This is a genomic window from Pseudomonas sp. NBRC 111130 (assembly GCF_001320485.1).
GTDB lineage: Bacteria > Pseudomonadota > Gammaproteobacteria > Pseudomonadales > Pseudomonadaceae > Aquipseudomonas > Aquipseudomonas vlassakiae.
In genome coordinates, this window is record NZ_BCBG01000046.1 from 1 (window position 1) to 43,863 (window position 43,863).

The 43,863-nt window shown below is 57.4% G+C and carries 37 protein-coding genes and 2 pseudogenes; 33 read left to right on the forward strand and 6 right to left on the reverse strand.

Annotated elements, in window-relative coordinates; translation table 11 throughout:
- The first annotated feature begins 83 nt into the window (after positions 1–83).
- The 3 genes from APH33_RS18795 (at position 84) to rpsA (ending at position 4,775) form a co-directional block, all read left to right on the forward strand.
- Complete coding sequence (locus APH33_RS18795) at positions 84–2,291, forward strand: bifunctional prephenate dehydrogenase/3-phosphoshikimate 1-carboxyvinyltransferase (protein WP_054886631.1); 2,208 nt, start codon at positions 84–86, stop codon at positions 2,289–2,291.
- The gene (gene cmk, locus APH33_RS18800) at positions 2,288–2,974 is read left to right on the forward strand and encodes a (d)CMP kinase (protein WP_054886603.1); all 687 of its coding nucleotides are present in this window, start codon (positions 2,288–2,290) and stop codon (positions 2,972–2,974) included. The genes APH33_RS18795 and cmk overlap by 4 nt, the downstream gene beginning before the upstream one ends.
- Positions 2,975–3,098: 124 nt before the next feature.
- Positions 3,099–4,775 carry a 30S ribosomal protein S1 gene (gene rpsA, locus APH33_RS18805; RefSeq protein ID WP_012313291.1) on the forward strand — a complete coding sequence of 559 codons (1,677 nt, stop codon included), beginning with the start codon at positions 3,099–3,101 and terminating at the stop codon, positions 4,773–4,775.
- A 145-nt stretch (positions 4,776–4,920) separates the two neighbouring features.
- Here the strand turns inward: rpsA and APH33_RS18810 are convergent, their stop codons facing one another.
- Entirely contained in the window at positions 4,921–5,514 is a 594-nt protein-coding gene (locus tag APH33_RS18810) for a hypothetical protein (protein ID WP_054886604.1), read from the reverse strand.
- A 355-nt stretch (positions 5,515–5,869) separates the two neighbouring features.
- Here APH33_RS18810 and ihfB point away from each other — a divergent pair, with 355 nt between their 5' ends.
- The 23 genes and pseudogenes from ihfB (at position 5,870) to rfbA (ending at position 30,702) form a co-directional block, all read left to right on the forward strand.
- Positions 5,870–6,166 (forward strand): integration host factor subunit beta, encoded by a 297-nt coding sequence (ihfB, locus tag APH33_RS18815; RefSeq protein ID WP_054886605.1) that lies wholly within the window; start codon positions 5,870–5,872, stop codon positions 6,164–6,166.
- Positions 6,167–6,184: 18 nt separating this feature from the next.
- Positions 6,185–6,448 (forward strand): lipopolysaccharide assembly protein LapA domain-containing protein, encoded by a 264-nt coding sequence (locus APH33_RS18820; protein WP_054886606.1) that lies wholly within the window; start codon positions 6,185–6,187, stop codon positions 6,446–6,448.
- Positions 6,449–6,550: 102 nt separating this feature from the next.
- Complete coding sequence (locus APH33_RS18825) at positions 6,551–7,975, forward strand: MBL fold metallo-hydrolase RNA specificity domain-containing protein (RefSeq protein ID WP_054886607.1); 1,425 nt, start codon at positions 6,551–6,553, stop codon at positions 7,973–7,975.
- A 215-nt stretch (positions 7,976–8,190) separates the two neighbouring features.
- Positions 8,191–9,240 (forward strand): LPS O-antigen chain length determinant protein WzzB, encoded by a 1,050-nt coding sequence (locus APH33_RS18830; RefSeq protein WP_054886608.1) that lies wholly within the window; start codon positions 8,191–8,193, stop codon positions 9,238–9,240.
- A gap of 168 nt (positions 9,241–9,408) precedes the next feature.
- Positions 9,409–10,788 (forward strand): Wzz/FepE/Etk N-terminal domain-containing protein, encoded by a 1,380-nt coding sequence (locus tag APH33_RS18835; RefSeq protein ID WP_256218674.1) that lies wholly within the window; start codon positions 9,409–9,411, stop codon positions 10,786–10,788.
- Between the two features lie 637 nt (positions 10,789–11,425).
- Positions 11,426–11,977 (forward strand): annotated as a pseudogene (gene rfbC / locus APH33_RS27715) (dTDP-4-dehydrorhamnose 3,5-epimerase); the annotation flags it as partial.
- Positions 11,951–12,418, forward strand: coding sequence for an FdtA/QdtA family cupin domain-containing protein (locus APH33_RS27720; protein WP_256218675.1), 468 nt, complete (start codon positions 11,951–11,953; stop codon positions 12,416–12,418). The pseudogene rfbC and the gene APH33_RS27720, both read left to right, overlap by 27 nt.
- The gene (locus APH33_RS26815) at positions 12,393–12,860 is read left to right on the forward strand and encodes an acyltransferase (RefSeq protein WP_082433652.1); all 468 of its coding nucleotides are present in this window, start codon (positions 12,393–12,395) and stop codon (positions 12,858–12,860) included. Before APH33_RS27720 ends, APH33_RS26815 begins: the two co-directional genes overlap by 26 nt.
- Positions 12,853–13,950 (forward strand): DegT/DnrJ/EryC1/StrS aminotransferase family protein, encoded by a 1,098-nt coding sequence (locus tag APH33_RS18845; protein ID WP_054886610.1) that lies wholly within the window; start codon positions 12,853–12,855, stop codon positions 13,948–13,950. Before APH33_RS26815 ends, APH33_RS18845 begins: the two co-directional genes overlap by 8 nt.
- Positions 13,951–14,094: 144 nt before the next feature.
- A complete protein-coding gene (locus APH33_RS18850; RefSeq protein WP_054886611.1) occupies positions 14,095–15,366 on the forward strand; it encodes an O-antigen translocase in 1,272 nt (423 codons plus the stop codon).
- A gap of 42 nt (positions 15,367–15,408) precedes the next feature.
- Positions 15,409–16,314, forward strand: a complete 906-nt coding sequence (locus APH33_RS18855) for a glycosyltransferase family A protein (protein WP_054886612.1) — start codon at positions 15,409–15,411, stop codon at positions 16,312–16,314.
- Entirely contained in the window at positions 16,311–17,654 is a 1,344-nt protein-coding gene (locus APH33_RS18860) for a hypothetical protein (protein ID WP_156351981.1), read from the forward strand. The genes APH33_RS18855 and APH33_RS18860 overlap by 4 nt, the downstream gene beginning before the upstream one ends.
- On the forward strand, positions 17,654–18,541 hold the full coding sequence (locus tag APH33_RS18865) for a glycosyltransferase family 2 protein (RefSeq protein WP_054886614.1): 888 nt from the start codon (positions 17,654–17,656) through the stop codon (positions 18,539–18,541). Before APH33_RS18860 ends, APH33_RS18865 begins: the two co-directional genes overlap by 1 nt.
- Positions 18,542–18,580: 39 nt before the next feature.
- Positions 18,581–20,506 (forward strand): asparagine synthase (glutamine-hydrolyzing), encoded by a 1,926-nt coding sequence (gene asnB, locus APH33_RS18870; protein WP_054886615.1) that lies wholly within the window; start codon positions 18,581–18,583, stop codon positions 20,504–20,506.
- A gap of 27 nt (positions 20,507–20,533) precedes the next feature.
- Positions 20,534–21,340, forward strand: coding sequence for a glycosyltransferase (locus APH33_RS18875; RefSeq protein WP_054886616.1), 807 nt, complete (start codon positions 20,534–20,536; stop codon positions 21,338–21,340).
- 6 nt (positions 21,341–21,346) lie between these two features.
- On the forward strand, positions 21,347–22,306 hold the full coding sequence (locus tag APH33_RS18880) for an NAD-dependent epimerase/dehydratase family protein (protein ID WP_054886617.1): 960 nt from the start codon (positions 21,347–21,349) through the stop codon (positions 22,304–22,306).
- A gap of 12 nt (positions 22,307–22,318) precedes the next feature.
- Positions 22,319–23,659, forward strand: a complete 1,341-nt coding sequence (locus tag APH33_RS18885) for a UDP-glucose/GDP-mannose dehydrogenase family protein (RefSeq protein ID WP_054886618.1) — start codon at positions 22,319–22,321, stop codon at positions 23,657–23,659.
- A gap of 1 nt (position 23,660) precedes the next feature.
- Entirely contained in the window at positions 23,661–24,632 is a 972-nt protein-coding gene (locus APH33_RS18890; protein WP_082433654.1) for an NAD-dependent epimerase/dehydratase family protein, read from the forward strand.
- Positions 24,633–24,655: 23 nt separating this feature from the next.
- Positions 24,656–25,669: a glycosyltransferase family 4 protein gene (locus tag APH33_RS18895; RefSeq protein ID WP_054886619.1), complete on the forward strand. Its 1,014-nt coding sequence runs from the start codon at positions 24,656–24,658 to the stop codon at positions 25,667–25,669.
- 36 nt (positions 25,670–25,705) lie between these two features.
- Positions 25,706–27,715: a polysaccharide biosynthesis protein gene (locus APH33_RS18900; protein ID WP_371263260.1), complete on the forward strand. Its 2,010-nt coding sequence runs from the start codon at positions 25,706–25,708 to the stop codon at positions 27,713–27,715.
- 136 nt (positions 27,716–27,851) lie between these two features.
- The gene (rfbB, locus tag APH33_RS18905; RefSeq protein ID WP_054886620.1) at positions 27,852–28,922 is read left to right on the forward strand and encodes a dTDP-glucose 4,6-dehydratase; all 1,071 of its coding nucleotides are present in this window, start codon (positions 27,852–27,854) and stop codon (positions 28,920–28,922) included.
- A complete protein-coding gene (gene rfbD / locus APH33_RS18910; RefSeq protein WP_054886621.1) occupies positions 28,919–29,815 on the forward strand; it encodes a dTDP-4-dehydrorhamnose reductase in 897 nt (298 codons plus the stop codon). Before rfbB ends, rfbD begins: the two co-directional genes overlap by 4 nt.
- Positions 29,816–29,820: 5 nt before the next feature.
- Positions 29,821–30,702, forward strand: a complete 882-nt coding sequence (rfbA, locus tag APH33_RS18915) for a glucose-1-phosphate thymidylyltransferase RfbA (RefSeq protein ID WP_054886635.1) — start codon at positions 29,821–29,823, stop codon at positions 30,700–30,702.
- 89 nt (positions 30,703–30,791) lie between these two features.
- Here rfbA and APH33_RS18920 read toward each other — a convergent pair whose 3' ends face one another.
- Positions 30,792–32,873 carry an acyltransferase family protein gene (locus APH33_RS18920; protein WP_082433655.1) on the reverse strand — a complete coding sequence of 694 codons (2,082 nt, stop codon included), beginning with the start codon at positions 32,871–32,873 and terminating at the stop codon, positions 30,792–30,794.
- An 850-nt stretch (positions 32,874–33,723) separates the two neighbouring features.
- Here APH33_RS18920 and APH33_RS18925 point away from each other — a divergent pair.
- Positions 33,724–34,065 carry a ComEA family DNA-binding protein gene (locus APH33_RS18925; RefSeq protein WP_054886623.1) on the forward strand — a complete coding sequence of 114 codons (342 nt, stop codon included), beginning with the start codon at positions 33,724–33,726 and terminating at the stop codon, positions 34,063–34,065.
- Positions 34,066–34,126: 61 nt separating this feature from the next.
- Here APH33_RS18925 and APH33_RS26820 read toward each other — a convergent pair whose 3' ends face one another.
- Entirely contained in the window at positions 34,127–34,294 is a 168-nt protein-coding gene (locus tag APH33_RS26820; RefSeq protein WP_003252762.1) for a DUF2897 family protein, read from the reverse strand.
- A gap of 182 nt (positions 34,295–34,476) precedes the next feature.
- Between APH33_RS26820 and pyrF the strand changes: the two genes are divergently transcribed.
- A complete protein-coding gene (gene pyrF, locus APH33_RS18930; protein WP_054886624.1) occupies positions 34,477–35,178 on the forward strand; it encodes an orotidine-5'-phosphate decarboxylase in 702 nt (233 codons plus the stop codon).
- A 54-nt stretch (positions 35,179–35,232) separates the two neighbouring features.
- Here pyrF and kdsA read toward each other — a convergent pair whose 3' ends face one another.
- Together kdsA and APH33_RS18940 are read right to left on the reverse strand one after the other, a co-directional pair.
- Complete coding sequence (gene kdsA / locus APH33_RS18935) at positions 35,233–36,075, reverse strand: 3-deoxy-8-phosphooctulonate synthase (protein ID WP_054886636.1); 843 nt, start codon at positions 36,073–36,075, stop codon at positions 35,233–35,235.
- Between the two features lie 183 nt (positions 36,076–36,258).
- Complete coding sequence (locus APH33_RS18940; protein WP_054886625.1) at positions 36,259–37,260, reverse strand: NADP-dependent oxidoreductase; 1,002 nt, start codon at positions 37,258–37,260, stop codon at positions 36,259–36,261.
- 172 nt (positions 37,261–37,432) lie between these two features.
- Here APH33_RS18940 and APH33_RS18945 point away from each other — a divergent pair, with 172 nt between their 5' ends.
- The gene (locus tag APH33_RS18945; RefSeq protein WP_054886626.1) at positions 37,433–38,194 is read left to right on the forward strand and encodes an SDR family oxidoreductase; all 762 of its coding nucleotides are present in this window, start codon (positions 37,433–37,435) and stop codon (positions 38,192–38,194) included.
- 90 nt (positions 38,195–38,284) lie between these two features.
- Positions 38,285–39,112, forward strand: a complete 828-nt coding sequence (locus APH33_RS18950) for a hypothetical protein (RefSeq protein WP_054886627.1) — start codon at positions 38,285–38,287, stop codon at positions 39,110–39,112.
- 9 nt (positions 39,113–39,121) lie between these two features.
- Here the strand turns inward: APH33_RS18950 and APH33_RS18955 are convergent, their stop codons facing one another.
- Positions 39,122–40,282 carry an MFS transporter gene (locus APH33_RS18955; RefSeq protein WP_054886628.1) on the reverse strand — a complete coding sequence of 387 codons (1,161 nt, stop codon included), beginning with the start codon at positions 40,280–40,282 and terminating at the stop codon, positions 39,122–39,124.
- Positions 40,283–40,399: 117 nt separating this feature from the next.
- On the opposite strand from APH33_RS18955, the gene APH33_RS18960 reads away from it, so the two are divergent.
- From APH33_RS18960 to APH33_RS28015, 3 genes and pseudogenes are all read left to right on the forward strand, one after another.
- On the forward strand, positions 40,400–41,797 hold the full coding sequence (locus tag APH33_RS18960; protein WP_054886629.1) for a PLP-dependent aminotransferase family protein: 1,398 nt from the start codon (positions 40,400–40,402) through the stop codon (positions 41,795–41,797).
- A 969-nt stretch (positions 41,798–42,766) separates the two neighbouring features.
- Positions 42,767–42,991: pseudogene (locus APH33_RS28010) on the forward strand (HAMP domain-containing protein); the annotation flags it as partial.
- Positions 42,989–43,852 carry a methyl-accepting chemotaxis protein gene (locus APH33_RS28015; protein WP_371263261.1) on the forward strand — a complete coding sequence of 288 codons (864 nt, stop codon included), beginning with the start codon at positions 42,989–42,991 and terminating at the stop codon, positions 43,850–43,852. The pseudogene APH33_RS28010 and the gene APH33_RS28015, both read left to right, overlap by 3 nt.
- The last annotated feature ends 11 nt before the right edge of the window (positions 43,853–43,863 follow it).

The window sequence follows — 43,863 nt, forward strand, 5'->3', positions numbered from 1 at the left end:
CCCCAATGGGCCTCACATACTGCCTAGATTTCTGAACAGGGTTCGCACCAGTGGTAAATGCAGCAAAAACCAAACCCGCGCCAATCATCAACCGCCTGGTCGTAGTCGGCCTCGGCCTGATCGGTGGCTCCTTCGCCAAGGGCCTGCGTGAAAGCGGCCTGTGCCGCGAAGTGGTCGGCGTCGATCTGGACGCCCCGTCGCGCAAGCTGGCTGTCGAGCTGGGCGTGGTCGACCGTTGCGAAGAAGACCTCGCGGCCGCCTGCATCGGCGCCGACGTCATTCAGCTCGCCGTGCCGATCCTGGCCATGGAAAAGGTCCTCGCCCGCCTGGCCCGGCTTGACCTCGGCAATGCCGTGATCACCGACGTCGGCAGCGCCAAGGGCAATGTCGTGCGTGAAGCGCGTGCCGTCTTCGGTGAGCGCCTGCCGCGCTTCGTGCCCGGCCACCCCATCGCCGGTTCCGAGCAGAGCGGGGTAGAGGCCTCCAACGCTGCCCTGTTCCGTCGGCACAAGGTCATCCTTACGCCGCTGGAAGAGACCGACCCCGCCGCCCTGGCACTGGTCGACCGCCTGTGGCGTGCGCTGGATGCCGATGTCGAGCACATGCCGGTGGCGCGCCATGACGAAGTGCTGGCTGCCACCAGTCACCTGCCGCACCTGCTGGCCTTTGGCTTGGTCGATTCGCTGGCCAAGCGCAATGAAAACCTCGACATCTTCCGGTACGCTGCGGGAGGTTTCCGCGATTTCACGCGGATCGCCGGTAGCGACCCGACCATGTGGCACGACATCTTCCTCGCCAACCGCGAGGCAGTCCTGCGCACCCTGGACACATTTCGCAGCGACCTCGACGCCTTGCGCGACGCAGTCGATGCTGGGGACGGGCACCAGCTGCTGGGTGTTTTCACTCGTGCACGCGTTGCCCGCGAGCATTTCAGTAAAATCCTGGCCCGCCGGGCCTATGTGGACGCTATGAACGCCAACGATCTGATTTTCCTGGCCCAACCGGGTGGCCGCCTGACCGGGCGAATCCGCGTACCGGGCGACAAGTCGATTTCCCACCGTTCGATCATGCTCGGCTCGCTGGCCGAAGGCACGACCGAAGTCGAAGGTTTCCTCGAAGGCGAGGACGCCCTGGCGACCCTGCAGGCATTCCGTGACATGGGTGTGGTCATCGAAGGCCCGAACCATGGCCGCGTGACCATCCACGGCGTCGGCCTGCACGGCCTCAAGCCGCCACCTGGACCGCTTTACGTCGGCAACTCCGGCACCTCGATGCGCCTGCTCTCCGGCCTGCTGGCCGGCCAGCCGTTCGATGTCACCATGACCGGCGACGCCTCGCTGTCCAAGCGCCCGATGAACCGCGTGGCCAACCCGCTGCGCGAAATGGGCGCGGTGGTCGAGACTGGCCCGGACGGCCGACCGCCACTGACGATTCGTGGCGGTAGCAAGCTGAAGGCGCTGACCTACACGCTGCCGATGGCCAGTGCCCAGGTCAAATCCTGCCTGCTGCTGGCGGGCCTGTATGCCGAAGGCAAGACCACCGTCACCGAGCCGGCCCCGACCCGTGACCACACCGAGCGCATGCTGCGCGGCTTCGGTTACGCGGTCGAGAGCAACGGCCCGGTCGCTTCGCTGCAATCCGGTGGCAAGCTCACCGCTACCCGTATCGAAGTGCCGGCAGACATCTCGTCGGCGGCGTTCTTCCTGGTGGCTGCGTCGATTGCCGAAGGCTCCGAGCTGGTGCTCGAGCACGTTGGCATCAACCCGACCCGCACCGGCGTGATCGACATCCTGCGCCTGATGGGCGGCGACATCACTCTGGAGAATCAGCGTGAAGTCGGCGGCGAGCCCGTGGCCGACCTGCGCGTGCGCGGCGCCAGGCTCAAGGGTATCGATATCCCTGAAGAGCTGGTGCCGCTGGCCATCGACGAGTTCCCGGTACTGTTCGTTGCCGCTGCCTGCGCCGAAGGGCGTACCGTGCTGCGTGGCGCCGAAGAGCTGCGGGTGAAGGAGTCCGACCGCATCCAGGTCATGGCCGACGGCCTGATTACCCTGGGCATCAAGTGCGAGCCGACCCCGGACGGCATAATCATCGACGGCGGCCAGCTCGGCGGTGGCGAAGTGCACGGTCACGGTGACCACCGAATCGCCATGGCCTTCAGCGTTGCCTCGCTGCGTGCCAGTGCGCCGATCCGCATCCATGATTGCGCCAACGTCGCCACCTCGTTCCCCAACTTCCTCAAGCTGTGCGCCGACGTCGGCATCCGCGTCGCCGAAGAGGGCAAAGCGTGAATAGCCTGGCACCGGTCATCACCATCGACGGCCCGAGCGGCTCCGGTAAAGGTACGGTCGCCGGGCTGCTGGCCCGCGAGCTCGGTTGGCACCTGCTGGATTCCGGCGCGCTCTACCGCTTGCTGGCCTTCAACGCCAGCAATCACGGCGTCGACCTGACCAACGAAGAGCTGCTGACGAAGCTTGCCGCCCATCTGGATGTGCAGTTCATCGCCGCCCAGCCCGGTAAGCTTCAACAGACAATTCTCGAGGGCGAGGACGTCAGCCAGGTCATCCGTACCGAAACCGTCGGTGCCGGTGCTTCGATGGTCGCCTCGCTGCCAGCAGTGCGTGATGCGCTGCTGGAGCGCCAGCGGGCGTTCCGTGAAATGCCAGGCCTGATTGCAGACGGTCGCGACATGGGTACCGTGGTGTTCCCGGACGCGCCGCTGAAGGTGTTCCTCACCGCCAGTGCCGAGGAGCGCGCCCGTCGCCGCTACCTGCAGTTGAAGGGCAAGGGCGAAGATGTTAGTCTGTCGAGTCTGCTAGATGAGATTCGTGCGCGTGATGAACGTGACACCCAGCGTGCAGTGGCCCCGCTGAAACCAGCGGCCGATGCCATTCAGCTGGACTCTACCGAGTTGTCCATCGAGCAGGTGTTGCAACGTATCAGGAGCGAGCTCGCCCAGCGCGACTTGGTCTGATAGCCAGGAGAGCAGGCGGGGGCACCAGTCAACGTCCTGCCGGCTTTCCTTTACTTAAAACAAACCCACATTGTCTGGAATGTGGCGATGGGCGTCTGTTTCGCCCGAATCTACAGGAATTAAAATGAGCGAAAGCTTTGCAGAACTCTTTGAAGAAAGCCTGAAAACCCTCAATCTTCAGCCGGGTGCCATCATCTCCGGTATCGTTGTCGACATCGACGGCGACTGGGTTACCGTACACGCTGGCCTGAAGTCCGAGGGCGTCATCCCGCTCGAGCAGTTCTACAACGAAGCTGGCGAGCTGACCATCAAGGTCGGTGACGAAGTTCACGTTGCGCTGGACGCGGTCGAAGACGGCTTTGGCGAAACCAAACTGTCCCGTGAAAAAGCCAAGCGCGCCGAGTGCTGGATTGTTCTGGAAGCAGCTTTCGCCGCCGAAGAAGTGGTCAAGGGCGTTATCAACGGTAAGGTTAAGGGCGGCTTCACTGTCGACGTTAACGGCATCCGTGCGTTCCTGCCGGGCTCCCTGGTTGATGTCCGCCCAGTGCGCGACACCACCCACCTGGAAGGCAAAGAGCTGGAATTCAAGGTCATCAAGCTGGACCAGAAGCGCAACAACGTTGTCGTTTCCCGTCGCAGCGTGCTGGAAGCCGAGAACTCCGCCGAGCGCGAAGCCCTGCTGGAAACCCTGCAGGAAGGCCAGCAAGTCAAAGGTATCGTCAAGAACCTCACCGACTACGGCGCATTCGTGGACCTGGGCGGTATCGACGGCCTGCTGCACATCACCGACATGGCCTGGAAGCGCATCAAGCACCCATCGGAAATCGTTAACGTTGGCGACGAAGTCGACGTACGCGTTCTGAAGTTCGACCGTGAGCGCAACCGCGTTTCCCTGGGTCTGAAGCAGATGGGCGAAGATCCGTGGGTCGCTATCACTGCACGTTACCCAGAAGGTACCCGTGTACAGGCTCGCGTTACCAACCTGACCGACTACGGCTGCTTCGCTGAGCTGGAAGAAGGCGTTGAAGGTCTGGTACACGTTTCCGAAATGGACTGGACCAACAAGAACATCCACCCGTCGAAAGTCGTTCAGGTTGGCGACGAAGTGGAAGTCATGGTTCTGGACATCGACGAAGAGCGTCGTCGTATCTCCCTGGGCATCAAGCAGTGCAAGTCCAACCCATGGGAAGACTTCTCCGGCCAGTTCAACAAGGGTGACAAGATCACCGGTACCATCAAGTCGATCACCGACTTCGGTATCTTCATCGGTCTGGACGGCGGCATCGACGGCCTGGTTCACCTGTCCGACATCTCCTGGAACGAAACCGGCGAAGAAGCCGTACGTCGTTTCAAGAAGGGCGACGAGCTGGAAACCGTCATCCTGTCGGTTGACCCAGAGCGCGAGCGCATCTCCCTGGGCATCAAGCAGCTGGAAGACGATCCGTTCTCCAACTTCGTTGCTGTCAACGACAAGGGCGCTATCGTCAAGGGCATCGTGAAAGAAGTTGACGCCAAAGGCGCCATCGTCACCCTGGCCGACGACATCGAAGCCACTCTGAAAGCTTCCGAAATCAGCCGTGACCGCGTTGAAGACGCGCGTAACGTCCTGAAGGAAGGCGAAGAGATCGAAGCCAAGATCATCAGCGTTGACCGCAAATCGCGCGTCATCAGCCTGTCGATCAAGTCGAAAGACGACGCTGAAGAGCGTGAAGCCATCCAGAGCCTGAAAAACGCTCCGGAAGCGGCTGCCGACACCACCATGGCTGCGCTGCTGCGCGAAGCAATGGCCAAGCAGAACTGAGTTCTGTTTGATCGGTAAAAAGGGGTGGCCTTCGGGCCACCCTTTTTTTGCCTGCGATTTCGTGGATGTAGTGTGTTTCGTGCAGGGCGGTTTAATACGGCGTCAAGCCACCGAGAGCACGGGGGAAGCCCTTGGGCTCTCCAGCTCAGCGAGCAGCAGTTTGTTCGCTTGGGGTGCCGACTGCCGAGTTAGCGCCCAAGGTTTTGAGGTCTGCTGCCGAAGGTGTGAACGTGACGGTATAGCGACTCAGGTCGCTTTCGTTTCGCTGGAAATGCACTGCGACTCGCTTGCCTTGCCACGAGATGGTCTTCATCTCATAGGAAGCACCCGAGCTTAGCTGGATCCGGCGGCTCAAGCTCGAGCTAGGTTGCCCCAGGGTATCCGTCAGAAAATCATTGACCAATTCGAGGCTGCTGGAATTGCCGGTCAACATCAGCTGACTGACAGCGTCGTCTTTCACGGCCGCGAAAAGCTGGTATCCAGAACTGATCGGAAGGTAGGGCAATCCGTGAATCTCATACTTGTCAGGATCCGTGGTGCTTGTCCGGCACAGCGTCGCTTGGCGTGGGCTGCTGTCAGGGCATTCGGGAACCTGGGCTTTGAAGTCGCCCTGAAACGGGACGCCTAGAAACTCTGATGGCTCATTGTCCCAAGGCTGCGGCTGGCCGCCGGATTGAGCAAAGCTGACCGAGGTGCTTAAGAGGGTCGCAAGTGCGAGCGAAAGGGGAGAGATCCGCATAAACGATCCTTGTGAGTACGACTCAACGAGCAAGGTAGGATAGGTATTTTGGAATCCGCTTTAAGTCAGATCAAAGCAGATACGTCTTACTCGCGATTATGACAAATCCTACAAGGCTTAGGTGTGTCGCGCTGACGATTTTCACGTATACGCTGGCTACATTTCCGATTTATGACATCAACGCTGCCTCTAGCAACAACGGCATGCCCCCCAAAAGAGGGGGTCAGCTCTTATTTCTTAACAATCCAATCTTGAATTTTTTTATTAAGTCAAGAACCACCCTGTTCAAATCCTTCCGGGCGTGCTACAAACTGATTAAGCAATGATCTAGCTGCTTGATAACGAAGGGAAAAATATGACGAAGTCGGAGCTGATCGAACGTATTGTCACCCATCAGGGGCTGCTCTCGTCCAAGGACGTGGAGTTGGCCATCAAGACCATGCTTGAACAGATGTCCCAATGCCTGGCCACCGGAGATCGTATCGAAATCCGCGGTTTCGGCAGTTTCTCCTTGCACTATCGCGCTCCGCGGGTAGGTCGCAACCCCAAGACCGGCCAGTCGGTCGAGCTCGAAGGCAAGTTCGTGCCGCATTTCAAACCGGGCAAAGAGCTGCGTGACCGGGTCAACGAAGAAGAGCACGAGCACACTTGAGTCAGAAGGAGCAGTCTGATGCGTAACCTGAAGCGCGCCCTGGCGGCGATGTTTGTGCTGCTGCTGGCGGCTGTCGTGTTGTTCTTCGTGCTGGAGAATCAGCAGGCCGTGTCACTGGTGCTCTTCGGTTGGTCGGCTCCGGCCTTGCCTGTGGCGGTACCTGTGCTTGCGGCTCTGGTCGTGGGCCTGGCTGTTGGTCCGCTGCTTGGTGCTTATGGGGTGCAGCGTAGCAAACGCAAGATTCGCGCATCTGCACGCCAAGCGCTGCTCGACGGCAATTGATGAAGGCGCCTACAGCTTCGTAGGAAAGCTTCACCTATGCGCGCAGTTGGGGGAGTGGAGTAATAGGCATCCATTCAGAAGCCCAGGCGAGCGCTTATTCATATGCAATTCCCTAGCATTTCCCATCACGGTGGTACCCACGGCGTAACCGGTTCCTGCCACCGGCTCCATCTGGATTCGACTACCAGCCTGTTGGTGGATTGCGGCCTGGAGCAGGGCGCCGAGGCGCCCTCAGGGGCGGGTTCGCTGCCTCCCGATTTTGCAGTGCAGGGTATCCAGGCGCTGGTGATCACTCACGTGCATCTCGACCATGTCGGGCGAATCCCGGCACTGCTCGCCGCGGGTTATCGTGGCCCGATCCTTTGCAGTGAGCCATCTGCAAAGTTGTTGCCACTTGTTCTGGAAGATGCCTACAAGCTGACCATCAGCAGCGAGCCTGCCCACGTAGCACGATACCTTGAGATCATCGATAGTCTGGTAGTGCCGGTTCCCTTTGGGAATTGGCACACAGTGGTCGAAAAATCCGAACTCAAGTGCATGATTCGTTTGCAGCGTGCCGGGCATTTACTGGGCTCCGCCTATGTGGAATGTGATGTGCAAACGGCGGACGTCAATCAGCGTATCGTCTTCTCCGGTGACCTTGGTCACGAAGGTAATCCATTGATGCGCCAGTTACAGCCACCGGAGCGGGCTGATGTTCTGGTATTGGAAAGCACCTACGGTGACCGCCTTCATCCGGATCGCAGTGATCGCCAGCAGCAGCTCGAGCGGGTCATCGATCGCGCGCTGCAGGACCGTGGCACCATCCTCATTCCCGCATTCAGCCTGGGCCGCACCCAGGAGTTGTTGTTCGAGCTCGAAGATATCCTTCACCGCAAGGGGCTTGGCGACCCTGCTGTAGTGCAGGGCGATGACACCTATGCATGGTCGCAGCTACCCATAATTCTCGACTCGCCATTGGCACAGCGTATTACGGGTGTCTATCGACAGCTGCATGACTACTGGAATGACGAGGCCAGAGCGCGGTTGGATCAGGGGCGCGACCCCTTGGGGTTTGGTCAGCTGGTTTGCGTCGATACACACGCACGTCACCGGCAGGTGGTGAATTACCTGAAGAGCACCGGACGCCCGGCGATTGTCGTTGCTGGGAATGGGATGTGCTCAGGCGGGAGGATTGTCGGCTATCTCAAGGCGATGCTGGCGGACCCGCGGCATGAGGTGGTGTTTGTTGGCTACCAGGCCAAGGGCACTCCTGGGGCTGAGATCCAGGCTAGTGAAGGTGCGGAAGGATTTGTGCGGATTGATCTGGATGGTGAGCTGTATGAGATCCGGGCCAAGGTGGTTTCGCTTGGAGGCTATTCGGCGCATGCGGATCAGGCGGGGCTGGTGAGATTTGCGCGGGGTTGTAATGCGCGGCAGGTAGTGTTGGTGCATGGTGAGGGACGGGCGAAGCAGGTGCTGGCACGGGTATTGAGGGAAACGTTTGCGGCGGCGGGAAATGAGCTGAGCGTCACGATTGCGGAATGACCGTTGGGCGGGAAGTGCGTAATCTGGAAAAAAGTGAGGAACTTCCTTAGGTCGGCTCTCTCTACTACTGATTAATGCGAAGTGACTGAAAGATCGCGAGCAGGTTGGCAAATTGCCTCTACGCTTGACCCGAGAGGGGTGGGAGGGCCTTGCGGCTTGGAGGTGGCCCCCCCTCTGTTGACGCAATCAGACGGACCCAAGGAAAAAAAGACTAAATGCGCAATGAACGCGAGCGCCTGAGTGGTAGTGACGAGATTGACCTGGTTGAGCTTGTGCAGGGGATTTGGCGGCAAAAGCTTTGGGTTGTGATGGTGGCAATTCCAGTTATTGCTTTGGGTTTGGCTTACGTGATGCTGGTTTCACCGGTGTATGAGGCGAAACTTTACATTCGGCCTCCTACCCAGAATGAGATTGCACAGCTCAATTTCGGTCGAGGGGAAGGTACGGGGCTCGCGCCGCTGAGCGCGAAGGATGTATACAGCATCTATTTGAAGTCTCTTCAATCTGAGGCGGTGCGGGATAAATTCTTCCGAAATGCCTTCCTGCCAACGCTGACTCAAGATGAACGAGCGGGGTCGCGTGATGCCTTGTACACCCAGTTCAACAGCATGCTTACCGTAGCCTTGGTCGCCAGGGATATTCCTGACAGGTATGTGATTACAGCGAGCCTTGAAGATCCGAGGCTTGCGGCGATCTGGGTATCCAACTATGCCGAAATGGCTGCGGATCGGGCGAAGGAGGAGTTGCTTGGTGGGACGCGCAGCGACATATCGATCTTGGCGGATAACCTTGAGCAGCAGATCCGGGCTTCTCGTGCCAGTGCGGCGAATCAGCGCGCAGATCAGATCGCTCAGCTCAATGAGGCATTGCGGATTGCGAAATCCATAGGTTTGGAAAAGCCGCCGATCATCTCTAATACCTTATCCAGTGAGGTGTCTGCAGGGATGGGCGGTGCACTCACCTACATGCGTGGTACAAAAGCGCTGGAGGCGGAAATAGCCAATCTTGAAGCTCGCCCATCAAATGACCCGTACATTCCGAATCTTCGTGAGCGGCAAGAGAAGCTCAACTTTTTGCGCAATCTGAAAATCGATCCATCGCTGGTAGCTATGTATCAGCAGGACGGGGCAGTTTCTCCCCCCGATAAGCCGGTAAAGCCGCGAAAAGCGATCATCATGGCGTTCGCGGTACTCGCCGGGATCGTGATCGGGGCCTGCGTGGCCTTGGGGCGTGATCGTTGGTTGAGGCGAAAAAACAGCTTTTGAGGGAACTTGGCGTGCCAGTCATGGTCGCAAGTCGTTGTTGTCTGGTTCGGAAGGTGCAACAATGCACCTTCTCCGCCGATGACATGGATAGCTGGAAGAAGGTGCACGAAGCGCTTGCCAACTCTGCCTGTCTTGGGTAAACCACCGCTAGCAAGCAGGCTAACCATCGTGAACATTGATCCTCGCGGCTCCTACATGGCCGCTTCAGGTGAAGCAGACCTCTTTGACCTTTTTCGCACTATCTGGCGCAGGCGCGCATTCATCGCTGCCCTCGGTTTTTTGTTTGCAATCATCGGTGTTGCGGTTGCCTACGTCATCCCCCCTGAGTATGAAGCGTCCACCACGCTGCGCCCCGTTGAGCTTAATCAGCTGGATGCGTTGAATCGCTCAAAAATCTACTCGCTCCCCCCTGCAGAAGCCCTGAGGAGAGTCGGTGCGAGATTGGACTCCTACAGTGCGCGGCTGGATTACTTCCGTTCCAGGCCCGAGCTTGTCAACGCCTTCCAGGAAGAAGGACAGAGTCTTGAGCAAGCTTTTCAAGAATTCAATAATACTGCGCTTAGCCTAGAACAGGCTGATTCGAAGAAGGCTAATTTGCTAAGTGACTTCATCGGGTTGAAATTGCGTTACGGCAGAGATATCAATGGCGCAGCGGTGCTTAATGATTTCGTTGATTATGCTATGGAGCAGGAGCGTGCTCAGTTATCAAGGGATATGCAGATTATTCTGGCTAACCGCTTGGTTGAAGTAGATGCCAAGTTAAGTAATGCCCTAGCTGAATATCGGACCGGTAACGAGGGTCGTATCGCTCGCCTTGAAGAAAATGACTCCATCAAGCGAGCGCAATTAAATGATGAACTCAAGGCATTGCGTGTACAGCTAAAGTTGCAGCGTGAGGCGCGTTTGGCAGAGCTTGATGAAGCCATAGGTATTGCCCGTAGTCTGGGCCTGAAAAAGCCTTCCACACCCTCTTTGATGGCTGATGAGGTTTCTGGAAGTGGCAACATCATTCGTACCGAAGTAAATGGCAGGCCGGTTCCGCTTTATTTTATGGGGACAGAAGTGCTTGAGGCTGAGCGTTCTGCTTTGCGCAAGCGTGCCTCGGATGATTTTGTAGAGCCCAGAATCGGCGAAATTCGTAAAGAGCTCCTGTTGCTTTCCAACAACCGTAGCGTCGAGGCTATCAAGGCTCGGGACAATGATCAGAACTTTCTGGAAGGTGTCGAAGCGCTGCGGGCTGAGCGCGTGCGACTGCAAAACATTGATACGCAGCTGCAAGGCTTGCAACTGGTCAGTATTGATCAGCGAGCCGTCGCATCCGCTAAGCCTATAAAGCCGCGCAAAGCACTGATTGTCATGTTCACTTTCCTTGTTGGTGTAATGCTTGGGATCGTCATGGCGCTTGTACGGGCTGCTTACAAGACAAATCTGCGGCGTATGCGAACCGTTGAGGTTGCTGGTACTGTGTCGAATGTTTTGCCGGAAGGGCTCTCGCGTCAAGTCAATGTTCTTTTGCCCGAGACGCAGCTCAGTGCTGCAAAAAGCTGATTTATAGAATTTTTGGCTTTTAGCGAAGATACCTGTTTGTAGGCGCTGTTGAGGGGCTGTCTGTAATTGGGGCGGCTCCGTTTTTATCTGGCAAAAAGCAGGGTGCCTGGGGTCAAGGCCCTGGGAGGTGTTGGCGGCCTGTTTGGGCCGTTGGTCCGATGGCTTAATTAAATGAAAATTGTTTCGATGCGCAGAGGGTTGATTTTGTCGTGACCTACGCATTGGAAGGCGTTCAAGCCTTGTCAAATACGCAGCGGCGGACAACTTATGGTCTCTAAAGGCGCATAACCCCATGATTATGTTAGGAAGTTTTTCCTCGGCCCGTTTGGAGGAGGGCTGGCGCTGTGTGTGCGGGCGTGGTTGGAAGTGATCAACGCGCTGCGAGGGCCCAAGGCAAAATGCTGTGGTCTCAACAGTGGTTCACTGGCAAAATGAGTGGCTGCATCGTTGTGATCATGGCGTGGCGTACGCAGCAGTCCTTTGGGCTGGCAGGTGTCGCAAAATGTGTGATGGGTGACGCACCAGCTGTGAATTGCGCTTATGAAGCTTTGGCTTAAAGAACGACGTGCTGTAAGTGTAGTTGGGAAATGTTGTGTGACAGGGATGAATCTGTCGATATTTATATGAGGTTGGCTGAGTGAAGCTTACAAAGACAGACATTGCCGAAATTGTCATTATCGAACCAACAATCTTCGAGGATGAGCGGGGCTGGTTTTACGAGTTTTACAGTGAGCCTAAATTTCACGCGCTGTTGAGGGCGTGTGATTTGCCGGTGCCGCGCCCGTTCATCCAAGAAAACTGCTCGATGTCGAAGAAAGGAGTTGTCCGAGGATTGCATTACCAGCTGTCGCCTTGTTCGCAGGGCAAGCTCGTCAATGTGAGTCAAGGCGCTGCTTATGATGTTGCAGTCGATATTCGTAAAGGTTCACCGACGTTCGGGCAGTGGGTTGGCGTAACGTTGTCCGCAGCGAACCGAAAGATGCTTTGGATTCCCGAAGGCTTCGCTCATGGTTTCATGGCGCTTGAGGATGACACTGTATTCCAGTACCGCACGACGGATACCTACTCCAAGGTTCATGAGCGGAGCCTGGCCTGGGATGATCCTGATCTGGCAATTGACTGGCCGACGACGGTTGCTCCGGTGGTGAGTGAGAAGGATCGGATGGCGCCGACTTTCACCAAGGCTGAACACACGGATTATCTGATACCCGGTAAAGTAGATATCGTTGAGCTGGAATCGCACAGCGATGACCGTGGTAGTTTGATTGGTATTGAGAAGAACCTCAATATTCCGTTCTCGATCAGGCGTATCTATTATATTTTCGGTACCCAGCAAGGTGTCAGCAGGGGCTTCCACGCGCACCGTGATTTGCAACAATTGATCATCTGTGTCTCGGGAAGTTGCCGGATGGTGCTGGATGACGGCCGCGAACGGGTCGAGCATATTATTGATCGGCCAAACAAAGCAATTTTTGTTCGTAATATGGTCTGGCGCGAGATGCACGATTTCAGTGAGGATTGCGTGCTGGTGGTCGTGGCAAGTGAAGTGTATGACGAGCGCGACTATATTCGTGATTATCGGGATTTCAAGAGGCTGATTGGCAATGGCCAGTATTCACAAGTTGTCTGATGTTCAAACAGATGATGTAGGTGAGGGCACGCGAATCTGGCAGTATGCCGTGGTATTGCGGGGTGCTCGAATCGGCAGGGATTGTAATGTTTGTGCACATACCTTCATCGAAGGCGGCGTTGCCATAGGTGACAACGTAACCATCAAATGTGGTGTGTACCTGTGGGAAGGGGTCAGCGTCGAGGATAATGTCTTCATTGGTCCCAACGCTACGTTCACCAATGACAAGATACCCCGCTCCAGGCAGTATCCCGAGGCGTACGCAAAAACGCTACTCAAAGAAGGTTGCAGCATAGGCGCAAATGCAACTCTGCTACCGGGTATCACGATCGGCAAGCATGCGATGGTTGGCGCTGGTGCTGTTGTTACAAGAGATGTGCCTGACTACGCTGTCGTAGTCGGTAATCCTGCCAAAATAATCAGGGAGTTGGGTCGTGATTGATTTTTTGAGCCTGAAAGCGGTCAATCATCAATATCGGGACGAGTTGTTGAAGGCCTGTGCTGATGTTATCGATTCAGGCTGGTACATCAATGGTGGTGCGCTGAAGCGCTTCGAGAGTAATTTTGCCGACTACTGCGGCGTCAAATTTTGTATTGGGGTCGCGAATGGCCTTGATGCGTTGACCCTGACGCTCAAAGCTTGGAAGTTGCTCGGGCGATTGAAGGATGGCGATGAAGTCATCGTTCCAGGAAATACCTACATTGCCAGTGTGCTCGCCATCACTGAAAGTGGCCTGACGCCGGTGCTTGTAGAGCCCGATCCTGCGACCTTCAATATCGAGCCCGAAGCAGTTCGCGCAGCCGTTAACTCACGTACCAGGGTGATTCTACCTGTACACCTGTACGGGCGTATTGCGCCCATGCCGGCGATCCGTGCAATTGCTGAAGAATTTGGCCTGTTAGTACTTGAGGATTCTGCCCAGGCGCACGGTGCCGCAGTGCAGGGCAAGAGAGTCGGCGGTTGGGGCGACGCGTCCGGCTTCAGCTTCTATCCAGGCAAGAACTTGGGTGCTCTGGGGGATGGTGGTGCCATCACCACCAACGATTCCGAGTTGGCGGAAGTGCTTTGTGCCCTGCGCAATTATGGGTCACACGAGAAGTACAAAAACATTTACGTTGGCGTCAATAGCCGTCTTGATGAAATTCAGGCTGCCATGCTGGATGTGAAACTCAAGCATCTGGATGACGAGGTCGCGCGTCGTCGCCATATTGCCAAATGCTACGCCAAGGGTATCGAGAACTCGAGAATCGCATTGCCATCGCATGGCGATGAAGGCGAGCATGTCTGGCACTTGTATGTTGTCCGCACTGCCGCTCGCGACGCTCTACAGGCGCACCTGGCATCGAAGGGGGTACAGACCCTGGTTCACTACCCGATCCCGCCTCACAAGCAGCAAGCTTACCAGCACCTGAACGGGCTGAGCCTTCCCGTCACGGAGAGGATCCATGAGGAGGTGCTCAGCCTGCCGATGGATCCGACGATGACACAGGAAGCGATTGAGCACGTCATCGGCGCGTGTAACGGCTTCTAGTCCGTCGAAGAAGGGTCATGACCCTGTATGGCACTTTGCATGCCGGCAGGGCTCATGGCTTTTTGGCATTCCCAATGAACTGACGGCGCTGCTCGAGGTGTGCGTAGTGATTGGAAAGTTTGGTGCTTTTGCGGATCGATACAGATGAATCTCATCAAAACTAGCGTGCTCAACGGTATTGCGGTCGTCACTAAGATGTTGGCGCTGCTTGGTATCAATAAAATACTCGCTTTGTACGTTGGTCCGGCAGGGTACGCGGCCTTCGGTCAGTTTCAGAATGTGGTTGCCTTGATCACTACGCTGATTGGTGGTGCTTTTAACACGGGAGTTACCAAGTATACGGCCGAGTATGCGGATGATGCCAAGCGCCGGGTAGCCGTCTGGCGTACGGCCGGCACCTTGAGCGTTGTGGTAAGTCTGGTCATTGCGTGTGCATTGTTCTTTTTTCGTGAAGCGTTGGCGGAAAGATTGCTGAATGATGGCGGGCTTTCCGATGTGTTTGCCTGGTTTGCTGTGGGTTTGGTGTTTCTTATTTTGAATACCTTTCTTCTGGCGGTGCTGAATGGCCTCAAGGAGATCGCCCGGTATGTGGTCTGCAATATTGCAGGTAGCGTACTTTCCGTACTGATTACGGCTGTTCTGGTCCATTTTTATGGGCTCAAAGGTGCGCTCATCGCGTTGGCTACGTATCAGTCCGTGGCCTTTTTTTCCACGCTGGTCGTGTGTCGCCGCTTGAAGTTTTTCAATTTTTCCATGCTCTTTGGTCAGCTGGATAAAGGTGTCGTCAGGAACCTGTTGAAATATGCGGTGATGGCAATCGTTTCGGCGGCCTGCCTTCCTGTCACCCAGATGTTGATCCGGAGCGAGATTGGACAGACGCTGGGGTGGCATGCGGCTGGATACTGGGAAGCCATGTGGCGTTTGAGTTCTGCCTATTTGATGATGGCGACCACGACCTTGTCGATCTACTTCCTGCCACGACTATCAGAGCTCAAGACGTATCCAGAGTTGATGGCTGAAATCGGTTTTGGGTACCGGGTTATCTTGCCATTGACTGTCTTGGCAGCGGTGGTGATCTATTTGCTGAGAGAGCCCATCGTACTGTTTTTGTTCAGTGCTGATTTTGTACCTGTCACTGACTTGTTTGCCTGGCAGTTGGTCGGTGATGCACTCAAGATTGGCAGCTGGATCATTGCTTATGTCATGTTGGGCAAGGCAATGTTCAAGGCTTTTATTTTTACTGAAATAATTGGGTCGTTATTGTTTTATGTGTTGGCGGTATTTCTGATCAGGGCGGTGGGGCTTGAGGGTGTCGTCATGGCCTATGCCCTGAACTATGCCATCTATTGGATCCTTGTGTGGGTAGTGATTCGCAGGAATTTACGGACTATGAGGCCTGCAGTCGAAGCGGTATAGCTGGCTTTTTTCCTTGAATTGATGCGTGCAGGAGCTTACAAGATGCTGACAGTGGTTATACCGTCTTACAATCATGTTGATTATATTTCCGAGTCTTTGCAGGCTGCGTTGTCCATTGATGTGCCTGGCTTGAAAGTTTTGGTAATTGATGATGGCTCGACGGATGGCTCCGTCGCCAAAGTTTCAGCGTTAATTGAGCAACTGGGGGTTCAAGACAAAGTTTCGGTGGTGGCCAAGGCGAATGGTGGGTTGGTGTCGTCGCTCAATCTTGCGCTGACGTTGATTGATACCGAGTTTTGCTGGATTGTTGCGTCTGACGATATACTTGTGCCCCAGGGCGTGAAAGAACTCTGCCAGCGCATGGCGACTAACCCAGCACTCGGTTTTATCTTGGGGGGTGGGCGCTACTTCTACGAAAATGGAGTTGCAGGCCCGATCTACAAAGAGTCGCACCGCAGATTTTTTGACCTTGAAGAAAGCCGCAGGGCGCGCGAGATTTTTACCGACTTTCCATCGCCCATTCTGCTGCAGTCCAGTGCTTTTCGCGTTCGAGCGCTCAAGGAAGTGGGTGGATGGGATCCAGCGCTCAAGTGGGATGATTACCCGATGTTTGTAAAGTTGCTTAATCGCTACCCTGGCAAGGGGCGAGAATTTGACTTTGCGCCGGAAGTGGATTGCGTGAGGTATCGCCAGCATCCGAACAACACATACAAAAATATCGCAGGTCAATACTTCATGGTAAGGCAGACAATGCAAGCGTTGGCACCTGCTGATGTCAGGAGTAAGGCTATTTCACGAGCGCTGGCTTTTTATATGTTGCTGTCGCTGAAGAACAGGAATGCCGACTCGCTGTCTCGTATGTTGCGTGCCTCTGGTTTTTTTGAAATAGCGTCTGGTCTGAAGAATATGCCGATCGTTGCTCTTAAATATCTTTTGGGCAGAATATGAGTGATGTAAGCTTTTTTGAGTTTGCTTTCAGTCATGTGCTCTTGATGCTGGGGTGCATGTTGCTGACCAGCTTGCTTGCCTATTTGGCCGTGCGCCGACGTACGGTGCTGGGCTATATGGATCCGTTGCATTTTTACTGGACGTTTACGTTCGGTACGGCGTACGGAGTCGTCCTCGCGCTCTATGTCGGGGGATATGTCGACTCCTTTTATTTTGCAGTCGTGATGGCCTACGCTGGGGTTTTTCTGCTGAGTTTCCGGATGGGGTTTTACCTGAGGAGCGGGCTGCATTCCGTGGTCGGAGTATTTTTGGTGCCTAGAGGAAAGGGCCGCTTCGAATTTTACTTCGTACTTTTAGCTTATAGCTTGCTGGCGTTATTTTTGATGTGGAAGACCGGCTTTGGTGTGAATGCCGAGTCAAATCGGTTCGAACAGAACCGGGGCGTGGGGGCGTTCGTCAGGGTTGCGGATGGTTTTCGGCTGTTTATTTTGAGCTACCTCGCGTTGATGTGTTTTGAGCGCTGGAGAGCGCATAAGCGAGGTTTGATTACCTGGGGATTGGTTTCTTTCTATCTTGGGTTGTTGGTGCTCAGTTCTCTTCTCAATGGTGCAAAGTTTGCAATTCTAGAAGGTATATACGCCTCGCTGTTCGCGCTCGCGGTTCAGGGCTACAGGCTACGCTTGGGCATCGGCAAGGTGTTTGCAATTTTTTCTGTTGTTCTGTTTTTTGCCATCTGGGTTCTTAGCAGAAATCTTGAGCAGGCGGGTGTCGATGATGCTTCTACGGGTGTCTACATGCAGGAAACGCCCATTCTTTACGAGCGTCTCGCGCTGAGGGTGTTGGCGAATGCGGACAAGTACTATTTGTCTCTGCCCAATGGTGTTATTGAGGATCTGAAAACCGATAGCGCGCTTATCCAGTTACTGGCACCTCTGGTCAGTATTACGAAAATGAGTGAGTTGGTCGGGCATCCAGTAAATGATTACACCGTAGGTCGTCAAGCGTTGCTGTATTGGTACCCTGACTATGATGTGGCGGGGGGGCCAACCAGCCATTTTGACCTGTTCTCCTACAAGTATTTTGGCCTGGCCCCAGGACTGTTGTTTGCTGCCTTTATCGGATTCTTCCTGTCGGCAATTGCGTCCTTGAGTCGATTTGATGGCGGTCCGTTCTATGCAGCCATCTGCGCAACGCTGTGGCTTCGCTCCATTCCCGTGCTGCTGGAGCCCGCGACGGGTTTGGCGTACGTGCTGGATATTTTTACATTGTTTTTCATTGTCAAGCTTTTTGGTGCGCTTCTTCGCGGGTCGAGCTTGCAGAGTGCTAAGGTGGGTGCCTAGTGGCTGATAACCTGGATGGTTTAAAAGTTTCGATTGTCTTGACGACCTACAACCCCGATGCGGGTGGGCTTCTTGAAAATCTGCGGTCTTACGCCGAGCAAGTGGGGGCCGTAGTCATTACGGATAACTCCGACTTGGCAGAAAAACAGCGTGAAGTTGCGCAAGTTGCCAGCCACTTTGGCAATGTGCAGGTCAATGCATTACTCACCAATGCCGGTATTGCCGTCGCTCAGAACCGCGGGATGCAAGCCGCCAAGGCACTCGGCAGCGAATTCGTCATCGAAATGGACCAGGACTCCAAGTTGCCCGCGGGTTACGTTAGCAATCTGATGCGCCGATTCAAAGAGTTGACGGATAAAGGGATCAAGGTAGGCGGCATCGGCCCCCTCGCTGTACGCAAGGACAGTGATGAGGTCTATGACGGACTCAGCCGCTCCGGCGATGTGATCGAGGTTGAATACACCTTGAGTTCCGGCTTTCTCATGCGTTTTGATGCCATTGACGCAGTCGGCCTGAAGAACGAGGACCTGTTCATCGATTTCGTCGACTGGGAATGGTGCTGGCGCAGTCGCGAGCGCGGCTATCGGATCTTTATCGACACCACCCTGGAAATATCCCACATGCTGGGCGATGGCCATAAAAAAATCCTTGGCCAGAGCATTGGCATGCCATCCCCCATCCGCCATTATTACCAGTTCCGCAATTTTATCTACCTGTTGGGCAAGCCCTTTGTCCCAGGCAAGTGGAAGTTGAAATACAGTGCCATCATGCTGGCGAAGTTGTGCCTGATTCCGTTGTGCTTCGATAGAAAAGTGAAACGGTTGAGCTTCGCGATTACAGGGATAAAAGACGCCATTCGTGGCGCTTGGGGAAAGATTGGAGAATGAATATGCTTTCTCGTTACGCGTCGATTGAGGGCAATTGAGATGTGCGGTTTCGCAGGGCTTCTCTCTCATTCGGCGCTAGGTAGTGATGCCGACAAGATTCTGGAAAACATGGGCCTTGCGATCGAACATCGCGGCCCTGATTCCAGCGGTATCTGGTCTGATGCCGCTTCAGGTATCGGCCTTTCCCATCGGCGGCTCTCGATCATGGATGTATCCAGCCATGGTGCTCAGCCCATGCGCTCCGCCAGTGGCCGTTACCTGATCGCCTTCAATGGCGAGATCTATAACCATGTTGACCTGAGAGACAAGCTTGCCCGTGAGCAACATGTCATTCAGTGGGTTGGGCATTCAGATACCGAAACGTTGCTCGCATGCTTCGAGGTCTATGGCATTGAAGCGACGCTTTCGCAGTTGCATGGCATGTTTGCCATTGCGCTATGGGATCGTGAACAGGCGCAATTGACGCTGATGCGTGATCGGTTGGGCGAGAAGCCGCTTTACTACGGTTGGCTGGGCGAGGTGTTTCTGTTCGGTTCGGAGCTCAGGGCGTTGAAAGCTGCGCCTGGATTCGAATCTCCGGTGGACCCGCAAGCACTTTCGCTGTTCCTGCAGTACGGCTACGTCCCCGCGCCGTTATCGATCTATGCCCGCGTCAGTAAACTGATGCCCGGCGAGTACCTGCAGGTGTCTCGGCGTGATCCCCAGCCTGTGACACGGGCGTACTGGAGCGTTGATGAGGTCATTCGCAGCGGCTTGAACGCACCGTTTCAGGGAACTGCGGATGAAGCCGTCACCGCGTTGGAAGGCAAACTGAAGGCGACCATCGGCAGGCAGATGCTTTCCGATGTGCCCTTGGGGGCATTCTTGTCCGGTGGTGTGGATTCGTCCCTGATCGTGGCGCTGATGCAGGCCCAGTCTTCGGAGAAGATCAAGACCTTCTCGATTGGCTTCGACGACCCACGCTTCAATGAAGCGCCATACGCCAAGGAGGTCGCCCAGCACATCGGCACGGAGCATGAGGAGCTTTATGTCAGTGCCAGGCAGGCGCTGGATGTGGTCCCGATGCTTCCTGACATATGGGACGAACCATTCGCCGATCCTTCGCAGATTCCCACATTCCTGGTTTCCAAGCTGGCTAAGGGGCAGGTGACCGTTTCGCTTTCCGGCGATGGTGGTGATGAACTGTTCTGCGGGTACAACCGTTATCTAGTGGCGGGTAAGTTGTGGCGTTACATGAAGCCGATTCCTGCTGGTCTCAGGGCGGGCGTAGGGCGGTTGCTGACCACCGTGGAACCGGGGGGCTGGGACTCGCTTGGCCGATGGTTGCCCGGTAGCAAGGGGCTGGGCAGTATCGGCGACAAGGTCCATAAGCTGGCCGGAGTGTTTGCCGCCCGCGGGCCGCATGACGTCTACAACAACATCGTCTCGAATCACGCACAAGCGAAAGACTTGCTGCTGAAGCCGGTAGTCGATTCCCGTCCGTCGCGGCAGGCAAATTACGGTTTGTGTAACGTACAGCAGATGATGGCCTGGGATCTGAAAGAATATTTGCCGGGCGATATTCTGACCAAGCTTGACCGGGCAGCAATGGCCGTGTCGCTGGAAGGGCGAGCGCCGTTCCTGGATCACTCGGTAGTGGAGTTCGCCTGGTCGTTGCCCCTTGAATACAAGTTCCGGGAGGGGGAGACCAAGTGGGCGCTCAAGCAGGTGCTCTACAAGCATGTCGATCGCGCGTTGATCGACCGCCCCAAGATGGGGTTTGGCGTGCCGTTGAGGGACTGGCTGATCGGCCCGCTGCGAGACTGGGCGCAAGCCTTGCTGGATGCCCGGAAGCTGCGTAGCGAAGGTCATTTCAATGTGGATGCCGTGCAGGCGCTCTGGCAAGAGCACCTCGGTGGCAAACGGAATCATGCGGCAATTCTCTGGAACGTACTGATGTTCCAGGCTTGGCTGGCGCGTCAGTAGTGTGAATATTGCAAAGGGATCAGAGCTGTGACTGCTGACTTTTCCGTACTTATCTCGGTTTACGCATCGGAGAAACCCGAGTTTCTGGCAGCATGCCTGGACAGCTTGACGGCACAGACCTGTACCGCGCAGGAAGTGGTGGTCGTCGAGGATGGGGCGATAGCGGATTCGTTGAAGGCGGTAATCGAACAATTTCGGTCGAAGCTACCGATCGTTTCGGTGGTGCTACCGGTAAACGTGGGGCTGGCCAATGCGCTCAATGAAGGGCTGAAGTATTGCACCCATGAACTTGTCGCGCGGATGGATACCGATGACATCTGCCTGCCAGAGCGATTCGAACGACAGCTGAAGCATTTGCAAGACCACCCCGAGGTGGCTGTGCTGGGTGCGATGGTTGAAGAATACGACGTAACCATGACGCAGTCGTTGGGGCCGCGCAGATTGCCGCTGGACCATGACGCCCTGTGCGCATTTGCCAAACGCCGCAGCCCGCTCAGCCACCCGACCGTCATGTTCCGCAAGCCAGCAGTGCAGGCGGTGGGCGGCTACCCGAGCTTCAGGAAGGCTCAAGACTACGCGTTGTGGTCGCTGATGTTGCAAAAGGGGTACAGGATTGAGAACCTGCCGGACATTCTTTTGAAGATGCGTGCAGGCAGTGAGTTGATGCAGCGGCGTGGCAAGGACTATCTCAAGCATGAGCTCGCTATCATCCGGTTCCAGAAGGATATCGGTTTTATCAGTGGCGGGGCGTTTGTCGTCAACACGATGTTGCGTTCGATCGTCCGTCGGTCTCCCGCATTTCTTAAACAATTGCTATACAAATTCGCACGGTAGGCGTAAATGAAAATTTTGATTACCGGCGCAGCCGGATTTATCGGGCATGCGCTGATCAAGGCCTTGTCTGCTACCGCCGAGCAGTTGGTAGGTATGGATAACCTCAATGATTATTATGACGTCAGCCTCAAGGAAGCGCGGCTCAAGGATCTTGAGAGTATTGAAAACTTCACGTTCATCCGTGCGGATCTTGTCGACGGCGTAGCGATCGACAGTGTCTTTTCCACTTATAAATTCGACTGTGTGGTGAACTTGGCTGCCCAGGCAGGCGTCCGCTACTCGCTCGATAATCCGATGGCCTATGTGCAGAGCAATGTCGTGGGTTTTCTGAATATCCTGGAAGGTTGCCGTAATCACAACGTCAAGCGCTTGTTCTACGCATCTTCAAGTTCTGTTTATGGGCTGAGCAAGGATGTTCCATTCTCGACTCAGCAATCGGTGGACCACCCGATCAGCCTGTATGCGGCGACCAAGAAGTCGAATGAGCTGATGGCACATACGTACTCTCATCTGTACGGGATTCAGACCATCGGCTTGAGATTTTTTACTGTCTACGGCCCGTGGGGCCGTCCCGATATGGCGATGTTCAAGTTCACCAAGGCGATTCTCGAAGGGAAGCCCATCGATGTGTATAACCATGGGCAACTGTCGCGCGACTTTACCTACATCGACGACATCATTTCCGGCATTCTCCGGTTGCTGCAGAAGCCTGACCTTGACGCCTGCGCGGTGTTCAACATCGGTCACGGCAGCCCGGTCAACCTGATGGACTTCATCCACGCCGTGGAAGCCGCAACAGGCATCGAAGCAAGCTGCAATTACCTGCCCATGCAGCCCGGTGACGTCGAGCAGACGTGGGCTGATACTCAAGGGTTGTTCGATGCCGTCGGGTACACACCGAATGTGCCTGTTCAGGAAGGGGCTGCAAAGTTTGTTGATTGGTACCGCTCGTACTACAAAATTTGAAGGTGTGAATAGATGAAGATTACTGTTTTCGGCTCGGGCTATGTAGGGTTGGTTACCGGCACGTGCCTGGCGGATGTCGGCCATCACGTAGTGTGCGTCGATGTCGATCAGCGCAAGATCGATAATTTGAAGAAGGGCATCATCCCAATCTACGAGCCTGGCCTCGATGAAATGGTTCTTCGCAACCAGCACGAGGGGCGCCTTGATTTCACCACGGATGCCAGCATGGGCGTTGCGTTCGGAGAGATTCAGTTCATCGCGGTAGGTACTCCGCCGGATGAGGATGGTTCTGCTGACCTCAAGTACGTGCTGGCAGTCGCCAAGACGATTGGTCAGCACATGACCGAGCCCAAGATTGTTGTCGACAAGTCGACAGTGCCTGTGGGCACGGCTGACAAGGTCAAGGACACAATCCTGCGTACCTTGACATCTCGTGGTATCGATCTGCAGTTCGACGTCTGTTCCAACCCTGAATTCCTCAAGGAAGGTGCAGCCCTCGAGGACTTCACAAAAGGTGCGCGAATCGTGGTGGGTACCGATTCCGAGCACGTCCGCCGCAAGATGCGCGAGTGCTATGCGCCTTACAGCCGAAACCACGACAAGCTGATCTTCATGGATGTTCGCTCTGCCGAGCTGACCAAGTACGCGGCCAACGGCATGCTGGCCACCAAGATCAGCTTCATGAACGAGCTGTCCAACCTTGCCGAGCGCCTGGGTGCTGACATCGAGCAGGTGCGTATCGGTATCGGCTCGGACCCTCGGATCGGTTACAGCTTCATCTACCCAGGCTGTGGTTACGGCGGCTCCTGTTTCCCCAAGGATGTTCAGGCGTTGTACCGTACCGCGCAGGAAGTGGGTTATTCCGCCGACCTGCTGGCTGCCGTTGAGGGCGTCAACAAGCGCCAGAAAGAAAAGATGTTCGCCTCGTTCGAGGACATCTTCAAAGGCCAGCTGGAAGGTAAGACCATCGCGATATGGGGCCTGGCCTTCAAGCCCAACACGGACGATATGCGCGATGCGCCAAGCCGTCGGCTTATCGAACAACTCTGGCAGGCGGGGGCTAAGGTACGCGTCTTCGATCCAAAGGCCATGGAGGAATTCGAGCGCATCTACGGCGATCGGGCTGATACCCACTACGCAGCTACACAGGAAGAGGCCCTGGCTGGAGCCGACGCCCTGGCGATCTGCACCGAGTGGAAGTCTTTCCGAGCTGTAGACCCGCACATGCTGCGCGATGCGCTCTCCAGTGCCGTCGTGGTCGATGGCCGCAACCTCTTCGACCCGTGGACGATGGCGCAGGCTGGCGTGGCGTACCATGCGATTGGCAGGCCGCACATTGCTCCGGGAGTCTGAAATGGTGGGCCCATGCCGGGTAATGGTTACGGGTGCTTCAGGCTTTGTCGGCAGGCACCTGTGCGAGTCTCTGGTCAAGGGCGGCTTTTCTGTAAAGGCTGCGGTCCGGCGTGAGTCGGACCAAGCGCTGGCCGGGGATGTCGTGCTACTGGACTTGCTGGATCAGGCCACCGTGCAGCACAGCCTGGTGGACGTCGATTGCGTCGTTCATCTGGCCGGGCGTGCGCATGTCCTTAACGACCAGGTAGCGGACCCATTGGCCGCCTTCCGGCAGGCGAATGTAGAAACGACCCTGGCGCTGGCCAGGGCTGCATTGGCAGCCGGGGTCGGGCGATTCATCTTTGTCAGCTCCATTGGTGTAAATGGCAACGAGACTGTCGGCCAGGCGTTTACCGAGCAGAGCGAGGTAGCGCCAACTGCGGATTACGCCGTTTCCAAGCTGGAGGCCGAGCAGGCGTTGGGTGAGCTACTGGCAGGCACTGGTATGCAGTTGGTCATTGTGCGTCCTCCGCTCATTTATGATGCGGGCGCACCTGGCAATTTTGCGCGCTTGCTGAGCTTGGTGGCAAAAGGCTTGCCCTTGCCTTTTGCCGCATTGGATAACCGTCGCAGCCTGGTTTCTTTGAACAACCTGATCAGCTTCCTGACGCTGGTGATTACCCACGACAAGGCTGCCGGGCAGCTGTTCCTGATTGCTGATGGTGCCAGCGTTTCGACGCGTCAGATCGTTGCATCGCTCGCCATTGGCATGGGCCGCAAGGCCAGGTGCTTCTACATGCCCAAGCTGCTGGCCAGGCTGCTTTTGACTGCCTTGGGTCGGCCGGGTATGTATGTACAATTGTTCAGCTCATTGGAAGTCAGTACAAGCAAGGCACGTGACCTGCTGGGCTGGATGCCGGTTGAAGAGCCTGAAGCTGCGCTTGCAGAAGCCGGCAGAAAGCATGTCCAGCGATTGGCCGTTGATGCTCAGTAACTAGGAATTGGATTTCACGACTTATGGTTCAGCTACTAATAATAGCGTTAGCTCTAGTGGGTGCGGCTGCACTGACTGGAACGGTAAGACGCTTCGCAATACGCAAAAGTGTGCTTGATATTCCCAATGAGCGCAGTTCGCATTCCGTGCCGACGCCACGCGGGGGCGGCATCGCAATCGTTGTGACTTTTATTGCGACGGTGTTGCTGGGCTTTGCGCTCGGCGATGTCAGCCTCGCGACCACGTCGGCGCTGGTGCTTGGTGGCGCCGGTGTGGCGGTGCTTGGCTTTTACGATGACCTGGGCCATATCCCCGCGCGCTGGCGGTTGCTCGGCCATTTTCTCGCAGGAATATGGATAGTTTTCAGCCTTGGTGGTTTGGCCCCGGTCACGCTTTGGGGCGAGCCAACAAATCTCGGGTTCATCGGCAGCCTGCTGGCGGTGGTGTTCCTAGTATGGATGCTGAATCTCTATAACTTCATGGATGGTATTGATGGTCTTGCCAGTTCTGAAGCCGTTTTTGTCGGGTTGGCCGGTGGCCTAATCTATGTCCTGTCGGGGCATGGCGGCCTCGCAGGGCTGAGCTTTGCACTGGCCGCTTCGGCTGCAGGTTTCCTGCTGTGGAATTTTCCCCCGGCCAAAATCTTCATGGGTGACGCTGGCAGTGGATTCCTCGGTGTCGTCATGGGTGCGCTGGCACTGATTGCCGGGTGGGTGTCTTCTGATTTCTTCTGGAGCTGGATCATTTTGCTGGGCCTGTTTGTGGTCGATGCCACGGTCACCTTGGTGCGTCGCCTGATACGGGGTGAAAAAGTGTATGAGGCGCACAGGAGCCACGCTTATCAGTTCGCCTCCCGACAGTTCGCAAGCCACAAGAAGGTGACGCTGGCAGCCTGGTGCCTGAACCTGCTCTGGTTGTTCCCGGTCGCCCTGCTGGTTGCGTTCGGCGGCCTGAATGGCGTGCTTGGCGTATGCTTGGCATATGCACCGTTGGTAGTGCTCGCATTGAAATTCCATGCGGGCGAGCGTGAGCGCTGATTTTTTCAAGGATAAGGGGCAGGTGGGTAATTGGGTATGAAAGCTAGGGAACTGATCGAGCTTCGAAAATATCTGCTTCAATTGCCACGCAGGGAGAAGCGCACGCTTCAGGTGCTTATGGATGTGTGCCTGGTTTGGCTGGCCCTGCTACTGGCCTTTGCCGTGCGGCTTGGCCTGGATGACCTGGGTAATCCGATCAAGGAGCATACCTGGCTATTTGTGATGGCACCCGTTCTGGCCATACCGCTTTTTGTGAAGTTCGGCATGTACCGGGCGGTGATGCGGTACTTCGGTAACGATGCGCTCATCGTAATCGCCAAGGCGGTTTCCCTTTCTGCGCTCTTGCTGGGTTTTTTCGTCTACTGGTACAGCAATCATCAGACTTTGGTGCCGCGCTCTGTCATCTTCAATTACTGGTGGTTGAGCCTAGTCATGATTGGCGGTTTGCGCCTGGCCATGCGGCAGTACTTCCTGGGTGACTGGTTCTCTGCGACGCAGCACATGCCATTCGCCTCGCGTGACGATGGCTTGCCGCGAGTGGCGATCTACGGCGCCGGCGCTGCCGGCAACCAGCTTATCGCTGCACTGCGGATGGCCAAGTCGATGAGGCCAGTGGCATTCATCGATGACGATGTGGAAATTGCCGACCGAATCATTTCCGGGCTACAGGTATACCGCTCGGATGAGATTGGCCGGATGATCGATGTCACAGGGGCCCAGGAAATCCTGTTGGCGATTCCCAGTGCCAGCCGCAGCCGGCGCAGGGAAATCCTGACCTTCCTCGAGGGCTTCCCCTTGCACGTTCGCAGTGTTCCCAGCATTCTCGACCTCGCCAATGGCCGAGTGCAGGTGGATGATATTCAGGAGGTCGACATCGCTGACCTGTTGGGTCGCGACGCGGTTCCTGCGCAGAGCGATCTGCTGGCGCAATGTATTTCCAACAAGGTGGTGCTGGTTACCGGTGCGGGAGGTTCGATTGGTTCGGAGCTCTGTCGTCAGATTCTTGGGGCCGGGCCGAAAACCCTGCTGCTGTTTGAGCACAGTGAGTTCAACCTTTACAGCATCCTGAGTGAATTGGAACTGCGCGTTCGCCGGGAGGCGCTACCCGTCACGATTCTGCCTGTACTTGGGTCTGTGCGTAATCAGGCGCACCTATTGGAAGTCATGCAATCCTGGCGTGTGGATACCGTGTATCACGCGGCGGCTTACAAGCATGTGCCCATGGTTGAGCACAATATTTCCGAAGGCGTGCAGAACAACGTCATCGGTACGCTCTATTCTGCACAGGCCGCTGTGCAGGCTGGAGTTACCAACTTTGTTCTTATCTCTACGGACAAGGCTGTTCGGCCTACCAATGTCATGGGTAGTACGAAGCGGCTTGCCGAAATGGTATTGCAGGCACTGAGTCGCGAAAGTGCCCCGGTCCTGTTCGGCCAGAAGGACAACGTGGCGCAGGTTAACAAGACTCGTTTTACCATGGTGCGCTTCGGCAATGTGTTGGGCTCGTCGGGGTCGGTCATACCGTTGTTCCGCAAGCAGATCATCGCGGGCGGGCCACTGACGGTTACCCACCCCAAGATCACCCGTTATTTCATGACGATTCCTGAGGCTGCCCAACTGGTCATTCAGGCGGGTTCGATGGGCTTGGGGGGGGATGTGTTCGTACTCGATATGGGCGAGCCCGTGCGGATTGCTGAGTTGGCGGAGAAGATGATCCACCTGTCCGGCCTGAGCGTCCGTTCGGAAAAGAATCCGTTTGGAGATATTGCTATCGAGTTCACCGGGCTTCGGCCAGGTGAAAAACTCTACGAAGAGTTGCTGATTGGTGACAATGTCGTATCCACCAGACACCCGATGATCATGAGTGCCAATGAAGATTTTCTCGCTTGGGATGTCTTGAAAGTAAAGCTCGATGAGTTGCTTTTGGCTGTTGACGTGCATGAGCTGGTTACCGTCCGCAAGCTCCTGCGGGAGCTGGTCAGCGGCTATGTTCCACAAGGGGAAATTGTGGATCTGCTGTACATGCAGAGAAAAAAGGAAGTATGACGATCGCAGTGCCAGCGAGAGAATGTTTTTCAACGCTGAAAAGGCGGGTGAGGGTGTCGTGGACTGGGTCGTGTGGCCAGTGCATCCAGATTCCGCGCTTTTTGCTTTCAACGAATTGTTTAGTAGGTAACTGATAATGACTGTTTTAGTAACCGGTGGTGCCGGCTTCATCGGTGCAAATTTCGTTCTCGACTGGTTGGCAAATTCCAATGAGCCTGTCGTGAACCTGGACAAGCTCACCTATGCAGGCAATCTGCAGACGCTGAACAGCTTGCAAGGTGACGAGCGTCATATCTTCGTTCATGGCGACATTGGCGACTCTGAATTGGTCGCGCGGTTACTGAGAGAGCATCAGCCACGCGCCATTGTGAACTTCGCGGCAGAGTCCCATGTCGATCGTTCGATTCACGGACCTGAGGACTTCATCGAGACCAATATTGTCGGAACCTTCCGCCTGCTCGAGGCCGTGCGCGCCTATTGGGGCGGCTTGGCCAAGGATGCGCAACAGGCTTTCCGATTCCTGCATGTGTCCACCGACGAGGTCTATGGCTCCCTGGCGGCTGATGAGCCGGCGTTCACCGAGACCCACCAATATCAGCCAAACAGCCCGTACTCGGCCAGCAAGGCGGCAAGCGATCATTTGGTGCGCTCCTACCACCATACTTATGGCCTGCCGGTGCTGACAACCAACTGTTCGAACAACTACGGACCGTTCCACTTCCCGGAAAAACTCATCCCTCTGATGATCGTCAACGCACTGGGTGGTAAGCCACTGCCTGTCTATGGCGATGGCCAGCAGATTCGCGACTGGCTATATGTCAAAGATCACTGCAGCGCAATCCGTCGTGTGCTTGAGGCCGGGCAGACGGGCGAGGTGTATAACGTTGGTGGCTGGAATGAGAAGCCCAACCTGGAAATCGTCAATCGCGTTTGTGCACTTCTGGATGAACTGCGCCCGCGTGCTGACGGCAAGGCTTATGCAGAACAGATCACCTACGTCACCGATCGCCCGGGGCATGATCGCCGCTACGCCATCGATGCGCGCAAACTGGAGCGCGAGTTGGGTTGGAAGCCTGCGGAAACCTTCGAAACCGGTATTCGCAAGACAGTCGAATGGTACTTGGGCAATTGGGATTGGGTAGAGAACGTGCAGTCCGGCGGCTACCGTGACTGGGTTGAGAAAAACTACGCCGGGCGTACGGCATGAAAATTCTCCTGCTGGGCAAGGACGGCCAGGTAGGTTGGGAATTGCAGCGCAGTCTGGCGGTGTTGGGGCAAGTACTGGCGCTCAACTCCAGAAGCCAGGATTACTGTGGCGACCTGACCAATCTGCTGGGGTTGGAGGCAACCGTTCGCACCTTTGCACCCGATGTGATTGTCAATGCAGCGGCCTATACGGCGGTCGACAAAGCGGAGAGCGAGCGCGAACAAGCATTTCGAGTGAATGCCGAAGCGGTCGAGGTGTTGGCGCATGTGGCTGCAGAACTGGGGGCGTTGCTGGTGCATTATTCGACCGACTACGTCTTCCCGGGGCACGGCAGTGCGCCTTGGCGTGAGCAGGATGCGGTAGGGCCGTTGAATGTCTATGGCGAAAGCAAGCTTGCAGGCGAGCGGGCAATCCTGGCCTCAGGCTGCACATGCTTGATCTTCCGTACCTGCTGGGTATATGCAGCTCGCGGTAACAACTTTGCCCGAACCATGTTGCGCCTGGCGTCCGAGCGGGACACCCTGGGCGTCATCGATGACCAGTTCGGGGCGCCTACCGGCGCTGAACTGATTGCCGACGTTACTGCTCATGCCATCGCAGGCACTCGGCGTAACCCTGCGCTGGCCGGCGTGTATCACTTGGCGGCATCGGGTGAGACCACCTGGTTCGGTTTCGCACGTTTTGTTCTGGAGCATGCCGCGGCCCGTGGTGAGCCCTTGAAAGTGCGCGCCGCGCAGGTCAACCGACTGACTACCGATGCCTACCCGACCCCAGCCAAGCGGCCGGCGAACTCCCGGCTGAATACCCATAAACTGCAAGAAGCTTTTGCGCTGACGCTGCCTGACTGGCGCGTCGGCGTAGCTCGCATGCTGATAGAGATACATGAGAAATGATCAAAATGAATCGTAAAGGCATCATCCTGGCTGGCGGGTCGGGTACCCGTCTGCACCCGGCGACTTTGGCAATTTCCAAGCAGCTTTTGCCGGTTTACGACAAGCCGATGATCTACTACCCGCTTACCACACTCATGCTGGCCGGCATTCGTGACATCCTGATCATCTCCACGCCACAGGACACGCCACGGTTTGAGCAATTGCTCGGCGACGGACACCAGTGGGGCATCAATATCACCTACGCAGTGCAGGCATCGCCTGATGGCCTGGCACAAGCCTTCCTGATCGGTGAGCAGTTCATTGGTAATAACCTGTCGGCTTTGGTGTTGGGCGACAACATCTACTACGGCCATGATTTCCAGGGGCTGCTCGTCAACGCCATGGACCGTACCGATGGCGCGAGCGTATTCGCTTACCACGTGCACGACCCTGAGCGTTATGGTGTGGTTGAATTCGACCAGCGCGGAAAGGCCATCAGTCTGGAAGAGAAACCGACCAAGCCGAAATCGAGTTATGCGGTTACCGGGCTCTACTTCTACGACAACGAGGTGGTTGAGATCGCCAAGGGGATCAAGCCGTCTCCGCGAGGTGAGCTGGAAATTACCGACCTTAACCGAGTTTACCTGGAGCAGGGCAAGCTATCGGTTGAAATCATGGGGCGGGGCTACGCATGGCTTGATACCGGTACACATGACTCACTCCTGGAGGCCAGCGGTTACATCGCTACCATTGAGCGCCGGCAAGGATTGAAAGTAGCTTGTCCGGAGGAGGTCGCTTACCGTCAGAAGTGGATTGACGCACAACAGCTTGAAAAGTTGGCGGCACCATTGGCCAAGAATGGTTATGGGCAGTACCTGAATCGGTTGCTGGAAAAGACGGTTTACTGATAGCTGCTGATGCTGCTTTAAGTTATAAGTCAGCGCGCGCGGCTGTTGTAAAAGGAATAGGGCCCCCGAAAGGGGCCCTATTTTATTGCTTATTGGTTTTTCATGAACTCAATCAGTGCTGAAGCCACTTTCTCACTGCCAGCCTCGCTGAGGTGATGCCCATCTCGGAAGTACTCATGTACCGAATCACTTTGAGTGCAATTACTCTTGTTGCAGAATAGGCTTGACGGGTCAAATATCTTGACGTATGGGCTCATGGCCTTGATCTCTGCAAGCATGGCGTTGTATTCGGTGCTGCGTTCTTCAAATTGGCTGGTTTGAATGTCGCAATTTTGTGTGCTGATTTTAAATGGCCGTGCGAGGCAAGCTCTCGGGTCAACGAGAAACTCCGGGGTATCTTTCACAATGATGACATTTTTGCCGGCGTCCAGTAGCGTGCTTATCGAACGCTTCATTGCTGCGGCGAAAAGCTCACGCTTGTGCGTGACGTCATTGTCCTCGCCTATGATGTAGCGGTTATTTGGGTTGTTGTCATTGATGAGTGCGTGCTCTGGTGCAATACCTTTGCTGCCGATATACAAGCTACCGAGAGATGCCAGAACGACGGTTTTTACATCGCTCTGAAGAATCATCTCCATCGCCTTGCTATTGGCACGCTCGCAACTTTCTTTAGATGTGTTGGTCAGCCATGCCTTTGCGCCTAGGATCGGAGGGCAGCTATGTCTACCGATCAGCAGCCAATTTTGTGCCGACACGCGCTTGATGCCTGGAAAAAGATGTTCGGCATGACTATCCCCCCAAAGAATCACATCTGCTGGTTGGGAATCATTGACCTTGTTGCACCACGACATATCCTGGCCCAGCAGCTCATCGTTCTTGCAGCCTGTGAGTTGGTAAGTATTCAGCTCGTTTGATTTCTGCACTAGGCTCGTCATGATAGAGCGGCTGGGTACGCCATCGTCCTTAAATATACTGAAGCCGGCGACTCCAATCAGGGCCATGATCAAGAACAGTGTCAAAGTCTTCCATCTACCGGTAATTTTGAAGCGCACTGGTTTTTCAATGAGCTGGTAGGTGAGCCAGGAAAGTATCACTGCAGCGAGAATGGCAATAACTCTTACTGCAATTGCAGGGGTGTCACCTTCAATTATCCTTGCAAAGGATAAGAGAGGCCAGTGCCAGAGATAGAGAGGGAAACTAATTAAGCCAATGAGAATCATTGTTCTATTGGATAGGATGTGCTTGTTAAACCATGCCTGTGGGCCAGCGTTGATGACCAGGGCGCTGCCGACGGTGGGTAAGATAGCCCAAAACCCTGGAAACATATTTTCTTTTGTGATGACCATGAAGCCAGTGCCAATCATCACAATACCTAAGAGGGCTTGAGTGTTGTCAAATGATGTGGTGGCATGAGTCTTTGGATTGTGGTAGTACACCTTGGAGAGTATACGGTTTGCAAGGCTTTTGAAAAGGAACATGCGCTCCCTGCCGTACATTGAGTTGTAGGCAAGGAGTGAGCCAATTAGCAGTTCCCAGAAGCGCGTCAGAGGTGAGTAAAAGGCGGTAGCTGAGTCTGTAATTCTCAAGCTGATGTTAAGGTAGAATGAAACTGCGGTAATGAGCAGTATTGTCGTCATCCTGTTGAAGTTGCTTTTCCACATCCCCCAAAGCAATAGAGGCCATACAATATAAAATTGCTCCTCTACCCCGAGAGACCACAGGTGAAGCAATGGTTTGCTTTCTGAAGTGTTGTCAAAATAACCGCTTTCACTCCAGGATATTAGATTTGCAACGAACCCGGCTCCACCAGCCGTGTGTTTGCCTAGCTGTTTAAATTCCTCGGATAGAAGTGAGAACCAGCCGAATGCCAGGCAGCTTACCAAGACTATTATCAATGCAGGGTAGATGCGATTGATGCGTCGGCTGTAAAAGTCGACCAGACTGAATCTATTGTTGTCAAGGTTGGTGAATAATATTTGCGAGATCAGGAAGCCTGAAATAACGAAAAAAATATCTACGCCAATGAATCCGCCCTTCATGGTTGACGGGAAGGCGTGAAATATGATAACGGATCCTGCGGCTATGGCTCTCAGGCCATCAATATCCGGTCTGTATTTGGGATGGGCACTTGGGGTGTCTAATGCAGTAGCGGCAGCTTTCAATGATGTCATCAGGGCTCCACAATTCCTTTGGCGGGCAGGCTAAAAAGTACGCATCATTTTCCTAAGCAGGTTGATAAGAAAGCCCAGGGCCTTTCTCGGCTGCTTCTGTTGGATCGAAACGGTGATCAGGTGGCAGCTAAGGGCCGAGGGCCCTGGTTGCGGCGCTTGAATTGCTTGCTCTAACGAGGGAGCAGGCCTTAAAAGGGCTTGGTGCAGGGAGGAAATCGACGCGGACACCGGGGTGCCATGATGCCTTATGATGGCTAAGGCATCACCCAAGTCTAGTAGTTCCCGTAGCGGATTACGAATTTCCAGACCGAAGGCTGTTCGAGAGAATTTTCAATGCCACAAGCGTGAAGAAATCGGAGGCGTATTTTAATTAGTATTATGTGGTTTGTTCAGCTGTGAGTTCGGTGGTGAGTTCGATATCCTGCTCTTTAAAACGAGTAATGGTGATTATTTTTGCGTTAACTTTTTAGTTGGCTGGTTATGCTGCATATAAATTTTAGTGCGATGCAAGTTAATGCATTGATATGCGCATGAAGGTACGCGCTGGTGCTGTCTAAGGAATACCTTAAGAGGCCGAAAGGGCCACTTTATGAGTAGGAAAATTAGTAGTGCGTTGTATGAATGCGTTTTTGTCCACGCTGAATCTAAATGGAGCGGGTGTGGCCAGTCTGGGGGCGCTGCAGTTCGCTTCATGCAAAGCTTCGAAAAATGCAATCAGGGGTAGGGGATGCAGCCGTTTAGCTGTTTAACTCGGTAACATTTCAGGCACCTTGAACTGAAGCCACAGCGCTAGAGTTCACAGGGCAGCCAACGGAACGCTGCCTTCATTTCCATACAAGGAGTGCCCAATATGCGCAATACAGTCCTGTCCTACCTGCTGCTTCCACTTTTCACGGCTTTACCGTTCACCCTGCATGCGGCACCCGCCACGGTGTCGCAGCCAGTGGCCGTAACCGCCACGCAGGCAACGCAAGGGCCGGCCACCACCGAGTTGGCCAAAATCGACCTGAACGATGCCGACGCGCTGACGCTACAGCAAAACCTCAACGGTATCGGCAAAGCCAAAGCCGAAGCTATCGTGGCTTACAGGGAGGCAAACGGTCCATTCGACTCAGTGGATGAATTGCTGGAGATCAAGGGTATTGGCAAGGCCCTATTGGATCGAAACAAGGACAAGCTGATCGTGAAGTAGGAATAAGTAATGCCGGTTGGCATTGTGCCAACCGGCTCTCTGTTTGGATGCACTCTTCGTGTCAACGATCCTGCGCATCCTTGGCATCCGCCTCGGCATTGCGTTCATGCACCTTGCGCAGCTGTTCTTCCGTCAGCGGCAGCTTCTTCGCCGTATCGCGCAACATCATCAATCCCCCCACGATCGAGCCGAGGGCTATGATGAGTATCAGCCAGGCATACCAGGGCATTGTCGTTCTCCTATGCGCTTTGAAGGCTTCGCTTGTACAAAATATGAGCGATGGCCATATCCGTTGGTTCAATTATAGGAGCCGTACCTGTCTAGGCCAATTCTGACGGCGCCCTGGCCCCCAAGGCACGCTGACTTCGTTTACAATGCGCGCCGTTTACGACTTGCCAAGAGAACCCGACCATGTCCGCCTGCCAGACGCCCCTGATCGTCGCCCTGGATTTCCCCACCCGTGACGCCGCCCTGAAGCTGGCTGACCAACTCGACCCCGCCCTGTGCCGGGTAAAGGTTGGCAAGGAGCTGTTCACCAGCAGCGCTTCGGGCATTGTCGAAACCCTGTGCGCGAAGGGCTTCGAGGTGTTCCTCGACCTCAAGTTCCATGACATCCCCAACACCACGGCCATGGCGGTCAAGGCCGCTGCCGAGATGGGTGTGTGGATGGTCAACGTGCATTGCTCCGGTGGCCTGCGCATGATGGCCGCCTGCCGTGAAGAGCTGGCCAAGCGCAGCGGCCCGCAGCCGTTGCTGATCGGTGTGACCGTGCTCACCAGCATGGAGCGTGAAGACCTGGCCGGCATCGGCCTGGACGTGGACCCGCAAGAGCAAGTACTGCGCCTGGCGGCGCTGGCCGAAAAGGCTGGCATGGACGGCCTGGTGTGCTCGGCATTGGAAGCCCCGGCGCTGAAGGCTGCGCACCCGGCGCTGCAACTGGTCACCCCGGGCATTCGCCCTGCTGGTAGTGCCCAGGATGACCAGCGCCGTATCCTCACCCCGCGCCAGGCGCTGGATGCAGGTTCCGACTACTTGGTGATCGGCCGCCCGATCAGCCAGGCGGCAGACCCTGCTCAGGCATTGGCAGCTGTGGTAGCGGAAATCCGCGGCTGAATCCAAGGCAAAGAAAAAGGGCTGCGTTGCAGCCCTTTTTCATGCTTCGCCGAATCAGGCAATAACCAACGGCTGGAAGCCCTTGATCAGGTCATCCAGCGCCTTGATCTGCATCAGAAACGGCTCCAGCTTGTCCAGCGGCAGCGCACTCGGCCCATCGCACTTGGCCTGGTCCGGGTTCGGGTGAGCCTCCAGGAACAAGCCGGCCAGGCCAACCGCCATGCCGGCACGCGCCAGGTCGACCACCTGCTCGCGACGGCCACCGGAAGCAGCACCGGACGGGTCGCGGTTCTGCAGGGCGTGGGTTACGTCGAAGATGATCGGCAAGTCGTCACAGGTACGCTTCATCACGCCAAAGCCGAGCATGTCCACTACCAGGTTGTCGTAGCCCATGCAGGTACCACGGTCGCACAGGATCAGCTGGTCGTTACCGGCTTCCTTGAACTTGTGCACGATGTTCTGCATCTGCGACGGGCTGAGGAACTGTGGCTTCTTGATGTTGACCGGCTTGCCGGTCTTGGCCAGGGCCACCACCAGGTCGGTCTGGCGGGCCAGGAACGCGGGAAGCTGCAGCACATCGACCACTTCGGCCACCGGCGCGCACTGGTAGATCTCGTGTACGTCGGTAATGATCGGCACGCCGAACTCGGCCTTGACCTTCTCGAAGATGCGCAGGCCTTCTTCCATGCCGGGGCCACGGTAGGAGTGGATCGAGGAGCGGTTGGCCTTGTCGAAGCTGGCCTTGAACACGTAAGGGATGCCCAGTTTCTCGGTAACCCGAACGTACTCGGCGCAGGCGGTCAGGGCCAGGTCCTCGGACTCGAGCACGTTGATGCCGCCGAAGAGGACGAACGGGGCGGTGTTGGAGCACTCGATGGTGGGGGTGATCTTGATCATGGTCATCTCTGCAAATCCCTTGTCACTGGTTTCAGTGGCGAGGGGGAATCTTACAAGATCTGCTTTGCCTGTGCCGGCCCTTTCGCGGGTAAACCCGCTCCCACAGGTACTGCACAGCATCTGAAATCTGTGCGATCCCTGTGGGTTTACCCGCGAAAGGGCCGGCACAGGCTTACCCCAAGCTCAGACCTTCAACACCAACTTGCCGAAGTTCTCACCGCTGAACAGCTTGAGCAGCGTCTCGGGGAACGTCTCCAGCCCGTCCACCACATCCTCCTTGCTCTTGACCTTGCCCGTGGCCAGCCAGCCGGCCATCTCCTGGGCGGCCTTGCCGTACTCCTTGGCGTGGTCCATCACCACGAAGCCTTCCATGCGTGCACGGTTCACCAGCAGCGCCAGGTAGTTGGCCGGGCCTTTGACGGCTTCCTTGTTGTTGTACTGGCTGATGGCGCCGCAGATGACGATGCGTGCCTTGAAGTTGATGCGGGTGAGCACGGCATCAAGGATTTCGCCGCCGACGTTATCGAAGTACACGTCGACGCCTTTGGGGCATTCGCGTTTCAGGCCGGCCAGTACGTCTTCGGCCTTGTAGTCGATCACGCCGTCAAAGCCCAGTTCGTCCTTGAGGTACTGGCACTTCTGCGCGCCACCGGCGATGCCGACCACATGGCAGCCCTTGAGCTTGGCGATCTGGCCGACGATGCTGCCCACCGCGCCGGCCGCGCCGGAGATCACCACGGTGTCGCCGGCCTTGGGCTGGCCGACCTCGAGCAGGGCGAAGTAGGCGGTCATGCCGGTCATGCCCAGGGCCGACAGGTAGCGGGGCAGTGGGGCGAGGTTGGGGTCGATCTTGTGCAGGCCCTGGGGCTCGCCGGTGAAGTAGTCCTGTACGCCGAGGGCGCCGCTGACATGGTCACCGGGCTTGTAGTCCGGGTGGTTGGAGGCGACCACTTCACCGACGCCGAGGGCGCGCATCACTTGGCCGAGCGCCACGGGTGGGATGTATGACTTGCCTTCGTTCATCCAGCCGCGCATGGCCGGGTCCAGCGACAGGTACAGGTTGCGCACCTGGATTTGCCCGGCAGCAGGGGCTTCGGCAGGCACGGTCTCGAAAGTGAAGTCGTCACGGCGCACGGCGCCGACCGGGCGTTTGGCTAGCAGGAAGCGGCGGTTGGTCTGGGTCATGGCAGGTCCTTGTGGGCGATGAGGTGCAGCAGTCAATTTAACCCGCTGATGCAGGTTGGTCCGCAAAATCACTGGTAAGCATGGTAGCCCAACTGCTGCCTTGATGATGCTGCCCAGTCGGGTGGCCGGCTGACTAGACTCAGGGCCAATTCATCACTCTCAGGAGCAGACGATGAGCATGACCTTTTCCGGCCAGGTAGCCCTGGTCACTGGCGGTGCGGCAGGTATCGGCCGGGCGACGGCACTGGCTTTTGCCCGCGAGGGCCTGAAGGTGGTGGTGGCCGATCTCGACCCGGCCGGTGGCGAGGCCACGGTGGCCTTGATTCGCCAGGCGGGTGGCGAGGCGCTGTTCGTGGCCTGTGATGTGACCCAGGATGCGCAGGTGCGCGAGCTGCATGAGCGGGCCATCGAGGCCTATGGTCGGCTGGACTACGCCTACAACAATGCCGGCATCGAAATCGAACAGGGGCGCCTGGCCGAGGGCAGCGAGGCCGAGTTCGACGCGATCATGGGCGTCAACGTCAAAGGCGTGTGGCTGTGCATGAAGTACCAGCTGCCGCTGCTGCTGGCCCAGGGCGGCGGTGCGATCGTCAACACCGCCTCGGTGGCGGGCCTGGGGGCGGCGCCCAAGATGAGTATCTACGCCGCCTCCAAGCATGCAGTGATCGGCCTGACCAAGTCGGCGGCCATCGAGTACGCCAAGAAGGGCATCCGGGTGAATGCCGTGTGCCCGGCGGTGATCGACACCGACATGTTCCGCCGCGCCTACGAGGCAGACCCGCGCAAGGCCGAATTTGCCGCAGCGATGCACCCGGTGGGGCGTATCGGCAAGGTCGAGGAAATTGCCAGCGCGGTGCTGTACCTGTGCAGTGACGGGGCGGCTTTCACCACCGGGCACAGCCTGACGGTAGATGGCGGGGCCACCGCGATCTGAACATCGACGGGTGCAGGTGCTACGCACCGTGTATAGCCGGCTTACTGATTCGCTGTATATACTCTGGCTCTTCTGGTTTTGGAAAGCGACATGGAGACCGTCAGCGCCCAAAAGCCCGGCTGCCATGCCTCGATATCGGATTTTGCGGCGTGCCGGGGTATCGCCGAGGGGCCCGTGTTCATCGTGGCCTCGGGAGCCTCTGCCAAGGGCTTCCCAGTGCAGCGTTTCGCCGGCGTGCCGATGATCACCGTCAATGGCGCGATTTCGATGTTCGCGGAGCATGGCGTGCGCCCGTATTTCTATGTGTGCACCGACACTGGGTTTGCGCAGCAGCAACCTGATCTTTACGCCAAGGCGCTACGGCTCAGCCAGCGCCTGGCGATCTGGCCGGATGAAATCGGTCTGTTGCCGGTGCCGACCAAGGCGCAGGTTTTCCCGTTGGCCAAGGCAGCCCGCGCCAGCCTGCAAGAATCTCTGTTCAATACCGAGCCAATGTTGGTGCGCAGCCGTACCTTATGGGGTAGCCGCTCGCGCTCGGTAGGCTTCAGCAAGGATCTCTCCCTGGGGTTTTTCGATGCACGTACGGTCGCTTATGCGGCGTTGCAGCTTGCCTGTCACCTGGGCTTCAATCAGGTTTTCCTGGTGGGTGTCGACCTCGACCAGTCGGTCGGGCGCTTCTATGAAGAACCCGGCCAGGCGGTTTCGCGCTGTCACCTGGACGAGTCATTTGAACGGCGTATCCTGCCCTCGCTGAAGCTGATGGCCGATCGGGTTGTTAACGAGCACTTCGCCGTCTACAACCTGTCTGCCACATCGAAGATCCCCGCATCGGTCATCCCCAAGATCAGCCTCGATCAGGCCGAGACGCTTATCCACGGCCGCGCGCCGCAGGCGTTCTTGTGCAGCCACCCCGCGTGACTCGAAACGTTACGGGTTGCTCGGCTGATGTACGCCTTGCCTTGCACCTGGTAACGCCGCGGCAACGGCCATGCACCCCGCCAGCAGCACCCCACCAAACCCCAGCAAGGCCACGCCCGAGCCAAGGTGGTCGCTCAGCACCCCGGTCAGGATCACCGGCACGCTGAAGCCCAGGTAGGCCAGCAGGAAGAACCCTGCACTGGCGCGGGTCTTTTCGACGCCGGCCATTTCATTCACTGCCGCCAGCCCGCCGAGGTAGATAAACCCATAGCAGGCGCTGCTGGCCGCCACCGCGCCGGCCAGCACCGCCCAGAGGCGGCCGCTGTCGGCGCCCCAGGCCAGCAAGGCATAGCTGCACGGCAAAATTGCCATGCCCAGCAAGGTGGCCGCGCGGCTGGACATGCGCCGGGCCAGCGGCTGGAACAGCAGGCCGCAGCTGATCACGCAGAACGTCGAAAACCCCGACCAGTCGCTCAGGCCATGCTGGCGCAGGATCCCGGGCAGCAGGGCGATCACCAGCCCGACGCAGGCCCAGGCCAGCAGAATGGCCAGGCCATACACCACGCTGCCGCGCGGGTAGCAGGGCAGGCGTAGCATGGCACTGCGCTGTGCCGGTCGCGGGTCGGGCAAGCGCCACACCAGCAGCAGCGCCACTGCGCCTAGCAGCAATTGCAAGTGGAAGCTGCCGGGTGTCAGGCTCGGGCCGCGCAGCAGGAACAGGCTGGTCAGTGCAGCGCCGAGGCCAAAGCCCAGTGAGGTGCTGGCGGTGACCCAGTTGGCGGCACGGGCGCTGCTGCTGGCGCCCATCAGTTCCGCCATGTAGGCGGTTGCCGTGGCCGAGGCCAGGCCGGTGCCCAGGCCCAGGAAGAAGCGAGCCACGCCCAGCGTCTGCAGGCTCGGTGCGAACAGCATGAGCAAGGTGGCAACCATCGACAGCACGAGCGCGGCGAGGATCAGTGGCCGTCGCCCGACCCGGTCGGCCAGTCCGCCCAGGGCCAGCAACACCGGCAGCACGCCCAGTACGTAGCCGGAGAAGGCCACTGCTGTGGCGGCGGCGCCTTGGCCGGAGAGATCGGCGTAGGTGATGTAGAGCGGAGCCTGCAGGTTGACTGCCAGGGTGATCAGGCACAGGGCGAAGGCCAGCAGGGCGGGGGAGTGGCGCGGGGGCATGGGATGGTCCTGGTTCTCGGTGCGGCAGACATTGCCCTGGGCCCAAGCATCCAACAAGGCACACCCAAGCCGCATTTATGCTTAACTGTTCGCTCAAAACAACCAAACACTTAGCCCATGCACTTCACCCTCGACCGCCAAAGCCCCACTGCGCTGGTGCAGCAACTCACCGACCACCTGCAAGCCTGGATCGAACAGCAGCGCCTGCGCCCCGGTGCCCGCCTGCCGTCGATCCGTACCCTGGCCCGCAGCCAGTCGGTCAGTGCTTCCTGCGTGATCGAGGCCTACGATCGCCTGGTCGCCAGCGGCTGGCTGGAGGCGCGCCACGGCACTGGCTTCTTCGTTGCCGAGCGCAAAGTCACCCTGGAAAGCGACAATCCGCCGGTCTGGGGCGAGGCAGGCGACGGCAGCTGGCGCCAGTTCCGCGAAGGCCACGACGAACTGCTCAAGCTCGGCTGCGGCTGGCTGCCGAACAGTTGGCGCGCAGACGTCGAGCTGGCCCAGGCAATCCGCCAGGTCAGCCGCGGCAACCCACAAGACCTGTTCGACTATTGCCCACCGCTGGGCCTGGCCAGTCTGCGCCAGCACTTGCACAAGCGCCTGGTACGGGTGGACATCGCTGCCGGGCCCGAGCGCATCCTCACCACCCAAGGTGCCAGCCATGGCCTCGACCTGCTGGTGCGGACCTTGTTGCGGCCCGGCGACACTGTGCTGGTGGAAAACCCTGGCTATTACAACCTCTACAACCTGTTACGCCAGCATCAGGTGCACATGCTGCCGGTACCGCGCACGGCGGCCGGCCCTGACCTGGCGGTGCTCGAACGTCTGCTGGCCGAGCACCGCCCACGCTGCCTGTTCACCAATAGCCTGTACCACAACCCCACCGGCACCAGCCTCGCACCCAAGGTTGCCTATCGTCTGCTGGAGCTGGCCCGCGAGCACGACCTGCGCATCATCGAGGACGATATCTACGCCGACTTCCAGGAAGGCCCGGCCACCCGCCTGGCCACCCTCGACAGCGAACAGCGGGTGATCTACCTGGCCAGCTTTTCCAAGACCCTGAGCAGTTCGCTGCGGGTCGGCTACCTGGTGGCCGATGCGCCGCTGCTGGCGCGTCTGGCCGAACTGAAGATGGTCAGTGGCATCGGCACCTCGCGCTTTGCCGAGCAGGTGGTCGGGCAGATGCTGGCCAACGGCAGCTACCGCAAGAGCGTGCAGCGTCTGCGGGTGCGGCTGGGCCAGCACATGGCCAAATTGCTCGGGCAGCTGGAGCAGTACGGCTGGCAGGTGTTCTGCGAGCCATATGGCGGCATGTTCGTCTGGGCGCGGGTGCCGGGGCGTGACTTCGCCAGCCTCGAACGCCTGGCGCTGGAGCATGCGGTGTTGCTCACCCCGGGCAGCGCCTTCGACTACCAGGGCGCCAGCAGCGACTGGCTGCGCATCAATGTCGCCTACGGGCAGGACACCCGCGCCCAAGGCTTCCTTCAGCACGCAGGGCGACCTTCAGCTAGCTGATCGCGACACGCTCATAGCGATTTGACACCATTTTGGCGCCAGCCTCTTGTTAGCAGGGCGACAAGATTGCCACGCTTGACCCTTGGCAAAACCTTGCACGGTGAAGGGGGATCGGCGATGGCGACGAGCAGGCACGGTGTTCTGGCCAACCTGGGCATGGCCCGCAAACTGGGCCTGGGTTTTGCCCTGGTGTTGCTGCTGACCGTCGCGGTGGCGGCCATCGGCATCGCGGCGCTGCACAGCGTTGGCCAGCGCTTCGACGGCTTGCGCCAGCTGGGCCAGATCAATACCGACCTGCTGCGGCTGCGCCAGCACGAGCAGGCCTTTGCCCTGCGCTCCGACATCAAGGAGGCCGAGGCCTTGCGCAGCGGCCTGCAAAACCTTGCCGAGCGCGCCCGCAGCCTGCCAGCACTGGCGGCGGCCGAGGCTGACCTGGCGGCTTACGGTCAGGCCTTCGAAGCCTTCGTCGAAGCAGTACAGGCCAAGGAGCTGGCGCTGGACATGGCCAGTTGGTCGGTGTCCAGCGTGGCCAACAACCTCGATGTATTGCAGGCCGGCCTAGCCGACGATGGCACCTACACCCTCAAGCAGTCCCAGGGCCAGCAAGGTGGCGAGTTCCTCGAACAGGCCGGGCAGGTGGCACAGGTGTCGCGGCTGATGCTGCAGGCCATGGATGAAGCGCGGGTACGCCTGGACAAGAGCCGCAAGGGCGAGGAGGGGGAGCAAGGCCGCATCGCCCAGACGGTCGAGGCGGCGCAGCTGGTCGAACAGCTCAAGGCTGCGGTCGCTGACGCGGGTTACCAGAGTGTCCTCGGCGAGGTGGCCGGGCACATTGCCAGCTTCTCCGACAAGCTTAATGAATACACCGACCTGCTGGGCAAGGAGCAAGGCATCAAGGCGCAGTTGCAGGCGCGTGCCGAGCAGGTCACGGGGCGGGTCGACCAGGCCTATGCCGCCGATCAGCAAGCCATGCAGGCTGAACTGGCGCGCAACAGCCTGGCCATTGCCCTGGCCACTGGGCTGGCGTTATTGGTGGGTGTGCTCGCCGCCTGGCTGATCACCCGCGCCGTGGTCGGCCCGCTCAAGCGCGTGATCGGCCGAGCCCAGCGTATTGCCGCCGGCGAGTTGAGCCTGGACAGCGAGGCGCCGCGCAGCGATGAAGTCGGCCAGTTGATGCAGGCCATGCAGCAGATGGCCGCTGGGCTGTCTGGCGTGGTCAGCGGGCTGCAGCAGGGCATCGAGCAACTGGCCGGCAGCGCCCAGGCGTTGTCGGCAGTGACCGAGCAGACCAACCGCGAAGTCGGCAGCCAGAAGGAGGAGACCGAACAGGTGGCCACCGCCATGCAGCAGATGACCGCCACCGTGCATGACGTGGCGCGCAATGCCGAAGAAGCCGCACAGGCGGCGCAGGCCGCCGATGACAAGGTTGACGCCGGCCAGCGCGTGGTGCGCGAGAGCATGCAGCGCATCGAGCAGCTGGCGACGGCTGCGGACACGGCTAGCGCCGGCATCGACAGCCTAAGTGCCGAGATTCACACCATTGGCGATGTGCTGGAGGTGATCAAGAGCGTCGCCGAACAGACCAACCTGCTGGCGCTCAACGCAGCCATAGAGGCGGCCCGGGCGGGTGAGCAGGGGCGTGGTTTTGCGGTGGTGGCCGACGAAGTACGGGCACTGGCCCGGCGTACCCGGCAGTCGACCGAGGAAATCGAGCGGCTGGTGGCCAGCCTGCGCGGCAATGCCCAGCAGTCGGTGGCGCAGATCCGCGGCAGTACCGAGCTGGTGCGCCTGGCCGTGGCTGATGCGCTGCAGACCGAAAGCGCGCTGGGCAGCATTGCGGTGGCGGTGTCGTTGATTCAGCAGATGAACCAGCAGATTGCGGCGGCGGCGGAGCAGCAGAGTTCGGTGGCCGAGGAAATCAGCCGTAGCGTGACGCAGATCCGTGGCAGTGCCGACCAGGCGGCGCTGGCGATGCAGGACAATGCCCGGTCCAGCATCGAGTTGGCGCAGCTGGGCAATGACCTCAAAGGCATGGTCGGCCATTTCAGGCTGTGATTACCTGTGCC

Excerpts from the sequence above, each read along its gene's own strand:
- rpsA (WP_012313291.1), top strand. The coding sequence starts at position 3,099 with ATGAGCGAAAGCTTTGCAGAACTCTTTGAAGAAAGCCTGAAAACCCTC.
- APH33_RS18810 (WP_054886604.1), bottom strand. The coding sequence starts at position 5,514 with ATGCGGATCTCTCCCCTTTCGCTCGCACTTGCGACCCTCTTAAGCACC.
- ihfB (WP_054886605.1), top strand. The coding sequence starts at position 5,870 with ATGACGAAGTCGGAGCTGATCGAACGTATTGTCACCCATCAGGGGCTG.
- APH33_RS18820 (WP_054886606.1), top strand. The coding sequence starts at position 6,185 with ATGCGTAACCTGAAGCGCGCCCTGGCGGCGATGTTTGTGCTGCTGCTG.
- APH33_RS18825 (WP_054886607.1), top strand. The coding sequence starts at position 6,551 with ATGCAATTCCCTAGCATTTCCCATCACGGTGGTACCCACGGCGTAACC.
- APH33_RS18830 (WP_054886608.1), top strand. The coding sequence starts at position 8,191 with ATGCGCAATGAACGCGAGCGCCTGAGTGGTAGTGACGAGATTGACCTG.
- APH33_RS27720 (WP_256218675.1), top strand. The coding sequence starts at position 11,951 with ATGGCGCCGACTTTCACCAAGGCTGAACACACGGATTATCTGATACCC.
- APH33_RS26815 (WP_082433652.1), top strand. The coding sequence starts at position 12,393 with ATGGCCAGTATTCACAAGTTGTCTGATGTTCAAACAGATGATGTAGGT.
- APH33_RS18850 (WP_054886611.1), top strand. The coding sequence starts at position 14,095 with ATGAATCTCATCAAAACTAGCGTGCTCAACGGTATTGCGGTCGTCACT.
- APH33_RS18855 (WP_054886612.1), top strand. The coding sequence starts at position 15,409 with ATGCTGACAGTGGTTATACCGTCTTACAATCATGTTGATTATATTTCC.
- APH33_RS18860 (WP_156351981.1), top strand. The coding sequence starts at position 16,311 with ATGAGTGATGTAAGCTTTTTTGAGTTTGCTTTCAGTCATGTGCTCTTG.
- asnB (WP_054886615.1), top strand. The coding sequence starts at position 18,581 with ATGTGCGGTTTCGCAGGGCTTCTCTCTCATTCGGCGCTAGGTAGTGAT.
- APH33_RS18880 (WP_054886617.1), top strand. The coding sequence starts at position 21,347 with ATGAAAATTTTGATTACCGGCGCAGCCGGATTTATCGGGCATGCGCTG.
- APH33_RS18885 (WP_054886618.1), top strand. The coding sequence starts at position 22,319 with ATGAAGATTACTGTTTTCGGCTCGGGCTATGTAGGGTTGGTTACCGGC.
- APH33_RS18890 (WP_082433654.1), top strand. The coding sequence starts at position 23,661 with ATGGTGGGCCCATGCCGGGTAATGGTTACGGGTGCTTCAGGCTTTGTC.
- APH33_RS18895 (WP_054886619.1), top strand. The coding sequence starts at position 24,656 with ATGGTTCAGCTACTAATAATAGCGTTAGCTCTAGTGGGTGCGGCTGCA.
- APH33_RS18900 (WP_371263260.1), top strand. The coding sequence starts at position 25,706 with ATGAAAGCTAGGGAACTGATCGAGCTTCGAAAATATCTGCTTCAATTG.
- rfbB (WP_054886620.1), top strand. The coding sequence starts at position 27,852 with ATGACTGTTTTAGTAACCGGTGGTGCCGGCTTCATCGGTGCAAATTTC.
- rfbD (WP_054886621.1), top strand. The coding sequence starts at position 28,919 with ATGAAAATTCTCCTGCTGGGCAAGGACGGCCAGGTAGGTTGGGAATTG.
- rfbA (WP_054886635.1), top strand. The coding sequence starts at position 29,821 with ATGAATCGTAAAGGCATCATCCTGGCTGGCGGGTCGGGTACCCGTCTG.
- APH33_RS18920 (WP_082433655.1), bottom strand. The coding sequence starts at position 32,873 with ATGACATCATTGAAAGCTGCCGCTACTGCATTAGACACCCCAAGTGCC.
- APH33_RS18925 (WP_054886623.1), top strand. The coding sequence starts at position 33,724 with ATGCGCAATACAGTCCTGTCCTACCTGCTGCTTCCACTTTTCACGGCT.
- APH33_RS26820 (WP_003252762.1), bottom strand. The coding sequence starts at position 34,294 with ATGCCCTGGTATGCCTGGCTGATACTCATCATAGCCCTCGGCTCGATC.
- pyrF (WP_054886624.1), top strand. The coding sequence starts at position 34,477 with ATGTCCGCCTGCCAGACGCCCCTGATCGTCGCCCTGGATTTCCCCACC.
- kdsA (WP_054886636.1), bottom strand. The coding sequence starts at position 36,075 with ATGATCAAGATCACCCCCACCATCGAGTGCTCCAACACCGCCCCGTTC.
- APH33_RS18940 (WP_054886625.1), bottom strand. The coding sequence starts at position 37,260 with ATGACCCAGACCAACCGCCGCTTCCTGCTAGCCAAACGCCCGGTCGGC.
- APH33_RS18945 (WP_054886626.1), top strand. The coding sequence starts at position 37,433 with ATGAGCATGACCTTTTCCGGCCAGGTAGCCCTGGTCACTGGCGGTGCG.
- APH33_RS18950 (WP_054886627.1), top strand. The coding sequence starts at position 38,285 with ATGGAGACCGTCAGCGCCCAAAAGCCCGGCTGCCATGCCTCGATATCG.
- APH33_RS18955 (WP_054886628.1), bottom strand. The coding sequence starts at position 40,282 with ATGCCCCCGCGCCACTCCCCCGCCCTGCTGGCCTTCGCCCTGTGCCTG.
- APH33_RS18960 (WP_054886629.1), top strand. The coding sequence starts at position 40,400 with ATGCACTTCACCCTCGACCGCCAAAGCCCCACTGCGCTGGTGCAGCAA.
- APH33_RS28015 (WP_371263261.1), top strand. The coding sequence starts at position 42,989 with ATGGCCGCTGGGCTGTCTGGCGTGGTCAGCGGGCTGCAGCAGGGCATC.